Source organism: Wenyingzhuangia sp. IMCC45574 (assembly GCF_054182685.1).
Map to the genome: position 1 here is coordinate 2419541 of NZ_CM135169.1, position 57671 is coordinate 2477211.

The following is a 57671-nucleotide window of genomic DNA, read 5'->3' on the forward strand; positions in this document are numbered from 1 at the left end:
AATACTCTCGGGAAGATTCGGAAATTTCGTTTTAATATCCAATGGATTTGTTTTTAGACACCCTAAAAATAAGCATTGCTATTGGATTTAAATTTAAAAACAAATGTTTATCTCATCAGAAATCTTATTTTTGAAAAATTGAAAAGTATTTTTTTTGATGAGAAAAGATTTGAATGTTGCTGTTTTTGGAGGTGGTAGTTGGGCAACCGCTATTGTTAAAATGTTATGCGAAAATGTAGAGAAAATAGGATGGTATATGAGAAATACTCAGGCCATTCAATACATGAACGAACATAGCCACAATCCTAATTATTTAACTTCTGTTGAATTTAAAATCAGTCAACTACACTTATCCGACGACATAAACGAAATAGCAAGCAATGCCGATGTCTTAATCTTTGCTATTCCTTCTGCGTTTTTAAACGATGAACTCTTAAAATTAAATATCCCTTTAGATAATAAAGTTATTTTTTCTGCCATTAAAGGAATTGTTCCAGAGACAGGATTGATAGTTGGTGAACATTTGCATGAAATATATCAAATACCGTTTGAAAATATTGGAGTAATTACAGGACCTTGCCATGCAGAAGAGGTAGCCATGGAGCGTTTGTCTTATTTAACCATTGCTTGTCAGGATACTAACAAGGCTGAATGTTTGGCAAACTACCTAAGTTCGGACTACATCCGTTGTAAAACCTCCGATGATATTATTGGTACCGAATATGCAGCCATGTTAAAAAATATCTACGCTATTGCAGCAGGTATTGCGCATGGATTGGGATATGGAGATAATTACCAAGCCGTTTTAATGTCTAATGCAATTCGTGAAATGAAAAGCTACATTAAAAAGGTGCATAAAATGAAACGTAACATTAACCATTCTGCCTATTTGGGAGACTTGTTAGTTACAGGATATTCTACCTTTAGTAGAAACCGTATGTTTGGAAACATGATAGGGAAAGGGTACACGGTAAAATCTGCTATGATGGAAATGAAAATGGTTGCTGAGGGATATTATGCGGTAAAATCTGCCTACGAATTGAATCAAAAAAACGGTGCTAAAACACCTATTATAGATACTGTATACACGATTGTTTACAAGGGAGAAAGCCCTAAAAAACATTTTAAAATACTCTCAGAAAAACTCGATTAAAACAACGAATTATGATCTTCAATCTTATAGCAATTCTAGTAGTTCTTATCGGATTGGTCATAGCCATATCGAAGTTTAAAATTCACCCTTTTATAGTACTGATTGTTGCTGCAATTGCACTAGGCTTGCTCGTTGGCTTTAGCGGAGAAAAAACAATAGATGTTTTACTTACCGGTTTTGGTGCCACGCTTAAATGGATAGCCATTGTCGTTATTTTTGGTGCTTTTATTGGAGAAGTACTTAACGAAACTGGTGGTGCGGTTAGAATTGCCGAAAAAATCTTAAAATGGGTAGGACAAAAAAGGCTGCCTTGGGCTATGGCCATTACGGGTTACATAGTCTCTATTCCTGTTTTTGTAGATGTGGCTTATATTTTATTTCAGCCTATTACTGAGGGATTGGCTAAAAAAAGTAAAACTCCTGTTTTAGTGGTTGGACTTTCCTTAGCTGCTGGATTAACTGTTTCTCATACACTAATGCCCCCCACCCCTGGACCTTTGGCAGTAGTTTCCTTATTAAACGCAGACATTTCTCGCCTTTTAATGATTAACTCCATAGTAGGTGTTTTTGTAGTAATTGGCGGTGTGCTATGGGCAAAACTATACTGTAAAAAATTCTTACTAGACTTTGACACCCAAGAAACTAAAGAAATAGAAAACACGACCATAGAGGAAAACAGCACAACAGTTAAAGCCAGTGTAGTAATGGACTTACTTCCAATTATAGTCCCCATTTTATTAATGGGACTGGGTGCCTTTTTTAAAACAGCATCACCTCTTGGAACAGTTCTTCAGTTTTTAAGTATTCCTACCGTAGCTGTTTTGGTTGGGGCTTTAATTGCTTCTTTACAGCTATTTAAAGTAAAAGCCAAAACCAAATTAAGCACTTTGGTAGACAATGCCATTGTAAAATCTGCTTTGGTTATTATGATAACCGGTGCGGGAGGTGCTTTTGGAGCCATTATTAAAGAATCGGGTATTCAAAACTCCTTGGGAGATTTCTTTAACACACTTCCTTTTTTAGGTTTTGTATTGCCTTTTTTGTTAGGAGCTGCTTTAACCACCGCTACAGGATCTATTACGGTTTCTTTAATTGGAGCAGCCTCAATCTTAGGACCTATGACAAAGAGTATGTCTTTATCTCCAGAAATGATTGCTGCCTTAATTGGTTGTGGTTCTTTTTGTGTATTCCATGCCAACTCTAGCTTTTTCTGGTTGCTGAATAGGTTACATAACATTCCTGTAGCTAAACTCTACAAAACGTTTACACTACAGTCTTTAATTATGGGGCTTTCTGGGTTGATAGGGGTTTTGTTGTTGTATGTTTTGGGAGTAAAGTAGTTATTTGTTCACATTTAAACTACATCCAGCAAAAACAAGTCTTTTAAAAAAATTATTTAAATCGGCATCATTTTTTAGAAAAGTTTTGCTATCATTAAGTACAATCTTATTCATCAGTTTTCTCATTATATCATCTAGTTTAACAGACTTCAACTTTAAAGTTTCGTAGTCATACTTCTTGTGTAACTTTTGACCGTGAACAAATTTTGACCTAATTCCATAGCATTCTTTTATAAAATCGAATGTATTTTGTTTATCAAAAAATTCACATAAATAAAAAGCACATCTTTCCGATACTTTATGAGTAACTTCAGATCCATCAGTTGTAAAAATCGTCTCTAATAATCCAATATAAAAAGATATTTTTAGTGGTAAAAAAGAATGTGATCTTGCCATACTCAAAAATAAATAAGCTCTCTCAATTCTATTTGTATTTGCGTACTTTTTATAATTACTATCCCCAGGGGTTATATGACCTATCTCCTGATTAGGTTTTTGTTTATAAAATTCTTCACTCTTTTTTGAGATATTCTGAATCTCCATAATTTTTTTTGTTATTTCATAAGAAGTCTTAATGTCTTCAATACTAAAAAAGTTATTCCCATAATTCCCTAAAGAATTACTAAACACTGTCGTTCTTGTCCTATTAAAAATAAACTTATCCCTTTTAGAAATATCATAGTGGAAGCTTGAATTACATGAACAATCTTTAATAAACCATAGATTAGCCAATATTGATTGAAAAAATTCTAAATCTTTTTCAGAATCTCTCACCCTTTCTTCTCTTGATCTTGAATTTTCTATACTGCCATAAAAAAAAGGGGAATTCTGCCTACAGGGAGGCATGTTAATTAAACCAATACTTTGTATACAAAATTCATTCCTCAATAACCTTTCTAACAAACTATCATCATTAGAAAAACTAAAACTTCCAAAATCAAAATTTTGGTTTGATTTATATAGTTTAATATATCTTGTAGAACAAACAAAAAATTCATTCATAATCTATTTCGAAAGCAATTATTATACTTTCAAAAATAAAGAAATTAAATGTATATCTTTGATTTACTTAGCCAAAATCCCCTCTTTCCCCAATTGTTTTAACACACGTAAAGCACCATCTTTAATGGTGTTTTTTTCGAACACATACTTTTTGTCGTACATGGTGTTTCCAATAAAGAAGGTCGTATTAAAGAAGTTGGTTAGTTTAAATAAGTCTGGCTGAATTAATTCCACCTTAGCAAAAGACTTGGCAGGTAATTTCTGAATGGTTTTACGCATTACAGAAGTTTCTATAAACTTATCTTCATCGTACCCTTTGGATACAATAATTACCATGTCTAAGTCCTCTTCCCTGTCGTTAATTAGGTACACATTCCAATCCTCACATTGAAACTCTTCGTTGTATTCCTTAACAACTGCCATAAATACATTTTCTACTACCGGAATTTGAATGTCTTTTTTCATGATAACGTGCCTTTTAACTCTCTGAATATTGGGGTTCAAAAATAATAAAAAAGACACGTTTTAAATGCATAACTTGGGTTTATTCAAAACCTCCATTCACACCTATAGCCTGCCCTGTTATCCATCCACTTTCATCGGATGCTAAAAAGGATACCAAAGGAGCGATGTCTTTAGGGACTCCTACCCTTCCAAAAGGGGTTTCAGAAGCTACATAATTCTCCATATCTGTTCCTGCAATAGGGTTTCCTTCTGTAACGGTTGGTCCTGGTAACACTCCATTTACTCGTATATTTTTTGCTGCCAATTCTTTAGACAACACACTGGTAATACCATCTACTGCTGCTTTGGTTGCTGTGTATAAAACCGTCATAGGAGTGGCTTTTTTTGTAGCAATAGAACTAATGTTAATAATACTTCCTCCGTTCTTAAAATGCTTAATTGCTTCTTGTGATGCAGCTAATACAGACCAAACATTAGTGTTAAATTGTCTGGTAAACTCTTCTTGTGTTACTGTTTCTAAGGGTTCAAATTGATACACTCCTGCATTGTTTACCAACACATCTACACTTCCATAAATAGCCACGGTTTGCTCAAATAAAGAAGCTACTTCTTCAGTAGCCGCAACATTGGCTTTAATAGCAGTTGCTTTACCTTCAGAGGCCAAAATACTAGCTACTACTTTTTCTGCTCCTGTTTGGTCTTGATTATAATTTACAACAACACTTGCTCCTTTAGCTGCTAAATCTTTGGCGATTTGTGCTCCAATACCTTTAGAAGCTCCTGTTACAATTACTGTTTTGTTACTTAATGTTTTCATTCTTACTAATTTTTAGATTGGGTTAAAACTAGTAAGCTCTAAAAAGAAGTGTTTTGCCAAATGGCAAAAAGTGAATGCATCGCTACCATCCCAAAGTGTTGGGATTGGGATCTATTTGATGGCCAACTTATGTAATATGCTATGGATTACTTCTCGATACGCTACGCACTCGAAGTGACAACTTATATCAATTCGAGTTCAGGTTATTGGAGAGAAACGCAAATAAACTGAGTATCGAGAACAGATTTAGGATTGTAACTCTTAATTACTTCTCGATACGCTATGCACACGAAGTGGCAACTTATGTCAGTTCGAGTTCAGGTTATTGGAGAGAAACGCAAATAAACTGAGTATCGAGAACAGATTTAGGATTGTAACTCTTAATTACTTCTCGATACGCTATACACTCGAAGTGACAATTTATGTTAGCCCCAGTACCCTATCTCATACATCGGATAAAAAACAATATATCAAACCTTAGATTTTATTCTACTCAACGTATACTGCGTAATTCCCAAATGCTTGGCAATTTGGCTTTGAGGAACGAATTGAAATAGTTGAGGTTGTCGCTCCATCAGTTTTTGAAATCTTACCTCGGCAGCATCTACCAACATTTCGTTTTTAAGTTTCAGCTTTTCTACCAAAGCCTTCTCTTTAATAGCCGCTATAATTTTGGAGAAATTAGGTATTTCCTGCTCTAAAACTTCATAATCAGATTTACTAATAGCAACTACTTTACAGAACGTTAACGCTGTTATTTCTTCCTCTGCATTTGTTTGATGAAAGAAGCTATCTACATCTACCGCAAAATGTCCTGGTGTCACAAAATAAGGAATGTATTCATCTCCCTGGCTGTTGAATTTAGCCACTTTAAAAACACCTTCTAACACAAAGCCCATTTGTTTGCAAATACTATTCAAAGACAAATACACTTCTTTTTCTTTGATGGTTACAATAGAAGTATTTTCCGCTAAGCACTGTACATCCTTGTTGGTTAAAGGATAAAATTCTTGCAGCAGGTTGATAAAAGGTTGTAGTTCGGACATTATTTATTTCTCATTTAAAAATAGACTACCGCTTACATTGGTTATATCTATACTTTCGTCTAATACTGTAAAATTTATTCTTTTCAATTTAATTTTTGCATCCATCGTTTCAGAGGTTAATACAAAAGTTAATTCACTCTCTGGAACCTGCTCTTTAGAATCTCTTCCGTATTTCTTGAATAATTCTTTTTTTACAGTGGTAAGATTTAACTGAATAGAATCTTTTGAATTTGTGACATATAATACATCTTCTTTTCTAGATAGGTTAAAACTACTCTCATTTAATCTCAAATTTTCGGACTTATCATTGTAAAAATAAAATGAATAGTAATAATTATATCCTGAAATATCTATCAAATCATTCTCCTTAACTTTATAATGGAACCTTTTAGTATTGTTATATTTCCTAGTATACTTAAGCCCCATAGTTCTCATATATACCCCTGCTTCATTATGATGAGAGTATCTATTATGAGTTTTATCGCTAATCATAGTATCTAAATCTTGCTGAAACCAAGGTCTAATCTTTTTCATACCATGATAATCATCTAAGTAATCTAAAATTGATTTTACCTTATTATGTGTAGCAACATTTAACACCTCGTTATTGGTCAATTCCCAAGCAGATTCTAAACTCGGCAAACTCTCTTCTATCCATTTTACTTCGTTTTGAATTTTATCGTCTATCAATATTTTATGTGTTTCTAGAATATTTTTTAACCTATTTATCTGACTTCTCTCGCTTACTGAAAACATTCCCCAAGGACCAAAAGAACTCAACAAAAGCAATATAGAAAGAGAAATAGGAATCATTTTTATGTTGTTCTTCTTTAAAAGAAAAAAGAAGCAGATAAAGGTTATCCAAATACCTAATACCAATACACTATATCTTTTTATCGTAATACCATAATCTCCTATTCTCATTCCAATAGCTATAAATAACAAGGCTACAAGAGGAATTAACACATAGTAAAGTATTTTAGTGAACTTTTTAATCCATCCATTTTCTTTTTGTTTCCCATAAGGATAGATTAACAAAATGGTAAAAAATGCCAGAATGGAAACCCCAGAGACCAAATAAGAAACCCAACCTTTTGGCCAATTCCAATTTATCAATATTTTACCACCATAAGCATAAAGAATTACCAAATACAAAATTAGAAGAGGAACTAAAACGTATTGTGTAAAGACCTTTAATCCTTTTGGATAGATATAATCATCTTCCAATTCATCTAAGTCTTTAGGTACACCTGATATAAAAAACCAAGTATTGAATAGCCCAATTACTACTATATAGATTTCAAAATATAATTCATCATGCAAGTCAACATGAAATAAATTATCTACTGCTACTAAAGCTAATACAAGTCCCACGTAAATAAAACCTGAATACAAAACTGAAGTACAAAGCCTTAAGAATAACGATTTATTGTAATTCCAAAATCCATTTAGTTCCTTGGTTTTAATATAGGGAGCATAGGATACTAATAAATGTATTGTTATATTAAAAATACCATAACGAATATAGGGAATGGATGTATTGTGAGTTTCTACAATAGTAGGAAAAGACCAATAAATGAATCCTAAAAAAACAACACCTAGTAGCTGAATTATTATTTTAAACTTGCTAGACAGTATGCCCTTTTCACTAAATATTCCAATGCAAAAGAACAGGGGAACTCCTAATGCAAATGTTAAAAGTCCATTTATATAAGGTAACTTATTATCAATATCGTTCTCAAATTCAACTAAAAAAAGAGAAATCATTACTCCTACAAAAGCACAAGCAATAACTAAAGGAAACCTTAATAAGGAATTTTTTGCTTTGGTAAATAAATATTTAGCAGATAACAGTTTCATAGGCAATTCAGTTTTTATCAAAAATAAAAAAGGCTGTTAGATTAACGTATCTAACAACCTTTTATTTTATATTTTGATGTCTCTAACTTATCGACTTAAACTGCTCTAAGAAACGAACATCGTTTTCGTAAAACATTCTAATATCTGGAATTTGGTATAACAACATGGCAATACGTTCAATACCCATTCCAAAAGCGTAACCGCTATATTTTGTAGGATCTATGTTTGCATTCTTTAATACATTAGGATCTACCATTCCACATCCCATAATCTCTAGCCAACCTGTTCCTTTGGTAATCTTATAATCTGTTTCTGTTTCTAATCCCCAGTAAATATCTACCTCTGCACTTGGCTCTGTAAATGGGAAATAAGACGGACGTAAACGAATTTTAGATTTACCAAACATCTCTTTGGTAAAGTATAACAAGGTTTGCTTTAAATCGGCAAAAGAAACATCTGTATCTATATACAACCCTTCCACTTGGTGGAAAATACAGTGTGCACGTGCAGAAATATCTTCGTTTCTAAACACTCTACCTGGAGACAACGTTCTAATTGGTGGCTCGTTGTTTTCCATGTACCTTGTTTGTACCGATGAAGTATGCGTACGCAATAAAATATCTGGATTCTGCTCAATAAAGAACGTATCCTGCATATCTCTTGCTGGGTGATACTCTGGTAAGTTTAAGGCTGTAAAGTTGTGCCAGTCATCTTCTATCTCCGGTCCTTCAGAAACGGTAAAACCAATTCTAGAAAACACATCAATAATTTGATTTCTTACAATAGATATCGGGTGACGAGATCCTAATTTTAAAGGCTCTCCCGGACGTGTTAAATCATTTAACGCATTTCCTTCTAAGGCAGCATCGTCTAATGCGTTTCTTAATTCGTTAATTTTCCCTTCAGCAGTATTTTTAAAAGTGTTAAGCGCTTGTCCAAACTCTTTTTTCTGATCATTGGCAACATTCTTAAACTCAGCAAATAAATCGTTTAAGATTCCTTTTTTACCTAAGTATTTAATTCTAAATGCTTCTAAATCTTCTTTATTAGCTGCATTAAAATCTTTTACCTCTCCAATTAACTCCTTTACTTTATCTAACATAACTCAGAAATTAGACTGCAAATTTAAACAAACTATTTAGATTAGTCCGTTTAAATTTGTATTCACTTTAAATCTTTACAATTGATTGTTTTTAGGACTCTTAGCTATGTAAAACTAGCTCTAGATAAAAACGCTGGTAGGTTCATCTAAAATTGTAAGTATAAAATTGTTTTTTCAACAGTATCAAAAAGAATTAAGAACCGTGTGAAAAAGAAGTTTCATCAGTATGAAAAAACAAAACGGTGAGCAACACTTTCTAAAACGGTGAGCAACGTTTTAGAAAGTGTTGGGCAAGAAATTAAAAGGGCCTTTTCCTAAAGAAGTATATCCTAAATATACAAAAAGACAATAAAAACAAAAAAGCTCCCTTATAATTGGAGCTTTCTGGTTAGATAAGATATCATCTATGATTTCTTTAATTCTGCATTTAAAGTAACTTCTACATCTTCTGCTATCTTGTAGAACATTAGCTTTGGAATTTTTACTTTATAATCTTTTAGTATCAGTTTAAAACTTCCGTTAATAGTATAAGTATCTCCTTTTTTAACTATTGTTACAGGTACCGTTTTGTTTTGCTTTTTACCGTGAATGGTAAAGTCTCCAACCACCTTTACTTCTTTGGCTGTAGAAAAATCTGTACTTGTAAAATTGGTAATCTTTCCAGCTAAAGTAGCCTTTGGATAGGTATCGCTTTCTAGGTAATTCTCGTTAAAATGCTCTTGCATTAACTTATTTGGAAATTCAAATTGAGCAATCTGTATCAAACAGGCAATTTCTCCTGTTTTTTCATTCAGAATTAACTTCGCCTTTTTATTTTCTGCCTTTATAGGCTCAATAGCTGTTTTAGCAGCATCAAAACGTATGTTGGCTTTGTCTGTCTTGTATAGCTGTGCATTGGCAAGCAACGTACTTAGACACAATAATGTAAATAGTATTTTTTTCATGACTATTCTAATTTACCATCAGTTATCCATTGCTTAAATTTATCTCTAGTAGCTTGCGGCAATAAACCTGCTACAGGCATAGGGCTACTTGCATTATTCATTCTAGTATCCATTCTTGTTGCACCATCTTTAACCAATTGATATGTGTGATAGCTAGATGGAGCACCATTACTTGGAGTTGCACCATGGCAGTTTAAACATGAGCTAGAAATGATTGGAGCTATATCATTGGTGTAGGTTAATTTTGTTGTTCCATCACTTGGAGTGTTATCTACTAAATCGCTTTCGCTATCGTTAGAACAACTCAACATAAAAACAGATAAGAATAGAATTAATAAGAAATTTTTCATGATTATTTAGTGTTTTTTTATTTAAGGATTAGTAGCTTTATTCGACATTCCTTTACAAGAAACAAAAACTTTATCATGAAAAAAATAATTTTATCTGCTTTTTTAGGATTTTTAATGCAAAATTCACAGGCACAAAGCAACTTATTGAGCAACCTTGAGAACGATTCTAAAAATGATGAAATAGAGGTTACCTCTACTTTTAAAAGCTACAAACTAGTAAATTTTGAAACCACCAAACTCGTTCCTAAAAATCATTTAAATTTTATTGTAGCCCATCGTTTTGGAACGGTAAAAAATGGAATTGTTGATTTGTTTGGTTTAGACAACGCTACCACCAGATTGCAATTTGTGTACGGTTTAACGGAAAAGATAAATGTTGGTTTTTCAAGAAGCCGATTCGGAATTTATGATTTCAGCACCAAATACGTATTTGCCACTCAAAAGAAAAACGGTTTCCCTTTTACCATGGCAGGACATCATTATTTAGCCATTGATTACTCTTTAAAGGAAGACATTTTCCCTAAACTAGAATTCGACAACCGATTAAGAAGTACGCATCAAATCTTAATTGCTAGTAAAATCAATGAAAAATTATCTGTAGAACTGATTCCTACGCTTACACACGACGGATTGGTAAAACAAGACAATCAAGACAACTGGCAATATGCTTTAGGAATGGGTGGACGTTACTTGTTTACCAAACGTATGGGTATTGTAGCCGATTATGGTTTGCATCTAAACAGAGCTAGTGGAAGTCCATACAACAACGTATTTTCTATAGGATTAGAGATTGAAACAGGAGGACATGTTTTTCAATTACACTTTAGTAACTCACAAGATATGTTCGAAAATGGATTTATTAACAATGCTGGAGGGGATTGGTCTAAAAGAGATATCTTCTTTGGATTTAACATCAACCGTATTTTTGATTTAAAAGCAAAGAAAAAGTAGGTTCTAACCTCAATAACATCCACATCTCGACTCCGCTCGATGATCTTATATAGTCATTAGAAAAAACAAATATCGTAAGGTGTTCGAGCCGAGTCCAGAACCAATTATTTCTCCCAACCCTTAAAGTCACGTATCCAAGGAGCATGTTTAAAATAATCCCATTGGGTATTGGCTAAATCTACTGTTGGGTCTATAAATTCTTGATAAGGTCTTCCGTTCAGTCTTTTTTTACTGATAGCGAAGACCTTTATTTTATTCCCTTTTTTAGCTTCCTCCTTTTTTAAGTATTGTGCGTATTGCCAAATTGCATCGGGATGGGTACTGATCAAGTATTTTTGTTTTCTTGTCAATATATCTGGTCGGTGGGTGTAAGTAGAATCCTTCTCTATATCATACACTTTAAACTTTGTGGTTCCAGAAACTGAACGCAACATCATTCTCCAACTCATTTTATGTGCTTCTTCTGTCCAAAACGGAGTTCCTTTAATACAATGCTGTCTTAAAGGCAAAAGCAGCTGTAAAAGCACGTAAAGACCTACTAAGGAAATAATTTTTGCACTACTATCTGTATGTTCTGCCTCGTTGTAAAACTGCTTGTTCTTTAAAAACCAATTATGTATTTTTTTTACAGGATAAAAGAACATGGCAAACGATAAGCTTAAGTATGGAAACACCCCTACCTGAAAAACAATGGAATTAAAACTATGAAAGAACACAGAAATAATAAACCCAAACATTCTAGTTCGTTTGTATGCCAATAAAGGAATAATCAATAAATCAAACAAAAAACCTCCGTAAGCAATGCCCATATAGAACCATTCTTTGGTAAAATACTGACCTATTAGAGGGAATGACGTTTTACTACTCAATGCAATTCTAGGAAAAGTACCGTCCATCCAATCTGGGTAAATTTTAGCAATTGCCCCAAAAACATACACACAAGTAATTTGAAACATTAATAAAAACTGACACCAAAAAGGAGCTGAGATTTCTCTGTTGACTCTTCCTTGCTTTACATCTAAGGAATGTGATTTATGAGTCGGTAAAAAACACATAATACAACATAACAATACCATTAAAAAGTAATGATTGTTGTAAGATATTTTATGAATTAAATAACAATATGTCCAGACAATGGTATAGGCTATTATAGATGCTCTGTAAAAATATCCTAGCATTACAAACAACCCCAAAAGTCCCATTACTCCGTATACGTAATACATTCCCAAACCATCTAAAGGTTGCAACCAATCAAAGAAAATAAAACTAAAATGGATTTTGGGTTCAATAAAAGTATGTTTTATCCAGCCCGTAAAAATAGAGCCCCATGCTTCTACCATTAAAATACAACCAAAGATAAATCGGAAAAGAATTAAAGGAGTATTGTCTACTTTTTTGAATAAAAAACTCATAGCGATTGTAAGAATTGGTATGATTATTACACTACACAAATATATTTTTATATTTAGACAAAAAACAAACTTAATGGATATTAGAGTAAAAGAATTTATGGATAGAGTAAAAGTTCGAAATGGCCATGAGCCAGAATTTTTACAAGCAGTACAAGAAGTTGCAGAAACAGTTGTTCCTTATATCTGCGAAAACGAAATATACTTTGGTAAAAACATATTATTACGAATGGTAGAACCTGAAAGATTGGTTTCTTTTAGGGTTTGTTGGGTAGATGATAATGGTGAAATTCAAATTAACAGAGGATACAGAGTTCAAATGAATTCTGCCATTGGTCCTTATAAGGGTGGTTTACGTTTTCACCCTACAGTAAATCAAAGTATTTTAAAGTTTTTAGCGTTTGAGCAAGTTTTTAAAAATTCGTTAACTACGCTTCCTATGGGTGGTGGTAAAGGAGGTTCTGACTTTGATCCTAAAGGAAAGTCTGACGATGAGATTATGCGTTTTTGCCATGCTTTTATGAGTGAGTTATTTAGACATATTGGTCATGATACAGATGTTCCTGCAGGAGATATTGGTGTTGGTGCTAGAGAAGTTGGTTTCTTATTTGGGATGTACAAAAAATTAAAAAATGAATTTACAGGAGTGTTAACTGGTAAAGGATTGTCTTGGGGAGGATCTCAAATTAGACCTGAAGCAACTGGTTATGGAGCTGTCTATTTTGCAAAATCCATGTTAGCAACTAAGGGAGATTCTTTAGAAGGAAAAACAATTAGCGTATCAGGATCTGGGAATGTAGCACAATTTGCTGCCGAAAAATGTATTCAATTAGGTGGTAAAGTAATTACATTGTCTGATTCTTCTGGTTACATATACGATGCTGATGGAATTGACCAAGAAAAATTGGCCTTTGTAAAAGAATTAAAAAATGTAAAAAGAAGTCGTATTTCTGAATATGTAACAAAATACCCAAATGCTGTTTTCCATGCAGGAGAAAAGCCGTGGAATGAAACTTGTGATGTTGCTTTCCCTTGTGCTACTCAAAATGAATTGGACAAAGAAGCTGCCTTAACTTTAATTAAAAATGGTTGTGTTTGTATTAGCGAAGGAGCAAATATGCCTTGTACTATAGATGCTGTTCACGAATTACACCATGCCAAAGTATTGTTTGCTCCTGGTAAAGCATCTAATGCAGGTGGTGTAGCTACTTCTGGTTTAGAAATGACTCAAAATGCATTGCGTTACAACTGGACTCGTGAGGAGGTGGACGAAAAGTTAAAAGAGATTATGGAAGACATTCACGATGCTTGTGTACAGTATGGAACCGAAGACGATGGCTACATTAACTATGTAAAAGGAGCCAATATTGCTGGTTTTGTTAAAGTAGCAGACGCTATGTTAGCACAGGGAGTTATTTAAAAAGTAAAGTATACTTACTAAAAAGGGAGCCACTTGGCTCCCTTTTTTAGTAAGTCTTAAAATTCATTACACTCCCTTTTTAAGTGTTATGGTTTCTCCTTTAGCACTAGTTACTTTTAAAATATACATCCCTGTTGTTAAAGATTCATTATTTACACTTTGTCCTAAAGCATTATACACTTCAATACTTAAAGAGGAATCTGCACTTACAAACTTTCCATTTTCCATTGTAATGTTAGATTTTGCACGCATTAACAACTCCGTACTTAACGTATCATTACCAGACACAATTAAGTTATCTACACCAAACTCTTCATTCCCGGCATTTGCTCTAAAGGTTATTTTAATATCTAACGTAGTTCCCGTTCCTGCAATAGATTTTGTAATGGTTTGAAAGGTGTTTGTTAATACTGTTCTTTCGCCAACTCCTACAATTCCATCTGCAAGATGATTGTTAGATGCTGTAGGTCCATTTAACTGATCGTGTAAAAACTCAACCAACGTGGTATACCCTCCTCCGTCTATCTGAGTTTCAATTAATATTTTATCTCCTGGATCCCATACCAAAGGTGCAGCTGCTAAGTCTATAGCAAGTGTTAAATTGTTTTTATCTGTGATATCTAAATTAGACCATGTTAGCGAAATCACATCAGATCCATCTCCACCTCCATCTAAATCTTCCCCTAGCAAAAAATTACCTGTATTTCCTGTAAAAGAAGGGAAACCTGCTTCAGAATTTGTTCCTCCATCATAATCATCGGTAGAACCCTCAGGATCGTAAATTCCAAAATAGTCTCCAGTAGTATCGTTAAAGAACGTGTGACTTTTAGAAATTTTAGAGTCATTGTCAAAATTTTCTGTTAAAATTTGTGCGTTAGACGAAACACACAGCATTACCAAAAAGGTAACTGTAAGAGTACATTTTATCATTTTTGCAATTTTTTTCTTCAAGTTAATTAAAAAATATCACAAAAAAAAGAGTGCCTAGTAGGCACTCTTTTTAACTAAAAATAGATTTTTATTATTTTACTACTACTTTTTGTATTTCGTTATTAGCTCCTTCTGTTACATGTACAATGTATACTCCAGAAACTAAATCTTCGTTTTTTACTTCTTGACCAGTAATATTATAAATAGCTTTAATAGCTCCTTTGTTGGTTGTAATTTTCCCCTCCTTGGCAGTTGTAATCAATCCTGGAATCCTATCGTTTTTAATAGATAAAGAACCTGTAACAGAAAAATCCGATGTATCTACTCCACTGGCATAATCACCTGAAGAATTAATACCTACCCAATTGCTCACATTTGCTATTGCAGCCAACAACTCCTCTTTTGTTCCAGAAGTAATCCCATTATAATATATATTATCATACTCTGCTTCGATTCCAGTTCCAGCTCCTGCCGCTACAGCATTTGTACCATCTATTAATCCTTTTGGTAAACCAGACGTATTTGAATCATCCGCATCTGTTTCATTTTGCCATAGAGTACTGTTTGTTTGGGCAGCGAAAATAAATGTTGGTGATTCAGCAGTTCCTTGATAAATAATTACCTGATCTCCACTGGCAGATAGCCCCAATGATTTTACCGAATTAAAATCAGTTATATTACTACCTCCTTCGGTATAAGTAAACAATTTTCCTGCGCTATAATTCTGACTTGCGGTAAATTCAATAGTTCCTTCTCCATTACTTCTAAATTCCTCAGAGTCTGGTAACCAACCATTCTCTGTAAAATTAATAACAGTGTTTGTCACAATGTCTCTTAGTAATATAAAAGAAAAAGAATCTGGTGTATCTGTCTGAATTCCAATGATAGCTACATCTCCTGCGGATAATACGGTTTGTGCATTTGTTAAAATACTTGCTAAAAAAGCTAATAATAAGGTAATTTTTTTCATGTTGATTATAGTTTTATTATACACTAACAAGTGTAAAACTGTAATCTAAATAAAACAGACCCTAATAGTTAATAAATACTTATGAATGTGATAGTTACAAACTATTTTTTTAACATTTACGTTAAATTCACACGTAAATTGTTAACATAAAAAAAGCTACTAGTTAAACTAGTAGCTTTTATATATCTTGAGATTAATTTACTTAATCAATGTTTGATCTAATCATTCAAAGCTTCGGCTCCACCTACAATTTCTAAGATTTCTCCTGTAATTGCAGCCTGACGTGCTTTATTGTATGTTAATTTTAAACCATCTCTTAATTCCTTAGCATTGTCAGTTGCTTTGTGCATAGCCGTCATACGAGCACCGTGTTCTGCAGCAAAAGAATCACAGATAGCTTTGTATAACTGAGTTTTTAAAGACTTTGGCACTAAAGCTTTAACAATTTCTTCTTTAGTTGGCTCAAAAATATAATCTGAAGCAACGTTTCCTTCAACCTCTACTGGCTCTATAGGTAAGTATTGCTCTAATGTAGCAATTTGAGTAGCTGCATTTTTAAATACATTGTATACCAACTCAATTTTATCGAATTCACCAGTGGCAAATAATTCCATTAACTCTTCTGCAATAACAGTCGTATTGTCAAAAGTTAACGAATCAAAAATAGCAACGTTGTTAGATACAACATTGTACTTCTTTCCTAATATATCATTTGCTTTCTTACCAATTGTATATAAAGAAATCTCTTTCCCTTGATACTTACTAGCAATTACTTGCTCTGTTTTTTTGATAATTGAAGTGTTAAAACCTCCACACAAACCTCTGTTAGAAGAAACAACCACTAATAATACTTTAGAAACTTCTCTTTCCTCTGCATATACACCTCCTGCATCAGCATCTAAAGTAGCACTTAAATTTTGTAACAACTCGGTTAATTTAGTAGCATAAGGACGCATTGCAGTAATAGCGTCTTGAGCCTTTTTTAACTTTGCAGCAGATACCATCTTCATTGCGCTCGTGATTTTCATCGTAGAACCAATAGAAGTAATTCTGTTTCTAATTTCTTTTAAGTTTGCCATTCTGTTTTAGTATTTAGTAGTTAGTACAGAGTACAAAGACTCTTCCTAAAAACATATATAAAATAAGTACTGAATACTATGTACTCAGTACTTAATACTATTTTATTCGTATTTTGATGAAATCTCAGCTGCAACAGCTTCTAATACATCTAATCCTTCTAATTTACCAGACTTTAATACATCTAAAGTATCTCTATGCTTAGCATTTAAGTACTCAATGTAGTCTGCTTCGAATTCTTTTACCTTGTTAACAGGAACTTTAGATAATAAGTTCTTAGAACCTGCATAGATAATAGCAATCTGATCTTCTACAGTGTAAGGATCATTTTGAGCTTGCTTTAAGATTTCTACGTTACGTTGTCCTTTTTCAATTACAGATAAAGTAGCAGCATCTAAATCAGATCCAAACTTAGCAAACGCTTCTAATTCACGGAACTGAGCTTGATCTAACTTTAAAGTACCAGATACTTTCTTCATTGATTTAATCTGAGCAGAACCTCCTACACGAGATACCGAGATACCTACGTTAATTGCTGGACGAACTCCTGAGTTAAATAAATCTCCATCTAAGAAAATCTGTCCATCCGTAATAGAAATTACGTTTGTAGGAATATATGCAGAAACGTCTCCCGCTTGTGTCTCAATAATAGGTAAAGCAGTAATAGAACCACCTCCTTTGATTTTTCCAGCTAAAGAAGCAGGAGCATCGTTCATTTGAGATGCAATAGAATCGTCTCCGATAACTTTTGCAGAACGCTCTAATAATCTTGAGTGTAAGTAGAAAACATCTCCAGGGTATGCCTCACGTCCTGGTGGTCTTCTTAATAATAATGAAATCTCACGGTAAGCAACTGCTTGTTTAGATAAATCATCATAAACAATTAAAGCTGGTCTACCAGTATCTCTAAAATATTCACCAATTGCAGCACCTGCAAATGGAGCATATACCTGCATTGGAGCAGGATCAGAAGCGTTAGCAGCTACTACAGTAGTATATGCTAAAGCACCTTTTTCTTCTAATAAATTAACAATTCCAGCAACAGTAGAAGCTTTTTGTCCAATAGCTACATAAATACAATAAACTGGTACTCCAGCATCATAAAACTCTTTTTGGTTTAAGATAGTATCTAAAGCTACAGTAGACTTTCCTGTTTGACGGTCTCCAATGATTAACTCACGTTGTCCACGTCCAATAGGAATCATTGCATCTACAGACTTAATACCTGTTTGTAATGGTTCAGTTACTGGCTCACGGAAAATTACCCCAGGAGCTTTACGCTCTAATGGCATTTCAAAAGTTTCACCAGCAATAGGTCCTTTACCATCGATAGGGTTACCTAACGTATCTACAACACGACCTACAATTCCTTCTCCAACATTGATAGAAGCAATTTTTTCAGTTCTTTTTACTGTAGAACCTTCTTTTACTTCAGAAGATGAACCTAATAATACAACTCCTACGTTGTCTTCTTCTAAGTTCAATACAATTCCTTGTAATCCTGATTCAAATTCAACTAATTCCCCGTACTGCACATTCGATAATCCGTAAACACGTGCAATACCATCTCCAATTTGTAATACAGTACCAACTTCATTTAAAGAACCTGTTGCTTCAAAATTAGTTAGCTGCTCTTGTAAAATTGCTGATACTTCAGCTGGTTTTATTGCTGCCATCTTATTTATTGTTTGATGTAATTTTTAAATTTTTGCTTCGTAGTGACTGTCGTCAAAACTCTTTTCTAACTCTCTTAAACTCTTTGCAATACTTGCATCGTATTGTAGGTCTCCTACTCTTAAAATAAATCCTCCAATAATATCTGGATTTACTTCGTTTGTAAGAGTTGTTTCGTGCCCTGTTAACTCTTTTACTTTTGCAATTACTTTTGCCTCTAAAGCATCTGTTAACGGAACAGCCGTAGTTACTTTCGCAACTTCAATAGATTTTAAGTGATCGTATATGATTTGATAATCGTTGGCAACTGCCTCTAAAATATCTAATCTTTTATTGTTTGCTAAAAGCTTTATTAATCCTAAAGAATAGTTGTTTACTTTACTCCCAAAAATAGCTTCTAGAGCATTTACTTTATCACTAACTTTAATGATTGGGCTTTTTAACAACACTTTTAAATCTCCACTTTCTTGTATTGTAGCTTCCACTAGTTGCATATCATTGTATACAGCTTGGTCACTACCATTTGATTTGGCAAGATTTAAAATAGCTTTAGCATAGCGTATTGCTGCTCTTGTACTCATGTTTTATTAGTTTAAAGTAACGTCTTCTAAAGATTTTTCTACCATTGCTAATTGACTTGCTTCAGAAGCCAACTCGCTTTTGATAACTTTTTTAGCAATAGTGATAGAAATTCCAGCTACTTGAGATTTCAATTCTGCTAAAGCTGCCTGCTTTTCAATTTCAATTGCTTGCTTAGCATTTGTGATGATAGTATCAGCTTGCTCGTTTGCTTCTTCTTTAGCATCCGCAACAATCTTATCCTTAATCTCACGAGCTTCTTTTAACATAGCATCTCTTTCCTCTCTCGCTTCTTTTATAATTCTTTCGTTATCTGCATTTAATTGCTCTAACTCTTTCTTTGCGTTTTCAGCTGCTTCTAAAGCATTTGCAATTCCTTCTTCTCTAGTATCTAATGCCGATAGAATTGGTTTCCAAGCAAACTTACGCATTAAAACAATTAAGATAACAAATATAATAGCTACCCAGAAAAATAGACCGAATGAAAAATCGTTAATTAACTTATCCATCTATGTAAAATTTAATATAGTTCTTGTTTATTTTTTGTTTAAGAACACTGTCTGCAACCAACCGTTGCAGACAAGTGTTGTTTTTTTGCGTTAAGGATTATTTCCCTAAGATTAAAGCACCAAATGCTAAACCTTCTAATAACGCTCCAATGATAATCATTGCAGTTTGAATCTTGTTAGCTGCTTCTGGTTGTCTAGCGATAGCGTCCATTGCTGATCCACCAATCTTACCTAAACCTAAACCTGCTCCAATTACGATTAAACCTGCTCCTACTAAATTTGGGATGTCCATAATAATTACTTTATATATAGTTAAACAAAAAATTTCTTAATGATGATCGTGCTCTTCAACAGCCATACCAATAAACAATGACGATAACATTGTAAAGATATATGCTTGTAAGAATGCTACTAACAATTCAATTAAATTGATGAATAAAGTTAACAACATAGAAACACTAATAGCTCCTCCAGTTCCTAAAGCATCTTTCCCTACGTATACTAATGCCACTAACCCCATTACTACGGTGTGACCTGCAGTAATGTTTGCGAATAAACGAATTAATAAAGAGAAAGGCTTTGTTAACATCCCCAATACTTCAATTGGTGCTAAAACTAATTTCATTGGTACTGGTACTCCTGGCATCCAGAAAATATGTTTCCAGTAATCTTTATTCCCACTAAACTGAACAATAAAGAACGTAAATAATGCCAAACAAACTGTTACAGCAATATTCCCTGTTACGTTAAATCCTAATGGAGTTAATCCTAATAAATTGGCTATCCAAATAAAGAAAAACACAGTTAATAAGAATCCCATAAACTTACGGTATTTCTTTTCTCCAATATTTGGTCTAGCAATTTCATCTCTTACAAAAAGTACTAACGGTTCTAACACTCTTGCAAAACCTGTAGGAATTGGTCCTTTTTTATAACCTTTTGCCAAGCTTATAAATAACAAGAACATGATGATTGCAATTACTATAATTGAGAATACGTTTTTAGTAATAGAAAAATCTAATGGATGAACGTGGTGTCCATGTGCATCTTCTAAGATGTTTCCTTCCGCATCCGAAGTATAAACTTTGTCGTGGTGTAACACATAGTGTTTTCCTCCTTTAGCAACTACAGCTTCACCGTGGTGAAATTCTGAAGACATAAATACTTTTACACCTTCGTCTACTAAAATTACTGGTAAAGGAAATCCGTAGTGATGACCTGTTTTCTCATCAGAGAAGAAAGTAAAATCGTGAGAATCAGCTAAGTGATGCTGTGTGTAAGCATTTATCTCTGCTTTTGAACTAATCCCATCTCCTTTTGATGCACTATGGGCATCGTGATGAGAATCTGAATCATGAGCTTCTTTGTGGTGAGCTTCTTCTGTGTGTGCTTTCGCATCCACATGTTGAGCTTCCCCGTGATGTTGATCTCCTGTTGCCTGACTCGTAAATGGCATTAAAACTAAAGCTAATGCTACTAAAACTCTAAGGTTCTTTTTTACTATCATTCTATTCTGAATATTGATTGTTTCCAAAATTTGTGCAAATGTAAACAATAATTTAAAACTAGTATGAGTTTTCAACACTGATTTGTTGAAAAAAGAATTTACCTAGTCTTTTCTTAACGCACCTAAGACTTCTCCAACCTTAAGTACCTTAATCATAAACACTTGCTCTAATATTAGATTTACGAAAAAAGGAACAAAAATGACCATTGCATCTAAAGTAGCAACTCCTTCATCAGTTCCTTCTGGTTTTAAAATAAGATAGAGCACAATCATTTTTAAAAAACTAAGTGCTAAAAAAACAAAACCTATTTGGCTTTTAAACATATCTTGTAAATAAAAAACAACGATACAAATTAAAAGAGATGCTGCAGTATTAATCCCGTAAGACAAAGGAATATTAACGGTTAACTCAGAAGCATCGGTAAAAAAGGTATGGCCTAAAAAAACAAAAAGGTTTACCAATACAAATATTGACAAACCTTTGACATGACTTTTCATCATAATATATTATTCGTTATTAAGTTTCTTTAATTGTCTGGTTAAGTTTAGTACAAACAAAACGAGCGACAAAACTATGAAAAAAAGCGTAGTCCATGGCTTACTAAAGTTAAAGTATTCGTCTACTCTAGCACCTGCTAAGGATGACAAATACATGGTAAACCCCAACTGTACTCCAATTCCAGAAAATCTTAAAAATTTATGAAACCTTTTCTGATTTTGATTTTTCTGCATCTTTTCCTTCTTTTTCAGAAGCTGAAGAATTTGGCTTTAATTCTTTAACCGCACTTAACATGCTACAGTTAGCATTTATAACTGCACCTGGTTCTACCGTAAAGCTTTCTGCCAATACCTCTCCATAAATTTTAGCCGATGGTTTTAAACATAACGAATTCTTAACTTCTAATCGTCCGTCAAATGTTCCCTCAATATCGGAATTTACACATTTAACTTCACCAATAATTTTTCCTTCTGGTCCAATAATAACCTTACCAGTAGTTGTTAAATCTCCCTCAATAGTACCATCTATTCTAAAGTCTCCCTGAGACGTGATACTTCCTTTAAATACTGTTTTTTGAGAAATTCTGTTTCTTTCTGTCGTCATACTATCCTGTCCCATCGTTCTTGCCATCGTTTTTACTTCTTTTTTATCTGAGCTAAACATAATAATTTTTTAATACGAAAGTGTTATCTTTTCAAAGTTAGCTATTTATTCTTTAAAATCTCCATTGCTTTCTTAGATTCAATAGAATTTGGGTATTTTAATTTAATTTCTTTTAGCTTTTTTAGGTATTCTTCTTTCCCTTTGGTCTTTGCAAGAATAAAAGCGTGTAACAATTGGTATTTAGCAGCTAATGGTGAATCTCCAAAATTCTCTATAGCTCCATCAATTTCCTCTGCTGCGGCTTTGTAAGATTTTAACTCGTACAAGGAATAAATGGTTTCGTAACAACGAATGTATTCTTCTGCTTCCTCTTTGTTTTCTCCCGTTTTCTTTGTATGATTTACCAACTTGGTAAAAGACGACTTTGGAAACTCTACATTTAATTTTTGTTTGTATAAATTACTATTTGCAAAGTCTTCTGTTTCTTTATGTATTTTATACAACCTATAATAAGCACCTACTTTTAGGTCTTTAGAAGGCTTATAGGCTATTAAGGTTTCTAACTTGTCTACTGCTAATTCTTTTTCTTTTAATTGCGTATAATAAATATTACCCAACTCGTAATAGTTTAAATTTCGTATTCTAAAAATGCTATCTAAAAACTTTGGATCTCTATTTATTTTACTTGTGTAATAAGCAACCTTGTACTTATTTGCTGCCTCCTTGTTTATTTCTTTAGTAACCCCAGTAGCTAAAGAGTCTTTAACTTGTTTATTGGTTGTATTCCCTTTACTTAGGTAAGATGCATACCAGTTTTTATTCTTCTGAGTAATTTTCCATTCCTTAACAAAATCTATTTTTCCCTGAACTCTTTCCTTTGTGTTAAAGAAATACCAATCAGACTTACCATCATCATAAGAAACTGTATTTTGTTCCGCTAAAGCCTTTAATTCTTTAACTCTCGCTTGTTTTTCTTGCTCTTTTAGCCTCTCTATGTAATTCTTAAAAAATAGTTGTAAATCTTGTTCATTTAAACTCGCTATTTTTAACAAGCTATCATTGGCTATAGATTGTTCTTCTAAATTTACCACTCGTTCTAAACTCTTAGAAACTCTTTTAATTCTAAGAACTCTTTTAGACTTTTTATTGGTAGCTACACTTACCAAACTATCGTAATAAGATTTAGAGGTTCTATACAATTTTTCATCAAAAAATAGATCTCCCAATTTTTCGTAGGATAGTATTTTCTGATCTATATCTTTAGTCGATTTTAAAACAGATTCTGTATAAAATTGCTTGGCTAAGTTTATAGAATCAGCATCCTGATAAATAATCCCTTTTTGGTAAAATAGCTTACCTCTATATGCTCTGTTCTTGGTAATAAATAATAAGTGATCTAATTCTTCTAAAAAGGGTTCTCTATGAAGTTCGTCTCTATGATTATTCATTAACTCCATTCTGGCTTGTATTTTAAACTTATACAAACCTCCTTTCATGTCTATAACCTGCTGAAATGCCTTGTCTGATTTTGCTATTTTCCCTTGTTCTCTGTAGCATTGCCCTAAAATAAACCCTACTCTAGAGGCAACAGATCCTTGGTCTATCGCTTTTAAAGACTTTTCTAGATGTTTAACTTTCATGTCTAAACTATCTTTAGACTTTTCATAAGCCATTACCATACCTATTTCTGCTTGTTGCCTTACTTCTTCTGGCAACTGAGGTACTGAAAGCAATCGCTGTAAAGCCTTTTTAGCAAAACCTACATTGTTAATATGTATATTACTTTTTGCTCTCCAAACAACGGTCTCGTATATTAAACTAGCTTCAGGATAATTTTTAATAATGTATTCAAAAGACTCTAAAGCAGGTCCAAATCTCTTGGTGTAATATCTAGACTTTCCTAACAACAAATAGGCTTCGTCTGTTTGAGAATTACGTTCTTCTCCATCAATTAACATGGAATGTCTCTGAATGGCTTTTGTAGCTTTCTCTTCGGCTCTATCAAAATCTGCTTGCCCTATAGGTTTTACATCATCTGCCTCATCTTGGTTGGCATAAAAACTAAATGGCTCTACAGGTAATATTTCGGTAAAATCATCACTATATGTTTTTTCTACCTTCTCTAACCCTTTATCATACGCTACCTTACCATTGTAGAATACATTGAATTTTGTTATCAATGCATGATATTTTCTATTAACGAACTTATCCTTTCGAGTACTACAGGCAGCTAATAAAAAGACAGATATGTAAAATAAATAATGTTTCACGAGAAAAACCTTGGAAGTATAATTTGATTCACAAATATAACGTTAAGAAACAAATACAATTGTGGTTAGACAATAAATCTGTCTATTATTTTGGCAACAGGCTCTATACTTTTCGTATTTTCTATACTTGGACCTGCCACCCAAACGTTCTTATAAGTAACTTTTTTTGCAGAACATTTTACGTCTTGTGTCCCTTTTAGGTATCTAATTAGTTTTACCCATTTTTTTAAAGACTTATATTTCTGTAACCTTTTTTCTAACCAGGTTTCATCTACTCCTACTTTCTGCACATAGGGAGTATTGATAACTGTACAAGGGGTTCCAGATATTTTTTTAGTCATTACAATATCATTGGCACCATAAGCCACACAGGCTTCTTTATATTTTTCCGAAACCTTAGATTCCACAGAAGCTATAAAAGGACTTCCTATAGAAGCACCTGCAGCTCCGTAGGACAAAACAGCCTCTAAATCTTCTTTAGAACTAATACCTCCTGCAGAAATAACAGGCAATTGGGTATTCTCTGTTAATTCTAAAATTAATTCTTTAGGGCCTAAATCTCCTCTATGCCCACCTGCTTTATTGTTCACAGCAATCAACGCATCTGCTCCCAACTCTTGTGCTTTTAACGCATGATCTAAGTTTACCACATCGCAAAAGACTTTAATGTTTGCTTTACGAGCACTTACTATTACTTCTTTAGGGCTCCCCAACGATGTAATAATAAAATCTACTCCCTCTTCGCAACAAGCTTTTAATTGCTCTCTGTATTTTAAATTAGAGGGATTAACAATAATATTAATTCCAAAAGCTCCATTGGAGGTTTTGTGTTTTTTTAGTGTTTGAATGGCCTTTTTTAATTCCAAAGGATCTCTATAATTCAACGCAGGAATACAACCAGCCCCTCCTTTTCTCATTGCCTCTATGACCATATCTGTATTAGATACTAGAAACATAGGAGCTATGAGAAAAGGCAAATCTATACCTAATATTTTCTGTAGTGTTTGGCGGGGTTGGGGCATTAATTATTTTTCATTTAATATACTAAATTTAAAAGTATCCTACTATTTATTCTTTACTCAAAATATTGTTCTCTCTTTCAACATCAACCATCTGGTTTTCTGGATCAATTTCTATTTTTTTAAACTCTTTTTCTACCTCAAAACTATACATAGGTTTCCCCCAAGCCCAATCTTTTAAAACAGTCACCTTATTTGTAGGTTTCTCTCCTCTCATAATATCTAACGGAATGTAAAATTTCTCTTGAGAACCATCTATATAAGTTACCGTTACATCTATAGGCATTGGCATTTTTCCTTCCTGAAGTAAAGTAATCTTCTTACCATCAACCGCACCTACTTTGTAATCGATGGTCTTAGTAGTTTCTACCCAAAAATTTAAGTACCAATCTAATTCCATTTCAGCAACTTTTTCTGCCACTCTTATAAAATCTTCTGGCTTTGGATGTTTAAAACTGTATTCTTTAAAATAACGTTTTAAAGTTCCTCTTAGTGCTTCTTTCCCAATAATGTACTCTAATTGATCTAAAAACAACGACCCTTTATAATAAGATGAAATACCATATCCATAGTCAAAATCATAGGCATCACCATGCGTTGTTAAAGGTTCCTCTGTTTTTCTATTCACTAAAATCTTATACACCATTTGAGTTCTTTCAAAAGGTTTTCCTTTTTTTCCTAAAATCTTACGCTCTATTAAAGTAGATATATAAGTTGTAAAACCTTCGTCTAACCATGCATGTTTGTGCTCGTTACTTGCCAATAAAAACTGGAACCAAGTATGTGCCAATTCGTGTGCTACAACACCCACCAAACTTTCGTACTCTCTGTCTCCTGTAATAAGTGTACACATAGCATACTCCATACCTCCATCTCCTCCTTGAATTACAGTATATTGTTTGTAAGGATATTTACCAACCTCGTTTCCATAAAAATCAAACAGTTGGTCCATTACTTTTGGTAATTTCTTCCAAGACTCCTTCCTATCTCCTTTTAAATCTTCTTTAAACAACAAATGTACAACAGGACCATTTGGCACCTGATGTGTAATGTGCTGATACGCACTGTCTGCAGCCCACGAAAAGTCGTGTACATTAGGAGCAATAAACTTCCAAGTTAGTTTTCCTTTTTTTGCTTTTACCTTTAGATCTTCTTTGGTGGTTTCATACCCATGACCTACTTCGTTTGGATTTTGTAAATATCCAGATCCTCCAATGGTATATTTTTTATCTATGGATATGTTTACCTCATAATTCCCCCAATCCGCATAAAACTCTGCTCCTAAATACGGATTTGCATGCCAACCTTCATCGTCGTAAGCGGCTAACTTAGGATACCATTGTGTCATAGATAAAGCTACTCCTTCTTTGCTTTCTCTTCCAGACCTACGAACTTGATTTGGCACCTGTCCTTCGAACTCCATATCAAAAACTGCAGATCTTAATGATGGGATTGCCTCATTTAATTCTACTTCTAAAATGGTTCCTTCTACATGGTATTTTAACGCTTCTCCATTCTGCTTTAAACTTTTTATTTTAAGATACCCTATTTCATTAGGTTGCAACAGAGAAATTCTACTCACCATGTCTGGCTTTTCCTTGGTGCCTTTGTTTACCATCATTCTTTTATCGGCATCTGGAGTATTTTGCACACTTAAATCCATAGCGCTCCCTGGCTGAAATGCATTAAAATACAAGTGATAATACACTTTTTTAATAAGCTCTGGCGAGTTGTTATGATACGTTAATTTTTGAGTACCTGTATATTGAAAGGTTTTAACATCCATATCAATATCCATTTTGTAATCTGCTTTTTGTTGCCAGTTTTGAGCATACATACCCAATGAAACAAAGGCTAGTAAAAATCCTATTTTCTTCATAGTGCTTAGATATAAAAAAACCAGCCTTGCTCAGACTGGTTTGTTAGTAATTTTGTATTCCTATTTTTTTGCTTTTACCATAGCTTCTGCCATTAACAAAGCATTGTAAGCATTTACAATTCTACCACTCTTAGAGATTTCTGATAATTTTATTTTTTTACCATCTCCCTTTGGTAAATCCACTTCCATAGTTACCAAAGTACCAGAATTCATAATAATATGCTTTACCTGACTTGCAGACAACTGTGGATAGTACGAACGAATTAAAGCTGCTACACCAGCTGTGGCTGGAGAAGCCATAGAAGTACCACTTAACTTTTTGTACTCGTTATTAATTACAGTGTTGTAAATATCATGCCCTGGAGCAAATACATCTACACTTTGCTTTCCGTAGTTGGTAAAATCGGCCAATAATTTATCGTTGTAAAAACGTGTAATTGCCCCAACTGTTAAAAAGTTATCCGAAATTTCTTCTGCATTGTCTACATCCTTTGGAAAACTTGGTTTCTCATCAATATCTTGTGCATCGTTTCCTGCTGCATTTACAATTAACACATCTTTCTTTTCAGCATATTTAATGGCATCGTATACCCATTCTGCTTTAGGAGAATATCCTTTACCAAAACTTGTATTAATTACTTTTGCACCATTGTCTACAGCATAACGAATTCCTAAAGCTACATCTTTATCGTATTCATCTCCGTTAGGTACTACTCTTACTGCCATTAACAACGCATTGTCTGCAACTCCTTTAACACCAATATCGTTGGTTCTATCTGCTAAAATAATTCCAGAAACATGCGTTCCATGAATCTCATCCTCTGCCTGATCTTTTACATTATTATCTCCATAAACCTTCGTTTTCATAGAATACGCATCGTCATTTAATGCCACCCTACCATCAAACTCTAAATTATAGTAGGTATTCACTTTAGATGTATAGTAATCTACAGCACCTTCTAATTGCTCCATTTGCTCTGCAATAGAACTTCCCGAAGATAAAATTCTTATAGCGATGTCTTTCTTAGCATTTACTTCTTGAGACTCTGATACAGACCCTCTAACATCATCCAAAGTATAACTTGTCTTACCCGTTAATTTTTTCATGGCAACATCAATCCCTTTTAACATGTTTTGATACCCCATGTATTGCTGCTGTCCTTTTTTAGCCTCGTCTAAGTTTTCCTTATACTCTTCTTCCAAAGCCTTAAAAGCGGCATAGTCTTCTGCATCTTTTTTCTTAATGTCTACAGATGTTTTCCCCTCGTACTTTTTCTTTAAAGTTCTATACAATCTTGTAATTTCTAGGGTTTCATCGTAAGAAGGTCCTAAAAAGTTCCATCCATGTATATCATCTACAAAACCATTCTTATCATCATCTTTTCCGTTTCCAGCAATTTCTTTAGGATTGGTCCAAACTACATTTTTTAAATCTTCATGTTCTATATCCGAACCAGAATCTGTTACCGCAACAATTACAGGAACGCTCTTTTTTCCTTTTAAAAATTGATAGGCTTTTGCCAAACTCATTCCTGGAATAGAATCTGTAGCTAAATCTGCATGTGACCATGTATTTAACTGTTGCTCTGTAAATACTCTCTTTGCAGGTATTGCTACCGTTTTGGTATCTCCTGTTGGTACTGCAATTTTATGAATAGAACTACAACTAGCAGCTAAGGCTCCACCTGCTGCAAGCATTAAGATTTGTTTGTTTATTTTCATGTATTAAATATTTCTTTGAATGAATAGGTTTCTTTTAATCGTATTCCTTTTTCTGTTTGTTGAAGCGTGCAAAGTTCGTTGTGTGCATCGTGTTGTAAAAACAAGATGTATTCATTTTTTACAGCTTCTCCCAAAAATAGTTCTTTTTCGGACATTGTCAACAGCGGTCTTGTATCGTAACTCATTACGTAGGGCAATGGTATATGTCCTGTTGTAGGCAACAAATCGGCCATAAAAACCAACGTTTTCCCTTGGTATTGTATCATGGGTAGCATTTGTTTTTCGGTATGACCATCTGCATAAAATATGCCAAAATCTAACTCCGTACTAAACGCTTGTTGATTTCCGCCTATTTTAACGAATCTTAACTGCCCACTTTCTGCTATTGGCTGAATATTATCGGTTAAAAAAGAAGCCTTTTCTCTTGGGTTAGGCACTGTTGCCCATTGCCAATGCTCCTTATTAGACCAAAAAGTAGCATTTTTAAAAGCGGGTTCTAAAAAAGTTCGCTCTTTGTTCCATTGTATGGCACCTCCAACATGATCAAAATGCAGATGTGTTAAAAAAACATCGGTAATATCGTCTCTATGGAATCCTTTTTCTGCCAACGATTTGTCCAAACTAAAATCTCCCCACAGACTAAAATGACTAAAGAATTTTTCTGACTGTTTATTTCCCAAACCTGTGTCTATTAAAATCAAACGGTTCCCGTCTTCTATTAACAAACTTCTTGCAGTAATATCAATTTTATTATATGTATCTGCAGGATTTGTTCTTTGCCAAATTGCTTTAGGAACCACTCCAAACATAGCACCTCCATCTAACTTAAAATTTCCCGTTTCTATAGGATATAAGGTCATTAGAACTAATTTTCCTATAAAGCTAAAAAAAAGAAAGCTACAAGACTCTTTCTAAACAGAATCTATTTATGATAAAAGGCATAATTTATGATGATTTAAGTTATATTTAGGATGAAAATCCAAACATTCATTAGTGAAAATCATAAAACCATTAAACTATGAAAATTTCTAATTTTTCTATTTTTTGCATGGCTGCTGTTTTTTTAACCAGCTGTGCAGTAATTAAACCAGGACAAGTGGGTGTAAAACAAACACTGGGTAAATTCTCTGATAACGTAAAAACAAACGGAATTATTTTTTACAATCCACTAGTAAGTAAAGTTGTAAAAGAGTCTACACAAACAAGCAATATTAAATTGTTTTTAAGCTTGCCGAGTAAGGAAGGTTTAAGTGTACAGTCTGAAATTTCTATTCTATACCGATTAGAATCTAACAAGTTAAAATCTGTTTTAACCAATTTAGGACAGAACTACGAAAACGTAATTACAAGTGTTTTCCGTTCTTCTGCTTCTGATGTTTGTGCAAAATTCTACGCTAAAGACATGCACTCTGGAATGAGAGCTGATATTGAACATGAAATTAAAACAAAAATGAAAACCATCTTAGAAACACAAGCAGATGGTGTTGAGTTGATTGCTGTTTTAATGAAAAGTATTCAGTTGCCTAGAGGTTTGGCAAGTTCTATTGAAAGAAAGTTACAAGCAGAACAAGATGCCATGCGTATGAGATTTGTTATTGACCAAGAAAAACAAGAAGCTGAAAGAAAAATTATTAGAGCTACTGGAGAAAGAGATGCTCAGAAAATCTTAACAGAAGGGCTAACAGATGAGATTATTAAAATTAAATCTATTGAGGCTTTTAAAGAATTATCTAAATCTAACAACAGCAAAGTGATTATTACAGATGGTAAAACACCTTTGTTGATTAATGAAGATAAATAATCCTCAAAATTAAGTTGATTTGTTGATCCGTGTATTCGGTCTTAAGAAACAAAAAATGCTTCTTGATGAATTTCAAGAAGCATTTTTTATTAGATGGTTTTCACTAAATCTTATTTTAATCTCCAAGAACGAACCCAGTCGTAATAAGTTGTTCTGTCTTCTTTAGACTGTTTCATCCCTCCATCTGCCGGTGCTGGGTTCCAGTTATAAGTCTCAATCACCATTCTTAGTCTCATTTCTAAATCAAAGTCTGCTGGTGGAGTTACCTTATTTACCAATTTCCCATCTAAGAAAAACCAAACCTCATCTTTACTTTTCCACCAACATCCATACACGTGGTAATCATCGCAAACAGTTCCGTTTTCAATAGTTCCTTTAGATGGTGAATGATCTTTTACATAATCACATCCCTCAGGAATATCTCTACTGTGCAAATTAGAATTCATTTGCGTACTAAATTTTTGGGTAAATCCTTTATTGGTAGTAGTACGTCCAAAACATTCTTGAATGTCTAACTCCGTAGTTCTTTTATCACAACCCGTTGCACCTCTTTTGTCGTTAATTAACCAAAAAGTAGAAGACATAAATGTTTTGTTGGCTTTCATTCTACACTCGTAGTATCCATAGGTTCTACCCTCGTAAGATTCTATCTTTGCACCTCCATACGTAAACATTTTACCTTGCTTTTTTACAGGTTCCGAAAGTTTCTTTGCTGTTACTTGTAAACTACCGTCTTTTTGAGAAATATTTTCTTCTTGAAACAAACCTGGAGCTCTTCCTATCCAACCTCCGGTTGTTATCCATTTAGATTTATCTATTTTCTTTTTATTAAACTCATCTGACATTCCTTTGATAAGCTTCCATTTCTTACCACTGGTTTCTGGTGCTTGTCCCTTTAAAAAATAAGGTCCTTTCTGGGCAAAAGTAACAGCCGTAAAAAATAGGAAAATGTAAGCTAGTTTTTTGTGTGTATTATTCATGATATTGGTTTTACAAAGTCTTTATTGTTGACTTTGTAAAATTTGTCAAATCATTGTAATTACAACATCTCTTATGTGCTAAACAACAAAGCAATTGTCCAATTCTAAGGCTCTATTGTGACTCGACTCTTGTAGAAAAGAGTTAAGAAAAATATTTGACTGTTTAAACTTGAATGAGTAAACTACCTGAATATAAAACCAATACTTCTACTTTGATTTTGCTTATACAATAAAATCTTATTCCCATAGATATATAAAGTATCAGTATCTATTGCGGGTATTATTCCATACTTATCAAAATCCGTTGTATAATTTGGGGTAAAAGGAGGTTTAGCTTTTTGGTTTAAGAAACTACAATCTTTGCTATTTTGTTTTGTAATATTTAGAAATAGTCCCTCATTATTATCATTATTTTTATTTGATAGTATGATTTTATTCCCTTCTCTTCTGTAGGAACATGATACATGAATAATCTTTAAATCTTCATCAATATCATCGCACTTAAACTTATTTTTTAAAACACAATCCTTATCGTTTTTAAAGTGTAGTTCTAATATCCTACTCTTACTTTTATATTTAAATGTTTGTCCAAGTAAATCTTTAGTGCTGTTACAAGAAAAAAATACTATAGAAAGTGTTATGTATACTAAAAGTTCTTTCATTCTTTTTTTTTAAAGATATAAAAAACAATATCCAAAACTCCGACAAAAGAACATATTAGCTACAAATAAAAAAGCTCTTTCCAAAATTGGAAAGAGCTTAGTTTGTTTGGAGGCCTCGAGCGGATTCGAACCGCTGTACACGGTTTTGCAGACCGCTGCCTAGCCACTCGGCCACAAGGCCAAACGAGACTGCAAATTTATACAAATATTTGCTTTGGACAAGACTTCGTTTTAAAAAATATTATCTTTTTTTACTCATCTCAATCGTAACCGCTTCTACATCTCCTCCAATAGGTGGATTTAATTTAGAAAGTGCTACCGTTGCTTTGCTTATTAAGGAAATTTCGGAGAGTAAACGATCTAAAACACGTTGCACTACATGTTCCAATAACTCAGACCTTTGGCTTACTTCTTCCTTTACAATTTTGTTAATATGTACGTAATCTACAGTGTCTGCTAACTTGTCCGATGCAGCTGAAGTAGACAAATCTGCTTCAACTTCTACATCTACTCTATAATCTGATCCGATAAGTGCTTCTTCTTGCAAACAACCATGATTGCTATAAATACGTATGTTCTGAACTCTAATAATCCCCATATCTCTATTTTGATTGACAAAACTAAGAATTAAGAATCCATATTTTTCAATATTTTCTGATAATCTTCTTGAGTATCTACATCCCAAATTTCTCTGTCTATTTTAAATAGAGAAACCTGATCTATGTGTTTTTTCACAATCGTTTTTGCTCCATAATCATCGGACAGCTGCATCATTTCTTCAAAAAAAGAAGCATCGAAAACCGCAGGAACCCCAATGTAATTTTTACACCGTGTAACCGTAATTTTATTGATATGCTGAATGTGGTATTTAATTAAATCTTGAATATCTTGGGCCACCACTGTTGGTTGATCGGCGAGTAACAATACTACCTGGTCGTACTTTTGTAAGCTGTGAATTTCTGAGATTCCAAAAGCAATTGAACTTCCAATTCCTTGATCCCAATTCATATTAAACAAAATTTTAGAAGAGAAATCTTTAAGATGTTCACTTACGGTATTAAAGTTAGCTCCCAATACCACATAGGTATCGTTTTCACAAACCTGCAAAGCTTGCTGAACAACAACCGTTAACAAAATCTGATCTTTAATAGGCAATAACTGTTTGGGACTTCCCATTCTTTTGGAAGCTCCTGCTGCTAGTACCAATAAGGCCGTTTTGTTACTCATTCTATCGCTTTTAATGTTTTAGGCTGTAAGTGCTGTACTTCTTTGTTTTTGTTGATGGCAATAATTTCCGAAACAATGGAAACTGCAATTTCTTGCGGAGTTACCGAGCCTATATCTAAGCCAGTCGGTCCATAAATACAATCTAGAAATGCTTCCGAAATGTCTAAATCATCCTCTAGCAAATCGTTCATTAGCTTTTCTCTTCGCTTCACAGCTCCTAACAAACCAATGTATTTAGGTCTACTTTGTTTCAGTTCTCTTAAAAATAGTAAATCTTTTGCATAATTATGGTTCATTAACACAATTGCTGTTTCATTATCTATTTTTAGTTCCTGAATATTTCCTGCAGTGGTATGAATCACATGGTGCGCACCTTTAAAATCATGCTTAGATTTAAAGTCTTTACCCGATGCTACCACCGTTACTTTCCATCCCAGGAAATTTGCTTGTTGACTCAATGCAGCTGCATCGTGTTCCGCTCCAATAATGTACAACTGAAAAATAGGTTTCATTCGCTGATGAAAGCATTCCTCTCTAGCTGATGGACTCGAATTGGATAAAGGAAATTCATCATTTCTAAAGTTGACATACGTTTCTCCTTGAAACCTATCTAGTTCTATTGAATAATGAGTATTTAAATCAAATGGAATACGCTGTTCAAAGCAATTCTGAATCATCTTTACGATTGAGGCAGTTACTTTTAACTCTTCCAATAGAATATATAATACTCCCTCACATCCTAAACGATACCTCCCATCGTAGGTAATAATTTTAGACACTCCTGTTTTAAAGACCAATTGAGATTGTAATACGATTTCTTTCTCCACACATCCTCCACTTACTGCACCAACGTATTTTTCATCTTCAATCACCAACATTCTTACCCCCTCTTTACGGTACGATGAACCGTTTACAGCTACCAATGTAGCTAAAACGGTCTTTTTACCTTGCGAGGTAGCTCTTGTATAAGCTTGTAATATGTCTTTAAATTCGTGTGTCATTTCTTAATTTAAAATTCCTGACTTAAGAATCATACAAACCATTCTTGGCAAAAGGTTGTTTTCTTAATCGGTTTCCGTTGGCAGCAAAAATTGCATTGGCAATAGCAGCTCCTACAGGTGGTAAGGTTGGTTCTCCTAATCCTGTTGGAGGCTCATCACTCTCTATAAAAGAAATGTGAATTTCCGGAGCATCTTTTAATCGCCCTAATTTATATTGATGAAAATTACTATTTACAGGCACTCCATCTTTTACCAATTGCTCGCTATACATGGCATGTCCTAAACCGTCTACCAATCCACCTTCTGCTTGATTCATAGCTCCTAGTTTGTTCACTACAATTCCACAGTCTATGGCACAGTATATTTTAGTTACTACAGGTTTGTTGTCTTGTATTTCTACTTCTGCAATTTGTGCTACATGGCTATTGTGACTGTAATAAGCACTAATTCCTTGGTAAACTCCCTCTTTGGTTTTTCCCCAATTGGCATCTTGTGCTACTTTTTTAATTACTCCTTGGAATCTTTTAGGCGTATATTCCATTCCATCGTGTTTGTTCTTATCTGCTTCCTCTAACAAATCCAAACGCATTTGTACCGGGTCTGCTTTTAACTCATTTGCTACCTCATCAAAAAAACTTTGTTCTGCAAAGGCTAAAAAGTTGGTAACAGGTGCTCTCCAAGGGGCACATCTAATTTTACTTTTAATTCTATGAGACTCAAACAAGGTATTTGGAATGGCACCTTCTGGAAAATAATTAGCTAGTTTAGGCCACATCATATTGTTAATTACAGCCTCTTGCATATGGTATCCTGTAATTTTCCCATCTTTGATAGCCACTCTAATTTTATACTTTACCTTAGGTCTGTATAGACCTGTTTCCATATCATCCTCTCTAGTGTAGACCAACTTAACCGGCTTTTTAATGATATCTGAAATTTGAGCAACCTCTACCGCATAATCTCCAATTAAACGTCTTCCAAAACCTCCTCCAATTCTACATAGCTCTATACTTACTTCGTCTTCTTTTCTTTTTAATGTTCTTGCTACTTTACGAGCTGTGTTCTGAGGTGTTTGTATAGGGCCTTTTAACACAATCTTTTCGGCCGTTACATTGGCATAAAAATTCATAGGCTCCATGGTATTATGAGCCAAGAACGGAGCTTCGTATATTCTTTCTATTACTTGATCTGCTTCTTTAAAAGCTTTGGTAACATTTCCTTTTTTACCCCTTTCTTTAAACTTTCCACCTTCAAAAGCTTTTAGCATTAACTCGTCAAAATAAGCGGAGTCTTCTTTACTTTTAGCTTCTTTATACGTTGCTTTTACTGCTTTTTTTCCTTGAAAAACATTCCAGGTATTCGTTCCAATAACAGCAATGGTATTCCCAAAACTAATTACATCGGTAACTCCTTTTATCTTTTTGGCCTCTGTGGCATCAAAATCAATTAATTTTTCACCAAAACCTCTTGGATGAATAATCCCGGCATACACCATTCCTTCTTCGTGATAATCCATTCCATACAATGGAGCACCTTTGGTAATTTTAAAATTATCTACGTTTCTTTTTCCACTTCCAATAATCTTAAAGTCTTTAGGATCTTTTAACCTAATTTTCTCTGGAATTTCTAATTCAGCAGCTTTTAACACCACATCCCCATAGCCTAATTTTTTACCATTTGGACTGATGATCTCACCATCTTTGGTGTTACACTCGTCTGCACTTACATTCCATTCTTTAGCGGCAGCATTCACCAACATTTGCCTTGCTGTTGCTCCAGCTTCTCTTAAATGACTCCAGGAAAAACGAATGGACTGACTTCCTCCTGCTACTTGTCTTTTAAACTTTTTGGTATCTAAATTGGCCTGTACCACTCTAACGTGTTTCCATGGTACATCTAACTCCTCCGCTACAATCATTGGCATAGAAGTTTTTACCCCCTGACCTATTTCCGGGTTGGGAGCATAAATAGTTACCATTCCGTTTAAGGCAATTTCTATATAGGCATTAAATTCGTTGTAATCTAAAGACTCTAAGTTTATTGGTTGGTCGTTTTTAGATTTACAACTTTGTAAAAAGTTCACTCCAAAAATTACTCCAGTTCCAGAAAGTACCGATACTTTTAGGAACGTTTTTCTATCCATCTGAAATTGTTTTGTTCCCATTAGTTCGCAGCTTTTTGAGTGATTTCTACTGCAGTTTCCACTGCCTTTTCTATTCTTTTATACGTAGCACATCTACAAATGTTTCCGTGCATGGCATCTTTTATTTCCTCTTTTGTTGGATTTTCGTTCTGCGATAAAAATGCAGAAGCCGTCATGATCTGACCTGCTTGACAATAACCACATTGAGGTACATCTATCTCTCTCCATGCTTGCTGAACCGGATGTTCATTAGTATCGGACAATCCTTCTATGGTGGTAATTTCAGCATCACCAACAATAGAAATGGGCAACAAACAACTACGTGTTATAATTCCGTCCATATGAATAGAACAAGCACCACACTGACCCACTCCACAACCAAACTTGGTTCCTATTAGTTTTAACTCATCTCTTAAAACCCATAATAAGGGAGTTTCTCCATCCACATCTACTGTGTAGGATTTTTTGTTAACTGAAAGATTGAATGCCATTAGATTGTTTTTTTATTTGTATCAATTCGATCTATTGAAAAATCTATACCAATACATCAAATTTCTTACCAAATATACATTTAGAACTAGGCTATTTACAAGCATATATGTTCATAATTAAAGCAGATTTTTACCTAAAAGGAATAATTTAGTGCAAACACATATGTTTTAAAACAAAAAAGCCTTCTGTGTTTACAGAAGGCTAAGCTATTGCGTGTACTAAAATACTTTATTCTTGATATGTAAAATCTACGGTAACTTTAGAGCTTTCATTGTATCCATCTGGATCCAAGTCTATACTTTCAAATTCTTTTTCATAACCAATTATTAAACCTTCTTTATATGTATTAATCCACTTTGTTGTTTCTGTCCTTTCATCAACTTTAAATATAGATAGAACCTCTACTAATTTAGAATTTAAATAGTTATAAATTTCTTCATTAGTACTGAAAACCGTTCCGTTTTTATTAAACAAAGTCTTCCTTTTTAAAATGATTTCATTCTCAGAGTTATACTCATAACTAAACTCTCTTTCTTTATAATCTAAAACCTTTATACCACCATCATATTTTTTCTCATTCGTTTCTAATAAAAGTCCATCATTGTTATATAAGCGGTTAAAAATATATCTACAATAAAGTGAATGGGGAGGATTATTCTCATATAAAAACTTTTCTACACCATCTCCTTTACTGTTAAAATGAGTTAAACCCCATAAATAAAAGCTCCCTGAATCTCTATTAAATCTTTCCAAGATACTTGTCTTTATATTTCCATTTTCATGATAGTGTAAATAACGTTTTATATTACTATTATCCATTAAAGTCTCCTTCATCAGTCCATTTGGCCAATATTCCACTATCTGTACATAGTTAATGCTTTGATTATCATAAAACTGCCTTGTAATTTCACCTTTATCATCTTTATAGAAACTAATCCACTTTTTAATTTCATCCGTATCAGAATTGTACTGAATCAATTTTAAATGATTTGCATTTACTACTTCCTTTTTAAAATAGTAAGTTTCTTCTCTCGTAATGGTTTCATCCATGTGTTGAAATTCACGAAGTAAAGTTAAGTCTACAGACTTGCCTTGTTCAAAAGAAGCATCTATACTTTCAAATATATCTTTTCCTGGTACCATTGGAATCACATCATCAGGAAAGTTAAAAGTATAAATTCCCTCTGAATCAATTAAAACACTCTCTACGTACTCCGTAACTATATCTTTATTATCTATTAAAGTACCCTTGTCATCATCATCAATGTTCACATCATTAGATGAACATCCTAGGAATAATAAAACAAAGAAAATTGCAAGAAAATTAATTTGTCTTTTGTTGGCCATAGCATTAAATATTTTTAAAGGCTAATATACTCCATTTAACCAATTCTTAACCCCTTGCTTTAGAACCAGAATTAGCTTTTAATCATTCCCTAACATTATCTCGCTAGTCAATCGAATTTCATTAAATTTGTGGCTTAAATTATTTGGTTGAAATGGCAGAGAAGAAATCACTAAACTTTATTGAACAAATTATAGAAGAAGATTTGGCAAATGGATTAGACCCTAAAAATCTAAGATTCCGTTTTCCACCAGAACCTAATGGGTATTTACACATTGGGCATGCAGCTTCTATTTGTTTAAATTTTGGATTGGGAGAAAAATACAAAGCTCCCGTAAATCTTCGTTTTGATGATACCAACCCAGCAAAGGAAGAGCAGGAATATGTAGATGCTATTAAAAGAGATGTTGCTTGGTTAGGTTTTCAGTGGGACAAAGAATTGTACTCTTCAGACTATTTCCAGCAATTGTACGATTGGGCAATTCAGTTTATAAAAGACGGTAAAGCCTACGTTGATTTGCAATCTTCTGAAGAAATAGCAAAACAAAAAGGAACACCTACAGAACCTGGTGTTGCAGGACCATACAGAGATACAACTCCTGAGGAAAACTTGGCTTTATTTGACAAAATGAAGAATGGAGAGTTTAACGAAGGACAAGCTATATTACGTGCTAAAATAGATATGACACATAATAACATGCACATGCGTGATCCTATTATGTATCGTATTTTAAAGAAACATCACCACAGAACAGGGAATGATTGGGTAATTTATCCAATGTACGATTGGACTCATGGTGAATCTGATTACTTAGAAGAAATTACACATTCTCTATGTACATTGGAGTTTAAGAGCCATAGAGATTTGTACGAATGGTATTTAGAACAAGTGTACACAGCTGAGGATACAAAACCGAAACAGCGTGAATTTGCTCGTAGAAACATTAGTTATACAGTAATGAGTAAACGTAAGTTGTTACAATTGGTAAACGAAGGTCATGTAGCTGGATGGGACGATCCGCGTATGCCTACCATTTCTGGTTTGCGTAGAAGAGGATATACACCCGACTCTATTAAGAAGTTTAGCGAAGTAGCAGGTATTTCTAAAAGAGACAATGTTACCGATGTTGCTTTATTAGAATTCTGTATTAAGGATGAATTAAACAAAACAGCTCCACGTGTAATGGCTGTTTTAGACCCTGTAAAATTGGTTATTGACAACTATCCAGAAGATAAAGAGGAAATTTTAATTGCAGAGAACAATCCTGAAGATGAAAATGCAGGAGACAGAAAAGTTCCTTTTTCTAAAGAAATATTTATTGAAAGAGAAGACTTTAGAGAACAAGCAAACAAAAAATTCTTCCGATTAAAATTAGGAGGAGAAGTTCGTTTAAAGAACGCATACATTATAAAAGCGGAATCTGTAGAAAAAGACGAAAACGGAAATATTACCGTAATTCACTGTACTGCCGATTTAGATTCTCGTTCTGGATCTGGTACAGAAGCAAGCCAACGTAGAGTAAAAGGAACCATTCATTGGGTAAGTAGCAAACATGCTCAACCTGCTGAAGTTCGTTTATACGATCGTTTGTTTAAAGATGAAGCTCCAGATAGTCACAAGGATATTGATTTTAAAGAATTTATAAACCCTAATTCACTTAAAGTAATTGAGGCCTTGGTTGAACCTAGTTTGTTAGATTCTACACCAGGAGATAGATTTCAGTTTCAACGTAAAGGATATTTCTGTGCAGATGTAGATAGTACTTCTGATAAATTGATTTTTAACCGTACGGTTGGATTAACAGATTCTTGGGCAAAGCAAGAGAAGAAAGCTGCTCCTGCTGCCAACGATGCTAATTACGATGCCATTGTTCCATTGGCTGGAAAATATTTAAAGGCTCGTTCTAACGAAGACAGGCAAGCTATTTTAGCAGATATTGAACCTTTGGCTGCCAAAGTAAATACAGAGGCCTTGGCTAAGAAATTAAGCGAAGCTATTGCAAATAAAGATGTATTGGCTGGTTTGTTAACCTTAAAGTACGTAGGAATTACAACAGACGAGCAAAAAGCATTTTTAACAAAAGGACTAGGTATGAAAAATGGAGCTATTAAGTTAGAAGCCATTAACCTTACCGTTGCAGAGGCTACCTTACTCGCAGATAACAAAGCCCAATTGGAAGCTATTTTAACCGAAGAAAAAAGCCCTTATATTAAAGAAATTATAGAAAAAGCATTGGCTTAAAGGAATTAAAATCGGGAAGTTTTCTTCTCGATTTTTTTTGACTTTTACTCCGCTTTAGCCTTATGTAATATTTGATACTGAACAACGACTTAGTATTCAGTAATATTGACTGATAAAAACAAAATCATGGTACAAACAATCACAAAACAAGATTTTTTAGATAAAGTATTCAATTTCGAAGAATCTCAAGAATGGGATTTTGCTGGAGAAGTTCCTGCAATTATAGATTTCTACGCAGACTGGTGTGGTCCTTGTAAAGCGCTAGCTCCGTTGCTAGAGGAATTACAAAAAGAATACAATGGAAAGATTAACATTTACAAAGTAGACACCGAGGCAGAACAAGAATTGGCTGGTGCTTTTGGAATTCGTTCTATTCCATCTTTATTATTTTGTCCTAAAGGAGAAAAGCCACAAATGGCTCAAGGAGCTTTACCTAAGCAACAATTTGAAGAGTTGATAAAAGATATTTTAAAGGTGGAAAAGTAAGACCCAATCTTACACCAAAAAAAACTCTATTAAGGTATTTTACCATAATAGAGTTTTTTATTTAAAAATCAAATCGTAAGCTAACATTAGGAGTTATTTTTAAAGACGAATTGTTCGTCTCAACCAACTGATCATCATCTAAAGTATAATATCGTTTGATTACATTTTTTCTATTTGTAACATTTAATGTTCCAATAGAAAGAACACCTTTTAAATTAGGATTTAGACGAAATTGATACTTAGTAGAAATGTCTAAACGAAAATAATTTGGTAACATTTCACCATTAGGGACATCGTAATTTACTTGTCTAACTCCACTAATGTTTATTATTTCATTTCCTTTAACAGGTTTTGTATATAGATTCCCTGTCTTCCAATTTATTCCTGCCGATAAGGTTAATTTTTTATTAAAATGAATGTTTCCCCCAATATTTAAAGAATGTTCCACATGCACATTATTTCTAAAATGTTTGGGAGCAAAACTTGGAAAAGTATAATCGTTCCTGCTAATTATATACCCTATCCAAGTACTAAAGTTGTCTGTTCTTTTGTTTATTAAAAACTCTGTTCCCAAAACATCGTAATCTCCCGAAGCATCTACAAATTGAAAATTATTATAAAATCCTTGACTTAAAGCTGTAATGCCTTTTACACTCTTAAAAAAAGTTGTCAATTCTCCGTAGTAACCGTTTTTAGCAAATTCTAAACCGTAAGAATATTGTTGACTTTTAAGAATAGGCCGATTTTGATTATTTGAAAGCACCCACCTTCTGTTTTCTATGCTCAAGAAATTATCCTTAAAATCAACTGTTTGATTCACTGTTTGGTGCTTAGCTTCTGTTAAAAATTTAAGTTTTAGATATCTATTCAACTTTCGTTTATAAATAAATCGAGGCTCTACAATTGTTTTTTTCCATTTGTCAAAATAGTTTAACCGCAATCCAGCTCTTACATAATCCTTCCCTTTAGCAATTTCTAGTTCTGAATACATTACAGTTTCTAGTAAAACTTTTTTTAAGGTTCTTCTTAAACTTGGAATACTAACCACTGTTTTATTTAAGGCTCCTGTTTCATAAAAATGACCTCCAAATAAAAACGTATAACCTGGTTTAAAACTCCAGTGATTATCTAGTTTAACTGCATTTTCAATAATATTGTTCTTTTGCTGAATAGACTGATTAAGACTTAATTTTTCGTCAAAAGAATTAATGGTATAGTTGGTATGATATAGATTTATTTTAGACCTAAGTTTAGCATTCCAATCATGTTCCCAGTTAAAACCCACAGCTATTTTTTTTTGATTTAGAGAACTTCTTTTTCTCAGGTTCCCATTTAGTTCTTCAACATAATCCAATTCGTTTTCGATATTAAAAAAATTAAAACGAACCTTATTTTTGGTATTGAAATCGTATAAAATTCGAAAGCTATAATCGTGAAAATTAAATTTTGAATTATAGTTTACATCTGGAATTTTATTTTCTGTTTGAATCTCACTTCCCTGAAAAGTTTTTAAATAGTAATTATTGTAAGTGATTGTGTTTACAATACCACTTAGAGATTTTCTTCCTGATAGTTGGAACGTAATTTTCTTAGATATTGGCAATTCAAAATAAGTACTGGTCGCTAATAAATCAGAGCCTATACCTCCAGAAAATCTATTTGCCAATTTATTTTTAGTAACTAAATTAATGGTACTAGAAACTCCATCTCCATATTTACTACTTGTCCCGTTTTTTATTACTTCTACTTTACTTATCAGATTGGCATCATAGGCAGAAATCAAACCAAAAAAATGACTGTAATGGTACATTTTAATTCCGTCCAATAAAACCAAATTTTGATCATTGGTCCCCCCTCTTATATTCAGATAATTTATATCATCATTTTCGCTTTCAACACCAGGAATTACCTGAATAGTTTGCATGATGTCCGTTTGAGTAAGTCCCGGCAATATTCCAAATTCTTTCGTATTTAAAGCAATGCTTCCATCTTTTTGCTTTTCTAAACCAGGAGTTAAATAAGTAAGTGTTACAGGTGTTAAGTATTCTATTTTATTTTGCTGGGGGATAATGGTTATATACCTTTTATCTAGTACTTTAAAAACTAGTTTTGTATTACTCTCTAAAAAAGTAATTGCTCCATCCAAAGAGGTAATTTTATCTTCTTTTTTCACAAAAACATTTTCAATATTTTTAGGATTAGAAGTAAACTTTACTTGAAATTTCTCTTCATATATTTTTAAAAGTTCAACCAAAGGAATTCCTTTCTTCTGTCCAAATAAAGAAGAAGTAACTATTAAAAAGTAAGAGAAAAATAAAAAAGTTCTTTTATTCATTCTTAAACAGGCTAACTTTTTTATTTTCTATTTTAAATTTTAGATTCAGTGGCAAACAAATAGTGTTTAAAGCTACTTCTAAATTATCATGAGGAAAAGCTCCTCTGAACAATTTATTTCCATCAATTTTACTTCTATCCAAATCTATCAAATAATGTCTTTCCAAATCGTCTAAAACAACGTGCAAAGCCACATTCTCATAACTAGACTCCTTTAACATCCAACTTGGCAATTTATTATTGGTGGTAGTATATTGTTCTTTCACAACATCTTTTACGCTAAAGCTTTTACCTGCCGTTAAAATGGTTTCCGTGTGATTGTGTTTCACTTTTACTTTTCCGTGATAACAGACTACCTCAAAATACTTATCACGGTCTTTTATGTTGAATTCCGTTCCTAATACTTGAACAAATCCATCTTTTAACTTCACGGTAAAACGCTTTCCTTTAGCTACCTTAAAATAAGCTTCTCCTGATAGAGCTAACACTCTTTCTTTATCCCAATTCTCCTTTTGATAAAAAACCTTAGACCCAGCATTTAAAGTTACTTTAGAATTATCTGGCAATACAAGTACTTCATTTTCAGCAACTCCAGTTTCTACAATTGTTTCTTTTGTAAGAAACCAAAAATAACTTGCAGACATTACTAATAATACTAGAGAAGCTGCCGCTAAAAATATCTTTTTTAGATAAAAAACCTTAGTAGGTTTCCTATCAAAGCGCTCTTTAAAATCGTTATAAGAGTTGTTAACATTTACTTCGGGTATTTCTATATGTTTAAGATAATGGCTCATTTTTTCTAAGCTACTTACTTGCTCAGAACTTAAAAATTCTTTTTCCCCATTCAACCACTTGTGCATATTTTCTTCTTGTTTCATGAGATCTATTATTTGGTGAATTTCGTTTTAACATTCAATGCTTTTATAGCTAATGACATTCTGTTTTCTACTGTTTTTATTGAAATATTCAGTATTTCCGATATCTCACGATACTTTTTATCTTCTATTCTATTCAATAAAAAAACCACTCTTTGTTTCTCTGGTAATGCAGCAATTCTATCTAGTAAATCTTGTTTAAACTCTTTTTCTTCCAGAATATACTCCGGATTTTGATTATCCCTATCAAAATATGGTGTCTCCTTTTGATAAGTAAACACCACTTTTTGATGTTTAATTCTATTTAAATATAAATTTTGAATACTCGTAAACAGATAAGATTTTGCTTTTGTGAAATCAATTTTACTACAATTCTCCCATATATTAGAAAAAGCTTCTTGCACTAAATCATGAGAGTTGTCTTGTCTCCCATTTTTATAAAAAGCAAAATTTATTGCTGATTGAAAATGAGTTTTATAAAAAGATTCAAAGTATTTTTCATCGCATAAAGTAGGTTTACTCATATCAATAATTCTAAGTATTGGAAAAGAGTAAAGCGTTAAAATTATGTTTTTAAGCTCCACTCTCTCCTTGTTATATCAAAAGTTTTTTTAATTATTCTTTACTACGGAAATAAACTCTTCTATGTTATTTATTTCTACCGGAATTCTATCATCTGATCTACTGATTAAGTTGATAGGATAATTTACAGTATAATATTCTGGTACATCATCCACAGGATAAAACTCAATATCTTCACTTGCAAATGCTGATGTATTTGCTGCTGTAATAATATTTACAGGATATTGCACTTTATAATTGCTAAACCTTCCTCTATTATCTAAATGCTCCTCATCATACAGACTTTGCTCCCCTTTAAGATCCAACAAACTAGAAACTACAAAGCGATCATACTCATAGTTTATAATTGTAACAGGGAAAATAATATCTACTTGTCTAAACGTACTAAATATCTCCCTTGCAGCCTCAAGAGATATATTGTCTTTAATTTCAATAGTTTCTCCTCCAATCATTACTGTATAAGGATATTCTATCTTAATGTTTGGTGAATTATCAATAAAATCATCTAATTGTCCATCTAACTGTGTAATGTATTTTAGCTCTTCAATAAACTCTATGAAATTTTGTGTATTAATTTCTTCAGCAACATCATTAAGTTGAGAATTATTTGCTAACGATTCTTCCTCTTCATTTGCTACATTTATGATTATTAAGGGGTATTTAACAGAAATAGTCACTTCATTTAAATTAACCTCCCTTAAAAAATTTAACAAATCCTGATTGTTCGTAAAAGCAAAATCGTTACTTCTATCAATAGTTTGATTATACGTTACAATAGATATGGGATATTTAATTTCTTGACTTTCATCCAAAATTAACGTTTGTAGGTCATTAATACTGGTGGTCTGAAGTTTTGCATTCTGATTTTGTGAATTGTTTTCTTCTACCAATTCATTTTCTTCTGTTTGGCATGAATTAATGCCAATCGCAAGAAATAAAATAGGGAATAACAATAGCTTTGCAAAGCTCGTCACTCTTGTTTTGTGATTTGATTTCATAATATTCATATTGAGTTTATATTATGTATGACAATTCATGATTGTGTTTCCCTAAAAATTTCTTCAAAATAATAAAGTTTTTTTTCAAACAACTAACTCTTTAGTACACTCAAAAAAAAAAGCCTTACAAATAATTTGAAAGGCTTCTTACTAATTCACAATATGTTATCTAAAACTTCATACTAAAACCAATATAAGGTCTTACTTGGTTTACAGGTCCAAAAGTTCCATCGTCTTTTTGAGCGTAAGTCCACTGATAGTCTACCCCTGTTTCCATAAACTGGTTTAATCTATAAGTAACAATTACATTGGCTAAAGAGTTTCCATTAAATTTAAATGCATCTCCCAAGTCTGTTAATGCAGATTTAGAATAACGTCCTCTTGCTTTAAATTTAGCTATTTCTTTGGTCTGTAATGTCAACCCTACAATAGCACCTCTATTGCTATTATCCAAATCGTCTGGTAACAATAATTCTCCTTCTACTTTTACTAAGTTTAAAATTTCGGTTCCTAAACGCCCATAAATACCTTGAGCTTTTTCTGCAGAAACCAATTCTAGTAAACGAGCATCTTTGTTAATTTCATATCCAAAATTGTAGAATTGTGGAATGTAATTTTCTCCATACCATTGTCTTTCTATACGAGCATTTAAATGAAAAACCTTGGCTACAAAATTAACACCTACCTCTAATCCTGCAGCAAAACCTGCTCCCGTATCGTAAGAAGCTGTAGGATTGGCTGTGGTTAAATAATTTGCCAATGCATCGTTTTTATTCAATCGAGCGTACTGAACATCTGTTGTTAACTCTAGCATGTTATTTTTTAATAACGTAGCCCCAACATCTACTCCAAAAGCACTGTTACCATCTCTGGTAAAAGTAGTATTGGTTGTTGTACCATTTTCTGTTACTTCCTCAAAATCATCTTTATCGGTTACTAAACTCACCCCAAATTCAATGGTATTTACAATTGGAATTTCCATAGCACCAAAAGGCTTATAATAAGGTCTTACTGCTAATAACTTCATGCTTCCATCAAAGTTTAAATCGCTGTAAATAGCTTCCAATCCAATTTTTTTCTTGAATAATAAATCAGCACTAACTCCTACTTTTCTTCTTTCAAAAGATACCGCATTGGTGTAATTTCCTAAAATAGCACCATATCCTAATTCCTCTCCCGTCATATCTCCTAATTTTACATAAATAGGATCTGTTTTTTTACGTCCGTAACGTAAATAGCGAACCATACGAAGTACTCCTACTCCGTTTTTAAACTCTTCTGTTCTTAATTCACCATCTTCTATATTAAACAATAAAGGTACATCTAGTCCTAAACCAAATTTCCCAAAGGTAAACTCTGGTTGTAAACGAAGACCAACAAAAGTTTGCTCTCCAATATTGGTAACTCCAACGTTACCAGAAAGTACATTTTCTTCCTCAAAAGAGCTTTCAAAATCCTTTTGAGCAAATCCTACTTGAAAACATAAAAATGTCATCAAAATTAAACGAATGGAATTTTTCATCTTTTTAAATTATTTGTTTTATAAGTTCGAAAATTAATATTTATTTTCTGAATCTTTCTAACTAATAGATACTTTATCTTTGTCTCCTAAATTTATCGACCATGCTTTCTATAAAGAACGTTAGTTATAGTTATCCCGATTCTAAAACAGTTTTAGAGAATATTACCCTACGTGTAAAAGACGGAAATTATACCGCTATCTTAGGAGAAAGTGGTTGTGGAAAGAGTACACTGCTAGAAATTATCTATGGTTTAATGGATTTAACCCATGGAGAAATTTTCTATAATGATGAAAAACTATTAGGTCCTAAATATCATTTAATTCCGGGACATGCTTTTATGAAATACCTGGCACAGGACTTTAGTTTAATGCCTTATACTACGGTTGCAGAAAATGTTGGGGAATTTTTGTCTAATATATACAAAGACAAGAAGCAAGCTAGAGTTCAGGAACTCTTAGAGGTGGTAGACATGGTAGATTTTGCAAACATTAAAGTAAAAAAACTAAGTGGTGGGCAGAAACAAAGAGTTGCCATTGCTCGTGTATTGGCTAAAGAACCAAAAATTTTATTATTAGACGAACCTTTTAGTCACATAGACAATTTTAGAAAAAATCATTTAAGAAGAAAACTATTTAGCTACCTTAAGTCTAAACAGATTAGTTGTATTGTAGCAACACACGATAGTACAGATGCTCTTTCTTTTGCCGATGAGGTACACATTATTAGAGATAAAAAAATTATTGCTAACGGGACTCCAAATGAGCTCTATGAACATCCTAAAAGTGTATATGTAGCTTCTTTCTTTAACGAAGTAAATGAAATTCCCTACCAAAATTTAAATATTGATAGGGAAGGAAATCTAATTTTATATCCAGAACAATTAAAAATTGTTGAAGATTCTAGTATTAAAGCAACGGTAAAAGAATCCTTTTTTAAGGGAACTCATTACCTAATAGAAGCATTTCTAAACGAGCAACCAATTCTTATTTCTAACAGCACAGCTGTAGAAACTGGTAGTACTATTTGTTTAGCAATTATCGAATCCAAGCAGTGGTAAGCATTGCTTCCAATTCAAAAACAAAGTCACGCTTATTTACCGATGGAGCGTAATTAAACCCTTCTACTACAATTACTCGATTGTTTTTCTCGTCAACTATAGAGTAGTTTAAGAAAGGTCCTGCATTAAAAGCTCCAAACACTTCCCAAGTACCACGTGTTTCGTAGGCTTTTTTTCCATTCAATGTAATTTCTTTTACCACAGGTTTTCTTGCAGCTTCGGTAATCATGTACATTTTATCTACATCATCTCCTCTAATATAAGCTTTCCCTATACTATCTCTGTTTTTAACAATCTGATCTACTATTGGTTTATTCGCATCAAACATAGGAGCTTCGTATACTACTAACTCATTGGTTTGATCTCCAATGGCCACTCCTCCAGCAATCCTACTTCTCATCCATAAAAATGAGCCTAAAGTATCGGTTACCATTCTGTATTTGTCGGGAATTACCATACTTACCCCTAACTTTTCTAAAGCATCAATTTTTCTTTTATACCTATTTTTGGCATGTTCTTTTTGAGTCGCTTTTAAATCTCCTTTCTTATACGCTTTTACTATTTCAGATCCTTTTTCCTTAATTATGTCGTACAATGCATCTTTTGATGGAGCATTTATCTCAATTAAAGTCTGAGGTCTAGCATTTGCATCGTACTTTATAGAAAAAGATTCCTTGGTACCTTCGTTCACCTTTAACAATAACAAATTTCTACTTTTCTTAAACATACTATTATAGGCCTGGTGTGGCACATCGTTAATGTTTAAAGCATACTCTTCTTGCGGTAAACCAACCAAAGGTTCAGAAATTAATTCTTTAAATGAATTCTCTAATTTCCCATCCCAATCGTATGGATTTACCACTACTATTACATGGTTAATTCTACCTGTAGATTCAGCTTTTATAGTTAATGTCTTCTTATCTTTTTCTTCTTTTCCATTACACGAAAAAAGAAGCACAATGCTTAATATGGCAATTATTTTATTCATTTTCTTTATTTTTTATAAATCACTAGCTTTTGACCAAGGCTTAGATTATCATTCTTCCAAAGATTGTTCCAAGATCGTAAAGCAGTAATGGTTACCTTATATTTTTTTGCGATATACGATAAATTATCTCCCTCTGTAATTGTATGATACTGTTTGGCACCAACTTTTGGAACCTCTACTTTTTGAACTGTTTCCTTCTTAGGCTTACTTACCGTATAATTTATTTTTTTAGGAAAAATAGTCAAACGTTGACCAATCCTTAAATTATCACTCGATAAATTATTCCATCTTTTAATATCTCTAACACGTACTCCAAACTTACCCGCTATAGAACCTAAGAAATCTCCCGAACGAACCGAATAACGTACTCTTTGGCTCATTTCGAAATACTTTGGCAACGGTCGCTCTCTCTTTTTATCTTGTGCATTTACATACGCGTAAATTTCTTCTTCTTTGTCTACAAATTTAATTGCATCCTTTACCGGTAACGCAACTTTGTAATTTCTTCCCTTTACAAAAGGAACCATATCTAACTTATAAGAGGGATTTAAATACTCTAATAAGTCCATATCTGTTCCCACCATGTGGTTAATTTGTTTAAAGCTAATCAATTGCTTTACTTGTACACTGTCCACTTCAAAATAATGAATTCTAGGAGGTTCTTTTTCTATACCGTGTTCTTTGGCATACTCAAAAATGTACATAGTTGCGTAAAAAGCTGGTAAATAACCCGCAGTTTCTTTGGGTAAAAAAGGTCTAATATTCCAGTAATTGGTTCTATTTCCCGATCTTCTAATTGCTTTAGATACATTTCCAGGTCCTGAATTATATGCTGCTAAAGCCAAATCCCAATCGTGGTAAATACTATATAAATCACTTAAAAACTGACATGCAGCCTTGGTTGCTTTTACAGGGTCTTGCCTTTCATCTACATAAGAACTTACCTTTAAATTATAGTTCTTACCTGTACGATACATAAACTGCCACATTCCAGTTGCTCCAACTCTAGATTTTGCTCTTGGTTTTAAAGCAGATTCTACAACAGCCAAGTATTTAACCTCTAAAGGAACATTGTAATTAGCCAATTGCTCTTCAAAAAAGGGAAAATAGAAATCCGCTCTCGCCATTAGCTCCGGATAATATCTCTTGCGATATTTTAAATAGCTTTTGATTACTCGCTCTAGCTCCTTATTGTATTCTATATGAAAAGGAGTTTTTTCGTTTAATCGCTCCAATCTATATTTTAACGTGTCTGTAGACAATTCATCAAAAGTAAAGTTGTGTTGTTCTACGGGTTTTAACAGTGTAAAAACACTATCTACCTTTGGAGATTTGTATAAATTTTCTAACCAAAGCTCATTTATTTTAGACAACGAATCCTTGTCTATTATTACTTCATTTCCTGCTACTAAAGCAGTTTCCTGTACAATGGTTGTGTCTTTTTCAATTGCTGGCAAAGTTGGTTTAGAACTTTGAGAAAATACGCTGGCCGTTGTTAAAAACACACCTAATAAAAGCTTCATTCGTTAGTTGTTATGTCGATTATTCATTCAATAATTTGGTTACCTCATCTAAATTAGGTGATAAGATAATTTCAATTCTTCTATTCTTAGCTTTTCCTTCTTTTGTGGTATTGTTTTCTACAGGGTTGTATTCGCTTCTACCAGCAGCTGTAATTTGTTGTGGCGAAACCTTGTTGCGTTGTAAAATTCGTACAATTGCCGTAGCTCTCTTAACCGATAAATCCCAGTTATCTAGAATTACAGCTCCTTTGTATGGAACATTATCCGTGTGTCCTTCTATTAAAACATGAATATCTGGATTCTCCACCAACACTTTAGCCAACTCTACCACAGCAGCCTTTCCTTCTGCACCCACAACCCATTTTCCAGAACGGAACAATAATTTATTATCCATAGAAACATAGATTTTACCATCTCTGTGTTCTACCGTTAACCCTTTTCCTTTAAAACCAATTAATGCCTTGCTAATTGCCTCTTTTAAGGTTTGCATAGCGGCTTCTTTACTTGCAATTAAAGCTTCTAAATCTGCAATTCTTTTAGATCTTGCTTCCAAAGCAGCTTTAAGCTTTCTTAGTTCCGCTTCTTCTTTAAACAGTGCTGTTTCCTTTTCCTCTAAATTTGCTAATAATTGCTGATTTTCTTTTGCTTTGGCTTTTATTGCAGAAGAGCTTTTAGAAGCTAACAAATCGTAAGCATCTTGTAATTTAGCTTGCTTATTTTGTAACGCTTCTAATTCCTGTTGCAATAGAGCAATCTTATTTTCTAAAACTTCTTTTGCTGTATTTTCCTTTTCTAAATCGTCTTTTAACTTGTTGTTATCGCTTAATAACTTACTGTTCTTAGTGATTAACTTCCCGTTAGACTGCCTTAAATTGTCGTATCGCTTAGACAATTCCACAAATCTTTTTTTGGTAACACAACTTGTTAATAACAACCCCGAAATTAAGGCAAGAAAAAAAGTTCTCATGTTTTTTATTTTGATATTTCTAACACTATTGGACAGTGATCAGAATGTTTAGCCTCTGGTAAAATATAAGCTCTTTCCATTCTTTCTTTTAATGGTTCTGTTACCATATGGTAGTCTATCCTCCACCCTTTATTATTCGCTCTCGCATTGGCTCTGTAGCTCCACCAAGAATAGTGGTGTGGTTCTTTGTTAAAATGTCTAAAACTATCTACAAAACCACTAGCCATAAACTTCGTTAGCCACTCTCTCTCCACAGGTAAAAACCCAGAAGTGTTTTTGTTTTGCTTTGGATTGTGAATGTCTATTTCCTCGTGACAGATGTTATAGTCTCCACATATAACAAGGTTTGGTACTTCTTTTCGTATTTCGGTTACATAGTCTAAAAACTCGTCCATGTAATTCAGTTTAAATCCCAAACGAGCATCGTTCGTTCCCGATGGCAAATACAAACTCATCACAGAAAAAGTATCGTAATCTACACGTAAGTTTCTACCCTCAAAGTCCATAGACTCTATTCCTGTACCATACTCCACATGTTTTGGTTCTTCTTTACATAAAACCGCTACACTGCTGTATCCTTTTTTCTGCGCAGAAAACCAATAGGTGTATTTATACCCCAATTCCTCAAAAACGGTTATATCTAGCTGTTCTTTATGCGCTTTTGTTTCTTGTAAACACAAAATATCTGGATTGGCAGCTTCTAACCACTCTAAAAATCCTTTTTTTAAAGCCGCTCTTATTCCGTTAACGTTGTACGATATAATCTTCATTTTCCTATTTTCTTTTAAAATTCATCATCTACAGCAGCTGTAAAATCATCTTTATCATCTGGAGATTCACAATCAATAGCTATACCAAAGTTTTCTGGTTGTTCAAAATCCTCTTGACTTATTCCTAAAGATTCATCGGCATAACATTTCTTCATAAACAAAGCCCATGTAGGTAAAGACATACTAGCTCCTTGCCCAAAAGTAATTCCTGCAAAGTGTGTAGCTCTGTCTTCTCCACCCGTCCATACTCCAGTTGCCAAATTTGGTACCACTCCCATAAACCAACCGTCCGATTGATTTTGTGTCGTCCCTGTTTTACCAGCAATAGGATTTGTAAACTCATACGGATATCCTGTAGCTACATTATCTGGATATTTAGATCTATGCCCACGCAAACGAACACCAGAACCTTCCATTGTTACTCCTTTTAACAAATCTAATACTGCATAAGCTGCTTCCTCGCTCATTACCTCTTGAGAAGAGGGAACAAAACGTTGTAAAACTGCCCCGTTTTTATCTTCTATACGCATTACCATGGTTTGGTGTACTCTAAAACCTTTATTGGCAAACATGGCATAAACACCTACCATGTCAAAAAGACTTACGTCCTGAGTTCCCAAAGCCAAAGAAGGATAAGGATCTAAATGACTGGTTACCCCAGACTTTTTAGCCAAGTTCACTACCATTTGTGGCCCAACTCTATCCATCATTCGGGCTGTAATTACATTTACAGATCCAGCCAATGCTTGTTTTAATGTTAACTCGCCTCCATACTTTTCACCAGAGTTTTTAGGAGTCCAATCTTCTAACAAACCATACTTTCCTCTTGGAATGGTATAGGGTGTATTAGGGTATTTTTCGCAAGGAGAAATTCTAAATTGGTTAATTGCCGTTGCATACACAAAAGGCTTAAAAGTAGAACCTGCTTGGTGTGCACCTTGGCGAACGTTGTCGTATTTAAAATACTTGTGATTGATACCACCTACCCACGCTTTAATATGTCCTGTTTGTGGCTCTACAGCCAACAAACCAGTACGTAAATGTGTTTTGTAATACTTAATAGAATCATAAGGAGATAAAACAGTATCCTTAGTTCCTTTTTTCCAATCAAAAACACGCATTTTTCTTTTGATTTTAAAGTTTCTAAGAATCTCTTTTTTACTTACCCCCTGATCATTTAATGTTTGATAACGTTGTGTACGTACAATAGACCTCCACATACTCCTATCAATATCTGCTTTACTGATATCGTAAAAAGGAGCCGTTCTATTTCTCTTTTGCTCTTTAAAGAAAATACGTTGTAGGTTAGACATGTGCTCCGCAACAGCTTCTTCTGCATAACCCTGCATTCTAGAATCTAAGGTTACGTATACTTTTAACCCATCTCTATAAATGTCGTAATGAGTACCATCTTCTTTAGGATGACTCTTAGCCCACTTTTTTAAGTAATCTCTTAAATATTCTCTAAAATAGGTAGCATGTCCATCGCTATGCCCTTGTGGTGTATACTCTATTTCTACAGGTAATGCTCTTAACGAGTCTCTTGCTTCTAAAGTTAACAGATCGTTTTTATGCATTTGTCTAAACACCGTATTTCGTCTGTTTTTAGCGTTGGCAGGAAATCTTCTTGGGTTGTACAAGGACGGATTTTTGGCCATTCCTACCAATATTGCAGATTCCTCTACATTTAAGTCTTTGGGTTCTTTGTTAAAATAAATTCTTGCTGCCGAACGAATTCCAATGGCATTGTACAAGAAATCGTACTTGTTTAAGTACATGGTAACAATTTCGTTCTTGGTATACTGCCTTTCTAGTTTTATGGCAATTACCCACTCTTTTAGCTTTTGTTGAATTCTATCAATAATGCTTTTCGTCTCGAAATCTTCTGTAAAAAGTTGCTTGGCCAATTGCTGAGAAATTGTACTTCCTCCTCCTCCTTTTCCAAGCTTACTTATCGCTCTACCTAAAGCATAAAAATCTATTCCAGCATGTTCGTAAAAACGCTCATCTTCTGTAGCTACTAAAGCTTTCACCAAATTTTCTGGTAAATCTTCAAATGTAACAGGCGTTCTATTTTCTCTGTAATATTTACCCAAAGTAACTCCATCAGAAGAAATAATTTCGGTTGCAAAATTTCTTTCTGGGTTCTCTAATTCTTCAAAAGTAGGTAACTTTCCAAATGCTCCGTAGTTAATAGCTACAAAGAGCCCCGCTACGCTTAAAATTGAAAATAAAAACAGCCCCCAAAGTATTCTTAAATACAAAGAGTAGTTTGGTTTGGTTTCCTCTTTTTTTGCCATTTTATTATGTTGATTAGTTTTGTAATTCTTCTATTCTAAGTCCAATATCTCTTATCCCTTCTAGCTCATACAAACCTTCTAGTGCACCTCGCTTTCGCATGGCATGGATAAACTTAAACTTGTAGGTTCCTTTTTCGGGAAATGTAAAATTCTCTAAATAATAAAGTTGGTTGTTTTTTACATCCGTAATACCGTCACCTAGCCAATTTCCAAAAGCATCTGCCATTTCGTATTCCAAAGTATCTTGTACAGAAACCCCGTCTGGATAGGTAAGTTCACTTATAACAAACAGATTTCTAAACCCATAATTTTTATCTGTTCTAATATTTAAAAACACATTATGAGGTTTAGAAATCTCTTGCACATCCACTTCAAAAGAATAAGGATGGTTTATTTTCCACGTAGCATTCTCAACTGTCTGATAGCTATCATATTTCTTGTCATCGCAAGAAAATAGCACTACAATTAAAATTGTAAAAAGGATTTTATTCACTTTTTGCAGGTCCATTGTTTGGTTGATTTGGATTCGGTTTTTTTCTATTATTATTCCTTCTCCTTGGCTTATTATTAGGCGATTTATCCTGTGCATTCACATTCTTATTTTCACCTTTTGGTTGCCCCTGTCCTTGTGCTTTATTTCCTGGTTGTGGTTTTTGTTGAGGTTTATTTCCGTTGGATTTTCTTTGTGGTCTAGGTTTGTTGTTCCTAGCATTTGGTTTATTATTTCCGCCTTCTTGAGTGTTGGCGTTCTTTGTTTGGTTGTTTTGTTTTTGACCTCCAGCTTGTTGATTTGGATTCTGATTTTGAGGTTTTCTGTTTCTATTGTTCGGTCTCCTTGCTGGCCTATTCCCTGGCTTTTGATTGGTTCCTTCTTTGTTGTCTTCTTTCCTTTTAGACTCTGGAGTTCCTTTTGGTTTATTTTCTGCAGGCCCTCTATTGTTTCTATTGCGGTTCGACTTTTTGTTTCTTCTTCGTTTAGATTTCTTTGGTTCGTCAAAACGAGTTAAACTGTCTTGTCCTACAACATTTTCAAAGTCAATCTTAGTTTCCTCTACATTTTCAGCATCAAAATCTTCTAAGCTTTCAACAGAATTTCCTTTTTTATTTTCTTCAATAATTTCTTGAACCTGATCCAATGTTAGCTTAAACCACTTGCTCTTGTCTTCTTTATAAGTATACCATAAGACTTCTTTAAAAATGTCCATTTTAATGAATATACCAAGCCCTTTTTCGGTCTTAAGCGTAACATTTTGCGATGGAAATTCTTTTAAAGCATCTAAATACGTATCTAACTCGTAATTTAAACAACATTTTAATTTACCACATTGTCCTGCCAATTTTAATGGGTTTAAAGACAATTGTTGATATCTTGCTGCTGCAGTATTTACTTTTCTAAAGTCTGTTAACCAAGTAGAACAACACAACTCACGTCCACAAGAACCAACACCTCCCAAACGAGCAGCTTCCTGACGTAATCCTACTTGTTTCATCTCTACACGAATAGAGAATGCAGAAGCTAAATCTCGAATTAACTGACGGAAATCTACACGTTCATCTGCAGTATAATAGAACGTAGCTTTGTTACCATCTCCTTGATATTCTACATCGGATAGTTTCATTTTAAGCCCTAACTTGATGATAATCTCTCTACCTCTTTTCTGGGTATCAATTTCTCTAGCTCTAGCTTCTTCCCATATGTTGATGTCTTTCTCCGTAGCTTTTCGGTAAATTTTCTTTACCAACTCTCCTTCTGGATCTACCTTTTTCTTACGCATCTGAATTTTCACCAATTCTCCCGTAAGAGAAACAGTTCCAATATCGTGCCCAGGATTCCCTTCTACGGCTACTACCTCTCCAATGTTTAATTGGAAATTCTTTTCGTTTTTAAAAAAATGTTTTCTTCCGTTTTTAAAACGAACTTCAACAATATCAAAAGGTTTCTGACCCGTTGGCAATTCCATGTTAGACAACCAATCAAAAACAGTTAATTTATCACAACTCCCGGTACCACAACTACCATTGCTTTTACAGCCCTTTGGTACTCCATCCTTAGTTGAGCAACTATTACAGCTCATATATATCTATGTATAAAATCCACTTTATAGTGAACGATTCTTAATTCATTTTATTTAACGCGTAGTTAAATTTCCTATTATTTTTTAAAGATATAATTATTTCATCGAAAGAAAAACTTAATGTCTTTTCTCTCTATAAATTACATCTGCTTTACTTCTATAATTTTAACGGGGCACGCTTTTTTTGCTTCTATAGCATCGTT

The 57671-nt window shown here is 33.5% G+C and carries 55 protein-coding genes and 1 tRNA gene (2 of these 56 running past the window's edge); 8 read left to right on the forward strand and 48 right to left on the reverse strand.

Translation table 11 applies throughout. From position 1 onward, the window contains the following. Positions 1 to 42, reverse strand: the beginning of a protein-coding gene (locus tag ACXHHC_RS10290) for a methionine aminotransferase (RefSeq protein ID WP_458226289.1). The gene continues 1104 nt to the left of window position 1, outside the view; the window shows 42 of its 1146 coding nt (coding positions 1-42); its start codon is at positions 40 to 42; its stop codon lies beyond the left edge, outside the window. Positions 43 to 157: 115 nt separating this feature from the next. On the opposite strand from ACXHHC_RS10290, the gene ACXHHC_RS10295 reads away from it, so the two are divergent. Next, the gene (locus tag ACXHHC_RS10295) at positions 158 to 1153 is read left to right on the forward strand and encodes an NAD(P)H-dependent glycerol-3-phosphate dehydrogenase (RefSeq protein ID WP_458226290.1); all 996 of its coding nucleotides are present in this window, start codon (positions 158 to 160) and stop codon (positions 1151 to 1153) included. An 11-nt stretch (positions 1154 to 1164) separates the two neighbouring features. After that, a complete protein-coding gene (locus tag ACXHHC_RS10300; RefSeq protein ID WP_458226291.1) occupies positions 1165 to 2493 on the forward strand; it encodes a GntP family permease in 1329 nt (442 codons plus the stop codon). On the opposite strand, the gene ACXHHC_RS10305 is transcribed toward ACXHHC_RS10300, so the two are convergent. From ACXHHC_RS10305 to ACXHHC_RS10340, 8 genes are all read right to left on the reverse strand, one after another. Beyond that, complete coding sequence (locus ACXHHC_RS10305) at positions 2494 to 3495, reverse strand: hypothetical protein (protein ID WP_458226292.1); 1002 nt, start codon at positions 3493 to 3495, stop codon at positions 2494 to 2496. 63 nt (positions 3496 to 3558) lie between these two features. Then, positions 3559 to 3960: a hypothetical protein gene (locus ACXHHC_RS10310; protein ID WP_458226293.1), complete on the reverse strand. Its 402-nt coding sequence runs from the start codon at positions 3958 to 3960 to the stop codon at positions 3559 to 3561. Between the two features lie 79 nt (positions 3961 to 4039). Beyond that, complete coding sequence (locus tag ACXHHC_RS10315) at positions 4040 to 4777, reverse strand: SDR family NAD(P)-dependent oxidoreductase (RefSeq protein WP_458226294.1); 738 nt, start codon at positions 4775 to 4777, stop codon at positions 4040 to 4042. A gap of 470 nt (positions 4778 to 5247) precedes the next feature. Beyond that, positions 5248 to 5823 carry a Crp/Fnr family transcriptional regulator gene (locus ACXHHC_RS10320; protein ID WP_458226295.1) on the reverse strand — a complete coding sequence of 192 codons (576 nt, stop codon included), beginning with the start codon at positions 5821 to 5823 and terminating at the stop codon, positions 5248 to 5250. Positions 5824 to 5826: 3 nt separating this feature from the next. After that, positions 5827 to 7683: a DUF4153 domain-containing protein gene (locus ACXHHC_RS10325; protein WP_458226296.1), complete on the reverse strand. Its 1857-nt coding sequence runs from the start codon at positions 7681 to 7683 to the stop codon at positions 5827 to 5829. Between the two features lie 82 nt (positions 7684 to 7765). Beyond that, positions 7766 to 8785, reverse strand: coding sequence for a phenylalanine--tRNA ligase subunit alpha (gene pheS / locus ACXHHC_RS10330; protein ID WP_458226297.1), 1020 nt, complete (start codon positions 8783 to 8785; stop codon positions 7766 to 7768). A 404-nt stretch (positions 8786 to 9189) separates the two neighbouring features. Further along, entirely contained in the window at positions 9190 to 9729 is a 540-nt protein-coding gene (locus tag ACXHHC_RS10335; protein ID WP_458226298.1) for a YceI family protein, read from the reverse strand. Between the two features lie 2 nt (positions 9730 to 9731). After that, on the reverse strand, positions 9732 to 10079 hold the full coding sequence (locus ACXHHC_RS10340; protein WP_458226299.1) for a hypothetical protein: 348 nt from the start codon (positions 10077 to 10079) through the stop codon (positions 9732 to 9734). Positions 10080 to 10154: 75 nt separating this feature from the next. On the opposite strand from ACXHHC_RS10340, the gene ACXHHC_RS10345 reads away from it, so the two are divergent. Then, on the forward strand, positions 10155 to 11030 hold the full coding sequence (locus tag ACXHHC_RS10345; RefSeq protein WP_458226300.1) for a DUF5777 family beta-barrel protein: 876 nt from the start codon (positions 10155 to 10157) through the stop codon (positions 11028 to 11030). 104 nt (positions 11031 to 11134) lie between these two features. On the opposite strand, the gene ACXHHC_RS10350 is transcribed toward ACXHHC_RS10345, so the two are convergent. After that, positions 11135 to 12442: an HTTM domain-containing protein gene (locus ACXHHC_RS10350; protein ID WP_458226301.1), complete on the reverse strand. Its 1308-nt coding sequence runs from the start codon at positions 12440 to 12442 to the stop codon at positions 11135 to 11137. Between the two features lie 73 nt (positions 12443 to 12515). Between ACXHHC_RS10350 and gdhA the strand changes: the two genes are divergently transcribed. Next, complete coding sequence (gene gdhA, locus ACXHHC_RS10355) at positions 12516 to 13859, forward strand: NADP-specific glutamate dehydrogenase (protein WP_458226302.1); 1344 nt, start codon at positions 12516 to 12518, stop codon at positions 13857 to 13859. A gap of 66 nt (positions 13860 to 13925) precedes the next feature. Here gdhA and ACXHHC_RS10360 read toward each other — a convergent pair whose 3' ends face one another. The 16 genes from ACXHHC_RS10360 to ACXHHC_RS10435 form a co-directional block, all read right to left on the reverse strand. Further along, entirely contained in the window at positions 13926 to 14789 is an 864-nt protein-coding gene (locus tag ACXHHC_RS10360; RefSeq protein WP_458226303.1) for a T9SS type A sorting domain-containing protein, read from the reverse strand. A gap of 91 nt (positions 14790 to 14880) precedes the next feature. After that, positions 14881 to 15759 carry a T9SS type A sorting domain-containing protein gene (locus ACXHHC_RS10365; RefSeq protein WP_458226304.1) on the reverse strand — a complete coding sequence of 293 codons (879 nt, stop codon included), beginning with the start codon at positions 15757 to 15759 and terminating at the stop codon, positions 14881 to 14883. A 218-nt stretch (positions 15760 to 15977) separates the two neighbouring features. Further along, entirely contained in the window at positions 15978 to 16838 is an 861-nt protein-coding gene (gene atpG, locus ACXHHC_RS10370; protein ID WP_458226305.1) for an ATP synthase F1 subunit gamma, read from the reverse strand. A 102-nt stretch (positions 16839 to 16940) separates the two neighbouring features. Next, a complete protein-coding gene (gene atpA, locus ACXHHC_RS10375) occupies positions 16941 to 18512 on the reverse strand; it encodes a F0F1 ATP synthase subunit alpha (protein WP_458226306.1) in 1572 nt (523 codons plus the stop codon). Positions 18513 to 18536: 24 nt separating this feature from the next. Further along, entirely contained in the window at positions 18537 to 19091 is a 555-nt protein-coding gene (gene atpH, locus ACXHHC_RS10380; protein WP_458226307.1) for an ATP synthase F1 subunit delta, read from the reverse strand. 6 nt (positions 19092 to 19097) lie between these two features. Continuing rightward, a complete protein-coding gene (locus ACXHHC_RS10385; RefSeq protein WP_458226308.1) occupies positions 19098 to 19598 on the reverse strand; it encodes a F0F1 ATP synthase subunit B in 501 nt (166 codons plus the stop codon). A 97-nt stretch (positions 19599 to 19695) separates the two neighbouring features. Beyond that, positions 19696 to 19890: an ATP synthase F0 subunit C gene (locus ACXHHC_RS10390; protein ID WP_458226309.1), complete on the reverse strand. Its 195-nt coding sequence runs from the start codon at positions 19888 to 19890 to the stop codon at positions 19696 to 19698. A 36-nt stretch (positions 19891 to 19926) separates the two neighbouring features. Continuing rightward, entirely contained in the window at positions 19927 to 21105 is a 1179-nt protein-coding gene (atpB, locus tag ACXHHC_RS10395) for a F0F1 ATP synthase subunit A (RefSeq protein WP_458226310.1), read from the reverse strand. A 102-nt stretch (positions 21106 to 21207) separates the two neighbouring features. Continuing rightward, positions 21208 to 21606, reverse strand: coding sequence for a DUF6168 family protein (locus ACXHHC_RS10400; RefSeq protein ID WP_458226311.1), 399 nt, complete (start codon positions 21604 to 21606; stop codon positions 21208 to 21210). 6 nt (positions 21607 to 21612) lie between these two features. Continuing rightward, complete coding sequence (locus ACXHHC_RS10405) at positions 21613 to 21837, reverse strand: AtpZ/AtpI family protein (protein ID WP_458226312.1); 225 nt, start codon at positions 21835 to 21837, stop codon at positions 21613 to 21615. Continuing rightward, positions 21803 to 22267, reverse strand: coding sequence for a bactofilin family protein (locus ACXHHC_RS10410; RefSeq protein ID WP_458226313.1), 465 nt, complete (start codon positions 22265 to 22267; stop codon positions 21803 to 21805). Before ACXHHC_RS10410 ends, ACXHHC_RS10405 begins: the two co-directional genes overlap by 35 nt. A gap of 41 nt (positions 22268 to 22308) precedes the next feature. Then, on the reverse strand, positions 22309 to 24477 hold the full coding sequence (porW, locus tag ACXHHC_RS10415; RefSeq protein WP_458226314.1) for a type IX secretion system periplasmic lipoprotein PorW/SprE: 2169 nt from the start codon (positions 24475 to 24477) through the stop codon (positions 22309 to 22311). Positions 24478 to 24542: 65 nt separating this feature from the next. Then, positions 24543 to 25499 (reverse strand): NAD(P)H-dependent flavin oxidoreductase, encoded by a 957-nt coding sequence (locus tag ACXHHC_RS10420; protein WP_458226315.1) that lies wholly within the window; start codon positions 25497 to 25499, stop codon positions 24543 to 24545. A 46-nt stretch (positions 25500 to 25545) separates the two neighbouring features. After that, entirely contained in the window at positions 25546 to 27375 is a 1830-nt protein-coding gene (locus ACXHHC_RS10425; RefSeq protein ID WP_458226316.1) for a M1 family metallopeptidase, read from the reverse strand. Between the two features lie 60 nt (positions 27376 to 27435). Then, positions 27436 to 29097, reverse strand: coding sequence for a S8 family peptidase (locus ACXHHC_RS10430; RefSeq protein WP_458226317.1), 1662 nt, complete (start codon positions 29095 to 29097; stop codon positions 27436 to 27438). Next, positions 29094 to 29957: an MBL fold metallo-hydrolase gene (locus tag ACXHHC_RS10435; RefSeq protein ID WP_458226318.1), complete on the reverse strand. Its 864-nt coding sequence runs from the start codon at positions 29955 to 29957 to the stop codon at positions 29094 to 29096. Before ACXHHC_RS10435 ends, ACXHHC_RS10430 begins: the two co-directional genes overlap by 4 nt. A gap of 158 nt (positions 29958 to 30115) precedes the next feature. On the opposite strand from ACXHHC_RS10435, the gene ACXHHC_RS10440 reads away from it, so the two are divergent. After that, a complete protein-coding gene (locus tag ACXHHC_RS10440; RefSeq protein WP_458226319.1) occupies positions 30116 to 30898 on the forward strand; it encodes a prohibitin family protein in 783 nt (260 codons plus the stop codon). Positions 30899 to 31008: 110 nt separating this feature from the next. Here the strand turns inward: ACXHHC_RS10440 and ACXHHC_RS10445 are convergent, their stop codons facing one another. The 9 genes from ACXHHC_RS10445 to ACXHHC_RS10485 form a co-directional block, all read right to left on the reverse strand. Beyond that, positions 31009 to 31878, reverse strand: coding sequence for a family 16 glycosylhydrolase (locus ACXHHC_RS10445; RefSeq protein ID WP_458226320.1), 870 nt, complete (start codon positions 31876 to 31878; stop codon positions 31009 to 31011). Positions 31879 to 32060: 182 nt separating this feature from the next. After that, entirely contained in the window at positions 32061 to 32540 is a 480-nt protein-coding gene (locus tag ACXHHC_RS10450) for a hypothetical protein (RefSeq protein WP_458226321.1), read from the reverse strand. 107 nt (positions 32541 to 32647) lie between these two features. Continuing rightward, positions 32648 to 32721 (reverse strand) — tRNA-Cys (locus tag ACXHHC_RS10455). A 60-nt stretch (positions 32722 to 32781) separates the two neighbouring features. Next, positions 32782 to 33138, reverse strand: coding sequence for a dihydroneopterin aldolase (gene folB, locus ACXHHC_RS10460; RefSeq protein ID WP_458226322.1), 357 nt, complete (start codon positions 33136 to 33138; stop codon positions 32782 to 32784). Between the two features lie 29 nt (positions 33139 to 33167). Continuing rightward, a complete protein-coding gene (locus ACXHHC_RS10465; protein WP_458226323.1) occupies positions 33168 to 33767 on the reverse strand; it encodes a nucleotidyltransferase family protein in 600 nt (199 codons plus the stop codon). Then, positions 33764 to 34768: an XdhC family protein gene (locus ACXHHC_RS10470; protein WP_458226324.1), complete on the reverse strand. Its 1005-nt coding sequence runs from the start codon at positions 34766 to 34768 to the stop codon at positions 33764 to 33766. The genes ACXHHC_RS10465 and ACXHHC_RS10470 overlap by 4 nt, the downstream gene beginning before the upstream one ends. 22 nt (positions 34769 to 34790) lie before the next feature. Beyond that, complete coding sequence (locus tag ACXHHC_RS10475) at positions 34791 to 36932, reverse strand: molybdopterin cofactor-binding domain-containing protein (RefSeq protein WP_458226325.1); 2142 nt, start codon at positions 36930 to 36932, stop codon at positions 34791 to 34793. Next, entirely contained in the window at positions 36932 to 37402 is a 471-nt protein-coding gene (locus ACXHHC_RS10480; RefSeq protein ID WP_458226326.1) for a (2Fe-2S)-binding protein, read from the reverse strand. The genes ACXHHC_RS10475 and ACXHHC_RS10480 overlap by 1 nt, the downstream gene beginning before the upstream one ends. Before the next feature lie 229 nt (positions 37403 to 37631). After that, the gene (locus tag ACXHHC_RS10485; RefSeq protein ID WP_458226327.1) at positions 37632 to 38750 is read right to left on the reverse strand and encodes a hypothetical protein; all 1119 of its coding nucleotides are present in this window, start codon (positions 38748 to 38750) and stop codon (positions 37632 to 37634) included. Positions 38751 to 38902: 152 nt separating this feature from the next. On the opposite strand from ACXHHC_RS10485, the gene ACXHHC_RS10490 reads away from it, so the two are divergent. Further along, on the forward strand, positions 38903 to 40990 hold the full coding sequence (locus ACXHHC_RS10490; RefSeq protein WP_458226328.1) for a glutamine--tRNA ligase/YqeY domain fusion protein: 2088 nt from the start codon (positions 38903 to 38905) through the stop codon (positions 40988 to 40990). 126 nt (positions 40991 to 41116) lie between these two features. Then, a complete protein-coding gene (gene trxA, locus ACXHHC_RS10495; protein ID WP_458226329.1) occupies positions 41117 to 41476 on the forward strand; it encodes a thioredoxin in 360 nt (119 codons plus the stop codon). Positions 41477 to 41537: 61 nt separating this feature from the next. Here the strand turns inward: trxA and ACXHHC_RS10500 are convergent, their stop codons facing one another. The 5 genes from ACXHHC_RS10500 to ACXHHC_RS10520 form a co-directional block, all read right to left on the reverse strand. Continuing rightward, positions 41538 to 43811: a TonB-dependent receptor plug domain-containing protein gene (locus ACXHHC_RS10500; protein ID WP_458226330.1), complete on the reverse strand. Its 2274-nt coding sequence runs from the start codon at positions 43809 to 43811 to the stop codon at positions 41538 to 41540. Continuing rightward, entirely contained in the window at positions 43804 to 44688 is an 885-nt protein-coding gene (locus tag ACXHHC_RS10505; protein WP_458226331.1) for a FecR family protein, read from the reverse strand. The genes ACXHHC_RS10500 and ACXHHC_RS10505 overlap by 8 nt, the downstream gene beginning before the upstream one ends. Before the next feature lie 8 nt (positions 44689 to 44696). Further along, a complete protein-coding gene (locus ACXHHC_RS10510; RefSeq protein WP_458226332.1) occupies positions 44697 to 45209 on the reverse strand; it encodes an RNA polymerase sigma factor in 513 nt (170 codons plus the stop codon). A gap of 87 nt (positions 45210 to 45296) precedes the next feature. Then, positions 45297 to 46265, reverse strand: a complete 969-nt coding sequence (locus tag ACXHHC_RS10515) for a hypothetical protein (RefSeq protein ID WP_458226333.1) — start codon at positions 46263 to 46265, stop codon at positions 45297 to 45299. Between the two features lie 169 nt (positions 46266 to 46434). Next, entirely contained in the window at positions 46435 to 47787 is a 1353-nt protein-coding gene (locus ACXHHC_RS10520) for a hypothetical protein (RefSeq protein WP_458226334.1), read from the reverse strand. A gap of 101 nt (positions 47788 to 47888) precedes the next feature. Here ACXHHC_RS10520 and ACXHHC_RS10525 point away from each other — a divergent pair, with 101 nt between their 5' ends. Further along, positions 47889 to 48845: an ABC transporter ATP-binding protein gene (locus tag ACXHHC_RS10525; RefSeq protein WP_458226335.1), complete on the forward strand. Its 957-nt coding sequence runs from the start codon at positions 47889 to 47891 to the stop codon at positions 48843 to 48845. Here the strand turns inward: ACXHHC_RS10525 and ACXHHC_RS10530 are convergent. The 8 genes from ACXHHC_RS10530 to ACXHHC_RS10565 form a co-directional block, all read right to left on the reverse strand. Continuing rightward, positions 48823 to 49833, reverse strand: a complete 1011-nt coding sequence (locus tag ACXHHC_RS10530) for a DUF4837 family protein (RefSeq protein WP_458226336.1) — start codon at positions 49831 to 49833, stop codon at positions 48823 to 48825. The two genes, ACXHHC_RS10525 and ACXHHC_RS10530, sit on opposite strands and share 23 nt — an antisense overlap. A gap of 5 nt (positions 49834 to 49838) precedes the next feature. Then, a complete protein-coding gene (locus tag ACXHHC_RS10535) occupies positions 49839 to 51356 on the reverse strand; it encodes a LysM peptidoglycan-binding domain-containing protein (RefSeq protein WP_458226337.1) in 1518 nt (505 codons plus the stop codon). Between the two features lie 19 nt (positions 51357 to 51375). Beyond that, positions 51376 to 52323 carry an OmpA family protein gene (locus tag ACXHHC_RS10540; RefSeq protein WP_458226338.1) on the reverse strand — a complete coding sequence of 316 codons (948 nt, stop codon included), beginning with the start codon at positions 52321 to 52323 and terminating at the stop codon, positions 51376 to 51378. Positions 52324 to 52328: 5 nt separating this feature from the next. Then, on the reverse strand, positions 52329 to 53093 hold the full coding sequence (locus ACXHHC_RS10545; protein ID WP_458226339.1) for an exodeoxyribonuclease III: 765 nt from the start codon (positions 53091 to 53093) through the stop codon (positions 52329 to 52331). Between the two features lie 14 nt (positions 53094 to 53107). Further along, positions 53108 to 55393, reverse strand: a complete 2286-nt coding sequence (locus tag ACXHHC_RS10550; protein ID WP_458226340.1) for a transglycosylase domain-containing protein — start codon at positions 55391 to 55393, stop codon at positions 53108 to 53110. 13 nt (positions 55394 to 55406) lie between these two features. After that, positions 55407 to 55901 (reverse strand): gliding motility lipoprotein GldH, encoded by a 495-nt coding sequence (locus ACXHHC_RS10555; RefSeq protein ID WP_458226341.1) that lies wholly within the window; start codon positions 55899 to 55901, stop codon positions 55407 to 55409. Further along, on the reverse strand, positions 55879 to 57468 hold the full coding sequence (gene ricT, locus ACXHHC_RS10560; protein ID WP_458226342.1) for a regulatory iron-sulfur-containing complex subunit RicT: 1590 nt from the start codon (positions 57466 to 57468) through the stop codon (positions 55879 to 55881). Before ricT ends, ACXHHC_RS10555 begins: the two co-directional genes overlap by 23 nt. A gap of 140 nt (positions 57469 to 57608) precedes the next feature. Next, a protein-coding gene (locus ACXHHC_RS10565; RefSeq protein WP_458226343.1) for a ferredoxin crosses the window boundary here: on the reverse strand, positions 57609 to 57671 show its final stretch. 168 nt of this gene lie beyond the right edge of the window; the window shows 63 of its 231 coding nt (coding positions 169-231); its start codon lies off the right edge, out of view — the gene reads right to left on this strand; the stop codon is at positions 57609 to 57611.

What these genes read in the sequence shown, in the direction of transcription:
- ACXHHC_RS10425 (WP_458226316.1), bottom strand. Translation starts at nt 27,375, where the DNA reads ATGAAGAAAATAGGATTTTTACTAGCCTTTGTTTCATTGGGTATGTAT.
- ACXHHC_RS10325 (WP_458226296.1), bottom strand. Translation starts at nt 7,683, where the DNA reads ATGAAACTGTTATCTGCTAAATATTTATTTACCAAAGCAAAAAATTCC.
- ACXHHC_RS10520 (WP_458226334.1), bottom strand. Translation starts at nt 47,787, where the DNA reads ATGAAAAATTCCATTCGTTTAATTTTGATGACATTTTTATGTTTTCAA.
- ACXHHC_RS10515 (WP_458226333.1), bottom strand. Translation starts at nt 46,265, where the DNA reads ATGAAATCAAATCACAAAACAAGAGTGACGAGCTTTGCAAAGCTATTG.
- ACXHHC_RS10440 (WP_458226319.1), top strand. Translation starts at nt 30,116, where the DNA reads ATGAAAATTTCTAATTTTTCTATTTTTTGCATGGCTGCTGTTTTTTTA.
- ACXHHC_RS10475 (WP_458226325.1), bottom strand. Translation starts at nt 36,932, where the DNA reads ATGGGAACAAAACAATTTCAGATGGATAGAAAAACGTTCCTAAAAGTA.
- ricT (WP_458226342.1), bottom strand. Translation starts at nt 57,468, where the DNA reads ATGAGCTGTAATAGTTGCTCAACTAAGGATGGAGTACCAAAGGGCTGT.
- ACXHHC_RS10360 (WP_458226303.1), bottom strand. Translation starts at nt 14,789, where the DNA reads ATGATAAAATGTACTCTTACAGTTACCTTTTTGGTAATGCTGTGTGTT.
- ACXHHC_RS10295 (WP_458226290.1), top strand. Translation starts at nt 158, where the DNA reads ATGAGAAAAGATTTGAATGTTGCTGTTTTTGGAGGTGGTAGTTGGGCA.
- ACXHHC_RS10400 (WP_458226311.1), bottom strand. Translation starts at nt 21,606, where the DNA reads ATGATGAAAAGTCATGTCAAAGGTTTGTCAATATTTGTATTGGTAAAC.
- ACXHHC_RS10430 (WP_458226317.1), bottom strand. Translation starts at nt 29,097, where the DNA reads ATGAAAATAAACAAACAAATCTTAATGCTTGCAGCAGGTGGAGCCTTA.
- ACXHHC_RS10320 (WP_458226295.1), bottom strand. Translation starts at nt 5,823, where the DNA reads ATGTCCGAACTACAACCTTTTATCAACCTGCTGCAAGAATTTTATCCT.
- ACXHHC_RS10450 (WP_458226321.1), bottom strand. Translation starts at nt 32,540, where the DNA reads ATGAAAGAACTTTTAGTATACATAACACTTTCTATAGTATTTTTTTCT.
- atpB (WP_458226310.1), bottom strand. Translation starts at nt 21,105, where the DNA reads ATGATAGTAAAAAAGAACCTTAGAGTTTTAGTAGCATTAGCTTTAGTT.
- ACXHHC_RS10480 (WP_458226326.1), bottom strand. Translation starts at nt 37,402, where the DNA reads ATGGCATTCAATCTTTCAGTTAACAAAAAATCCTACACAGTAGATGTG.
- ACXHHC_RS10485 (WP_458226327.1), bottom strand. Translation starts at nt 38,750, where the DNA reads ATGGCCAACAAAAGACAAATTAATTTTCTTGCAATTTTCTTTGTTTTA.
- ACXHHC_RS10540 (WP_458226338.1), bottom strand. Translation starts at nt 52,323, where the DNA reads ATGAGAACTTTTTTTCTTGCCTTAATTTCGGGGTTGTTATTAACAAGT.
- ACXHHC_RS10420 (WP_458226315.1), bottom strand. Translation starts at nt 25,499, where the DNA reads ATGCCCCAACCCCGCCAAACACTACAGAAAATATTAGGTATAGATTTG.
- gdhA (WP_458226302.1), top strand. Translation starts at nt 12,516, where the DNA reads ATGGATATTAGAGTAAAAGAATTTATGGATAGAGTAAAAGTTCGAAAT.
- ACXHHC_RS10445 (WP_458226320.1), bottom strand. Translation starts at nt 31,878, where the DNA reads ATGAATAATACACACAAAAAACTAGCTTACATTTTCCTATTTTTTACG.
- ACXHHC_RS10525 (WP_458226335.1), top strand. Translation starts at nt 47,889, where the DNA reads ATGCTTTCTATAAAGAACGTTAGTTATAGTTATCCCGATTCTAAAACA.
- trxA (WP_458226329.1), top strand. Translation starts at nt 41,117, where the DNA reads ATGGTACAAACAATCACAAAACAAGATTTTTTAGATAAAGTATTCAAT.
- atpA (WP_458226306.1), bottom strand. Translation starts at nt 18,512, where the DNA reads ATGGCAGCAATAAAACCAGCTGAAGTATCAGCAATTTTACAAGAGCAG.
- ACXHHC_RS10435 (WP_458226318.1), bottom strand. Translation starts at nt 29,957, where the DNA reads ATGACCTTATATCCTATAGAAACGGGAAATTTTAAGTTAGATGGAGGT.
- ACXHHC_RS10555 (WP_458226341.1), bottom strand. Translation starts at nt 55,901, where the DNA reads ATGGACCTGCAAAAAGTGAATAAAATCCTTTTTACAATTTTAATTGTA.
- ACXHHC_RS10505 (WP_458226331.1), bottom strand. Translation starts at nt 44,688, where the DNA reads ATGAAACAAGAAGAAAATATGCACAAGTGGTTGAATGGGGAAAAAGAA.
- ACXHHC_RS10390 (WP_458226309.1), bottom strand. Translation starts at nt 19,890, where the DNA reads ATGGACATCCCAAATTTAGTAGGAGCAGGTTTAATCGTAATTGGAGCA.
- ACXHHC_RS10365 (WP_458226304.1), bottom strand. Translation starts at nt 15,759, where the DNA reads ATGAAAAAAATTACCTTATTATTAGCTTTTTTAGCAAGTATTTTAACA.
- ACXHHC_RS10545 (WP_458226339.1), bottom strand. Translation starts at nt 53,093, where the DNA reads ATGAAGATTATATCGTACAACGTTAACGGAATAAGAGCGGCTTTAAAA.
- ACXHHC_RS10535 (WP_458226337.1), bottom strand. Translation starts at nt 51,356, where the DNA reads ATGAAGCTTTTATTAGGTGTGTTTTTAACAACGGCCAGCGTATTTTCT.
- ACXHHC_RS10550 (WP_458226340.1), bottom strand. Translation starts at nt 55,393, where the DNA reads ATGGCAAAAAAAGAGGAAACCAAACCAAACTACTCTTTGTATTTAAGA.
- ACXHHC_RS10305 (WP_458226292.1), bottom strand. Translation starts at nt 3,495, where the DNA reads ATGAATGAATTTTTTGTTTGTTCTACAAGATATATTAAACTATATAAA.
- ACXHHC_RS10300 (WP_458226291.1), top strand. Translation starts at nt 1,165, where the DNA reads ATGATCTTCAATCTTATAGCAATTCTAGTAGTTCTTATCGGATTGGTC.
- ACXHHC_RS10315 (WP_458226294.1), bottom strand. Translation starts at nt 4,777, where the DNA reads ATGAAAACATTAAGTAACAAAACAGTAATTGTAACAGGAGCTTCTAAA.
- ACXHHC_RS10335 (WP_458226298.1), bottom strand. Translation starts at nt 9,729, where the DNA reads ATGAAAAAAATACTATTTACATTATTGTGTCTAAGTACGTTGCTTGCC.
- ACXHHC_RS10500 (WP_458226330.1), bottom strand. Translation starts at nt 43,811, where the DNA reads ATGAATAAAAGAACTTTTTTATTTTTCTCTTACTTTTTAATAGTTACT.
- ACXHHC_RS10470 (WP_458226324.1), bottom strand. Translation starts at nt 34,768, where the DNA reads ATGACACACGAATTTAAAGACATATTACAAGCTTATACAAGAGCTACC.
- ACXHHC_RS10490 (WP_458226328.1), top strand. Translation starts at nt 38,903, where the DNA reads ATGGCAGAGAAGAAATCACTAAACTTTATTGAACAAATTATAGAAGAA.
- ACXHHC_RS10340 (WP_458226299.1), bottom strand. Translation starts at nt 10,079, where the DNA reads ATGAAAAATTTCTTATTAATTCTATTCTTATCTGTTTTTATGTTGAGT.
- ACXHHC_RS10345 (WP_458226300.1), top strand. Translation starts at nt 10,155, where the DNA reads ATGAAAAAAATAATTTTATCTGCTTTTTTAGGATTTTTAATGCAAAAT.
- ACXHHC_RS10465 (WP_458226323.1), bottom strand. Translation starts at nt 33,767, where the DNA reads ATGAGTAACAAAACGGCCTTATTGGTACTAGCAGCAGGAGCTTCCAAA.
- ACXHHC_RS10510 (WP_458226332.1), bottom strand. Translation starts at nt 45,209, where the DNA reads ATGAGTAAACCTACTTTATGCGATGAAAAATACTTTGAATCTTTTTAT.
- atpG (WP_458226305.1), bottom strand. Translation starts at nt 16,838, where the DNA reads ATGGCAAACTTAAAAGAAATTAGAAACAGAATTACTTCTATTGGTTCT.
- ACXHHC_RS10310 (WP_458226293.1), bottom strand. Translation starts at nt 3,960, where the DNA reads ATGAAAAAAGACATTCAAATTCCGGTAGTAGAAAATGTATTTATGGCA.
- ACXHHC_RS10530 (WP_458226336.1), bottom strand. Translation starts at nt 49,833, where the DNA reads ATGAATAAAATAATTGCCATATTAAGCATTGTGCTTCTTTTTTCGTGT.
- ACXHHC_RS10350 (WP_458226301.1), bottom strand. Translation starts at nt 12,442, where the DNA reads ATGAGTTTTTTATTCAAAAAAGTAGACAATACTCCTTTAATTCTTTTC.
- ACXHHC_RS10410 (WP_458226313.1), bottom strand. Translation starts at nt 22,267, where the DNA reads ATGTTTAGCTCAGATAAAAAAGAAGTAAAAACGATGGCAAGAACGATG.
- atpH (WP_458226307.1), bottom strand. Translation starts at nt 19,091, where the DNA reads ATGAGTACAAGAGCAGCAATACGCTATGCTAAAGCTATTTTAAATCTT.
- ACXHHC_RS10385 (WP_458226308.1), bottom strand. Translation starts at nt 19,598, where the DNA reads ATGGATAAGTTAATTAACGATTTTTCATTCGGTCTATTTTTCTGGGTA.
- pheS (WP_458226297.1), bottom strand. Translation starts at nt 8,785, where the DNA reads ATGTTAGATAAAGTAAAGGAGTTAATTGGAGAGGTAAAAGATTTTAAT.
- ACXHHC_RS10405 (WP_458226312.1), bottom strand. Translation starts at nt 21,837, where the DNA reads ATGCAGAAAAATCAAAATCAGAAAAGGTTTCATAAATTTTTAAGATTT.
- folB (WP_458226322.1), bottom strand. Translation starts at nt 33,138, where the DNA reads ATGGGGATTATTAGAGTTCAGAACATACGTATTTATAGCAATCATGGT.